Consider the following 45,209-nt stretch of genomic DNA (forward strand, 5'->3'; position numbering starts at 1 on the left):
AGCAAATTGACGACGCCGCCCTGAGTGCCGCGAACCTCCTTTGTGCGAACGGGCGCGATCTGTCCACTGCGGAGGGGTGGTCGGATGCGGTGCTGACGTATAACCACTCGCGCGAGTACCTCCACAACGTCCGCGATGCCGCTGCGAACTACGCGCTCACCCAGCGCGCCGCCCGGTAGGCGTGCCGCAGCCATGCCGAGAAAGCCACAAAAGTGGGCGAAACCGGGCATGGACAAAAGGTTTGACGAAGATCACATTCCGAATGGTGTGACCTTAAATCGCGTGGTTGTGGGCCTATCTCTGCACGGAAACGCAGGGAAAGCTCGAGTGTGACGAACGCCAACAAGCATTTTTTGCTGCGATCTGGAACAATCGGTAACGGAAATTTGGTTTGGCCAATCTCAAGGAGATGAACTGTAGTGGCTGATATTATGCACGTCTTTGCTCGTGAAATTTTGGACTCTCGCGGTAACCCAACCGTTGAGGCTGAGGTTTTCCTCGACGATGGTGCGCACGGCATTGCGGGTGTTCCTTCCGGTGCGTCCACTGGCGCACACGAGGCGCACGAGCTGCGTGACGGTGGCGATCGCTACGGCGGCAAGGGTGTCCAGAAGGCTGTCAAGAACGTCAACGAGGAGATCGCTGACGCACTGGCTGGCATCGAGGCTGACGATCAGCGTCTGCTCGACCAGGCGATGATTGAGCTCGACGGCACGGACAACAAGTCCCGCCTCGGCGCGAACGCGATCCTGGGCGTGTCCATCGCTGCGGCGAAGGCTGCTGCTGAGTCCGCTGGTCTGCCGCTGTACCGCTACATTGGCGGCCCGAACGCTCACATCCTGCCTGTTCCGATGATGAACATCGTCAACGGTGGCGAGCACGCTGACTCCGGCGTTGACGTCCAGGAGTTCATGATTGCTCCGCTGAGCGCTGAGTCCTTCGCTGAGGCTCTGCGCATGGGTGCAGAGGTCTACCACTCTCTGAAGTCCGTTATTAACGCAAAGGGCCTCTCCACCGGCCTTGGCGACGAGGGCGGCTTCGCTCCTTCCGTCGACTCCACCCGCGCAGCGCTTGACCTGATCGTTGAGGCAATCGAGAAGGCCGGCTTCAAGCCGGGCGAGGACGTCGCACTTGCTCTGGACGTTGCTTCCTCCGAGTTCTTCGAGGACGGCGTGTACAAGTTCGAGGGCGGCGAGCACTCCGCTGAGGAGATGGCCAAGGTCTACGAGGAGCTCATTGCTGAGTACCCAATCGTCTCCATCGAGGACCCACTGCAGGAAGACGACTGGGAGGGCTACGCAAACCTGACCAAGACCATCGGCGACAAGGTTCAGATTGTTGGCGACGACTTCTTCGTCACCAACCCTGAGCGCCTCGCACGCGGCATCAAGGAGCACGCTGCGAACGCCCTGCTGGTGAAGGTCAACCAGATCGGTACCCTGACCGAGACCTTCGACGCTGTGGACATGGCTCACCGCGCTGGCTACCGCACCATGATGTCCCACCGCTCCGGCGAGACCGAGGACACCACCATTGCGGACCTCGCAGTGGCTCTGGGCTGCGGCCAGATCAAGACTGGTGCACCGGCTCGTTCCGAGCGCGTTGCTAAGTACAACCAGCTGCTGCGCATCGAGCAGGAGCTCGGCGACGCCGCTGTCTACGCTGGTCGTTCCGCATTCCCACGCTTCAAGTAATCGCTTGATTCGTACACACCCCCTGCCTATCGCGTGCTCGCGCGTGGCAGGGGGTGTCGCGTTTTTCCCTGCTGTACACTAATGAGCACTATGAGCACTGGCACGCCCCACGACAAGCACACAGCGAAGCGCCGCAGGAAGCGGCTGGCTCGCACTGTGCCCGTGGCGTCCCGCGAGCAGCGCAAGCAGCAGCTCGCCGAGCAGAAGGCCAACAGGGAGTCGCGCTTCGCCGCCCCCAACTTAGCGACGCTCGCCCTGCTCATCATCGTGCTCATCGCCGTACTTGTGGCAGTGGCAGCCCCACTTCGTAACTTCTACGAGGGCCGCAACGAGATCGCGCGCGCCCAGGCAAACATCGAGCACTTGGAGCGCCGCCAGGCGGACCTTGAACGCGAAATCGCGAAGTATGAGGACCCCGAGTATCTCAACCAGGTCGCCCGCCGCCGCCTCGGCGTGATGGAGCCCGGCGAGTCCGCCTGGCGAGTCATCGACCCCCGCATGACCCACGGCACCACCATCACCTCCGACGAAACCCCCGACGACCGCGGCTGGGCCGTCTTCCTCTGGGATTCCCTACGCGAGGTCCCCGAGGACGTCCCCGCCGAGGAGGTCTCAGAAGCGCCTGCTCCCGCTCCGGCCGAGGTCCCCGCTCCCGCCGAGGCCCCCGAGGCTCCCGTGGAAGCGCCTGAGGCGCCTGAGTCGCCCGAAGCGCAGTAGCCCAAAGCTAAAAGGTAGCAACAGGATTACTGCAATCCACTTTTTTCGTTCTCCCACCTGGATTATTCCAATCCTTTTACTCCCATTTGGAAAACCACCGGGCTGCCAGACCTACGTCGGCCCTCGCAGCGCTCCCGTCGACCGATTAATAGCGTGGGATTAAAGGAGTGCGACGCTGGTCGCCGAAAGCCGCCAAACCTTGCCCAAATAGCGCGACCTGCAGCGCACGACATCTATCGCACGCTTTTAACGCTCACACCGGATCAACTCCCGCCTAAGAACACCCGCCCCAAACAGCAACCCATTGACCAGCAGTGGCTGGTTGATTACCTCACGCTTCCGAAGAGAAAGAAGCGCTCGAAGCTCACTGAGTTCTTCGGCTGGGTCCTTGGGTTTTAACGTTTAACCAGGCAAGTTAAAGTATTCTCAATTCTGTTGCGCCGTTTTCATTACCAAGATTGAAAGGAGGGAAGCGATGGGGGTTCTGCGTGTTGATATCGAGCCGTCTGTGCTGGACTGGGCGCTGCGACGTACAGGACTCAGTGACGAAAAGCTCCGTGCCACGTTTCCCAAGGTAAACGATTGGCGCTCAGGGGAGGAGCGTCCGACGCTCAACCAAGCGGAAGAGCTAGCGAAGAAAGCTCGTATCCCATTTGGACGGCTCCTTCTACAGGCGCCTTCTGGCGAAGAGACTGATTTACCTGATTTTCGTACTGTCAGAAATGAGCGTCTCGATGGGTTGAGTCCTGACCTGCAGGAAGTTATTCACTCCGCCGAGGCGCGCTTGGGGTGGTACGCGGATTACGCAGAGGAAGTTGGAGTTCCCGGTCCTGAAATTCTGCGCTCTGCCCAAGATTCCACCAGTCCCGTCCTGGCTGCTCGCCAGGCTCGCATCGCTCTGGATCTTGATGAGACTTCTCCTATTGCTGGGCTAGAAAAAGTTACGACACTAACGCACCACATGGAAGATACAGGGATTCTAGTATCCCGAAATTCCATTGTTGGAAACTCTACTCAACGTCATTTCAGTATTGATGAGTTCCGTGGATTCACCCTGATTGATGGGGAATACTGCCTGGTGTTTGTGAATACAAGCGACGCTAAAACTGCGCAGCTCTTCAGTCTCGCCCACGAGTTGGGTCATGTTGCTTTGGGGGAGGCTGGTATTTCTGACCACAGCGACCACCTGAAGGTAGAGCGCTGGTGTAACGAGTTTGCAGCAGCATTCCTCGCTCCAGAGACTGCAGTGAGGGAACGGTACAACAAGAAGCGTTCTTTGCTCGACAACGTCACGTCTCTGGCAAACGCGTTTGGCATCAGTAGGGAAGCGACGCTGTTGCGCCTGAAAGGTATCTTCTCGATCGAGCAACAAGAGTTCGACGAAGTTATGCGATTGGTCCGTGTCAGGAAAGAAAAGAAAGCCACACAAGAGGGCGGCGGCGGTCCTTCGTTCCATGTTCTCGTTCGGTCTCGAGTCGGCGGACGATTCTTTGAGACGATCACCTTTGCCGCAAAGTCCGGACAAATTCCTGAGAGAGATGCTGCGCGGCTTCTTGGTGCTGCCTCGTATAAGTCCTTTGAGAACTTGGTGAACAAAAGCCATTGGGCTAGCCGGGAGGTGGGGTAGCCGGTGTATCTAGTTGATACGAATGTTTTACGGGCCCGGCACATCACGGTGTAGCTAACCGCCGCACCGTTCCGCCACCGCCCACCTCGTGTGGAACAATGTTGCTCATGCAACCGACTCAAGAGGATCTCAATATCATTCAGGAGCAGCTCGGCCGCCCGCCCCGCGGTGTGCTGGAAATTTCCTACCGCACGCCCGACGGTCAGCCTGCGGTAGTCAAGACTGCACCCAAGCTTGACGACGGCACTCCGTTCCCCACGCTCTACTACCTGACGGACCGCCGCCTCACTGCCGAGGCTTCGCGTTTGGAGGGCGCTCAGGTGATGAAGTGGATGGAGGCCCGCCTGGCCGAGGACGAGGACTTGCAGAAGGATTACCGCCGTGCCCACGAGTATTTTTTGGCGAAGCGCAACGAGATTGAGGATCTGGGTACGGACTTTTCCGGCGGCGGCATGCCGGATCGCGTGAAGTGCCTGCACGTGCTGATTGCGTACGCGTTGGCGGAGGGGCCGGAGCACTTCCGTTTCGGTACGGAGGCTGTGGCGCTCGCTGCTGAGCACGGCAACCTGCGCGGCACCGCGATCCCCGCCGACTGGCCGACGCTCGAGGACCTCGGCATCACGCTCGCTGAGGCGGGGGAGCACCTCGCATGAGCCAGCCGGTAACGCTCGCCGCGGTCGACTGTGGCACGAACTCCATCCGCCTCCTGATCACCCGTTTCGACTCCGAGACGAACACGTTCGAGGAGGTCTGCCGCGAGAACATCATCGTGCGCTTGGGGCAGGGCGTGGACGAGACGGGCGCGTTCAACACGGAGGCGATTGAGCGCACCCGCAAGGCGCTCGCCGCCTACACCGAGCGCATGCTCGCCGAGGGTGTGCAGCGCGTGCGCATGGTCGCCACCTCCGCGACGCGCGACGCCTCCAACCGCGACGTCTTCTTCGACATGACCCGCGAGCTGCTTAGCCAGATCCAGCCTGGCGCACAGGCCGAGGTGATCACGGGGGAGGAGGAAGCCCAGCTTTCCTTCATCGGCGCCACGATGGACCTTCCCGCAGGCGACGGCCCCTTCTGCGTCATCGACTTAGGCGGCGGCTCCACCGAGTTCGTTGTAGGCAACGGCGACGCCATCGAGGGCCGCATCTCCACTCAGATGGGGTGCGTGCGCCTCACGGAGCGTTTCTTACGCTCGGATCCGCCAGCCCCCGAGGAGCTGCGCGCAGCCCGCGACTACGCGCGCGAGCAGGTCCAGCACGCGGCAGCGGTGGTCAACATGGCGAAGGCCCGCACGATGGTCGGCTGCGCCGGCACCTTTACGACGCTCTCCGCGCTCACCCAACACCTTCCCGAGTACAACCCAACCCGCATCCACCTCTCACGCCTCTCCTTCGAGGATCTGCGTGCCACCATCGCGGAGATCCAGGCGTTGAGCGTGCAGGAACGCAAGGACCACCCGGTGATCCACCCCGGGCGTGCCGACGTCATCCCCGCCGGCGCTGCCGTCGTCGAGGAAATATTGAAAGCCGCCGAGGATTTCACTGGTCTTGACTCGATTGTGATCAGTGAGAAAGACATCCTCGACGGCATCGTGGCCTCGTTGGCAAGCCACGAATAGTAACTTTAACTCAAGTAAACGCTAGTCCTCGTCCGGCTCCAGGATTTGGTCCTGGTGCCCCCGCTTGCCGCGTAAGTCTTTGATCTCACGCATGCGGGGTTCCGGATCGATCTTGTTCGCAATGGCCTTACGGGTGGAGGTCACCACCTGTTTGGCCACCGGCGAGTTCACTGCCTTCTGTGTGGCGTTGACAATCTGGTGATAGCGCTTGCGACCGGCTTTCGTGCCGAACACGTACCCGGCGGCTGCTCCGACAACGAATTGAATCATGGGTGCCATAGTACAGAGGATTACGATCTTGCTTCAGTACTGCCACAATTAAGGTTTTAAGAAAGCTAACCGTTATCCTGGAAGCCAAGGCACACGCCGATATTGCGATGACTGTTGGTGCACTCTGTGAGAAGGGAATGAAGTTGGCTCGTATTTTGGTGCTATCGCATTATTGGGCGCCAGAAAATGGGGTCCCACAGCGGAGGTGGACGTGGCTCACTGAGATGCTGCACGAGCAGGGGCATTCCGTCAGTGTCATCGCGCCACCGCCGCATTACAATCGGGTGAATGATTGGGCGGAACGCGCCAAGGACGCAAGAGTGCGTACTCGGCGCCGCATTCGGGGGGTGAACAAAGTCGAGTGGGGTCCATCGGGGGAGCGGATCTTTCGGACACAGTATCTAACTGGTGGCTCCGGGCTGACAGCGAAGGCTTTGAACCAAGGATTTGTTGCGCTCTCGACGCTGCTGAAAGTCGCCAAACAGCGCGATAAGGCGGAGGATGCGACGCCTGATCTCATCATTGGTACGGTTCCTGCGCTGCCTACGGCATTCATTACTCCGCTTGCTGCGAAGCTGCTTGGAGTGCCGTATGTGATTGATTTGCGGGATGCCTGGCCGGATTTGTTGAAGTACTCGAATGACTGGAACTCTGGACTGGGTGAATCTTCGTGGCGGGAACGAATCTTTGGTAAGGGACCAAAACAGGTTGTGATCGCCATTGTTTCGCACTTGTTGAAGAAGTCGTTGCGCAACGCTGCCGGTGTGATTGTTACCGCCGATGATTTGGGGGAACAGCTTCAGACAAAGCTAGCTCGCAGAGACGCAGGCGTTCCGGTGAACGTTTGTACCGTGCGAAATGTGTTTCCAGTCAAAAGCGCATTTTCAAGGGAACATGCAACCTCTGTGCACCATGAGGAGAGTGAACGCCCGTACCTCAATGTGTTGTACGCCGGCACGTTAGGTCGAGCCCAAAAACTTGGCAATGCGATCGAGGCAGCAGAGATAGCCCACCGACAAGGTGTTGATGTGCACTTGAAGCTCATCGGCGCTGGAGTGACCAAAGAAGCTCTGCAAAACCAAGCACGGGAACTCGACGCGGATATCGAAATTCTGCCTAGGACCTCAGCAGATGCGCTCGAGCAGTACTACGCCTGGGCTGATACGGCACTAGTACATCTTGCTGATTGGGCACCGCTACAGCGCGCAGTGCCTTCGAAAACGTATGAGCTCATGGAAGCCGGGATCCATATCAGTGGGGCAGTGGAGGGCGAGCCTGCTCGCCTAATCGAACAGCTGCACGCGGGACATACTGTGCCGGCCGAGGATCCACAGGCGCTGGCACAGCTCTGGGTACGGCTGGCACATAACCGGGAGGAATTGGAAGTCCCGAGTAATGCGGCTCAGTGGGTCGTTCACGAACGAGACGTTGCGAGTCCAGCCGCGTTACAGAAGTTTCTCGACGCCCTCTCGAACTAAGGCAGTACCGTGAAATCGTTGCTCAAAGTTGCGTATCTGCGCCAAGCCGTTTTTACTGCCGGATTTATCGCGCAGCAGTGCAGAACTGACGCTGATGCGTTTGCACGCAACGTAGCGCAGCGGCTCAAGTACGTTCAGATCGTGGGTCCGGTACTGCAGCGTCGTGTGCTTTCGGATAAAGACGCCGATCAACAGGACATCGCGAAGGCTGCTCGTCATGCTTTCGAATCTGGTAATTTTTCGGAAGCCATTGACTTGCTCGCAGGCAGTCGGCGTCACCGGCTGACACACCAACGTTATGAGTTTGAGCGGGCGAAACTGCATCAAGGCATTGAGTCGTCCTTGCCGCTGCGCGGTGCGGAACGCGTGTTTCACTACCTGACCAACTCGTTGCCACACACAAGCGCGGGATACTCGCTGCGAAGCCATGCAGTACTTCAATGCATGCAGTCCGTTGGACTTCAGGTAGCAGCTGCGACGCGGTATGGCTATCCAAATGTTGTCGGCAAGCTTGCTACAGATGAACGTGAGTGCGTTGATGGCATTGATTATTTTCGAATCCTGCCTTTGTGGCCATCGGGCTCCTTTTCAGAGCAGCAGGACCAAGCTGTAAAACAGCTGGTGCGTTACGCTGCGAAGTTCGGTGCTGAAGCACTACATACGACTACAGGGTTCGAAAATGCCTTGATCGTTAGCCGAGCAGCAAAACGGCTCGGCATCCCGTGGGTGTACGAGATGCGGGGCGCACCGGAACAAACATGGCTTTCAAAGCAACCAACGGACAAACGCGAGACTGCAAAGCAATCTGAGTACTATCAAGCGGCACACCGCCAGGAACTCGAGGCGGCTCGTCAGGCAGCTGCAGTGGTGGTGCTGAGCGAGATTACAAAACGGTCTCTGATTGAGCGCGGAATTAGTGCTGAAAAGATTGTGGTTGCGCCGAACGGCGTGCCCGATGACGTGTTCCAGCGCCGCGATTCGAAGCTTGAACTACGCCGGGAGCTACGCCTTCCCGAGGGCAAGACGCTTGTGGGAGCCATCACCGCAGTTGTCGACTACGAAGGTCTGGAGTACTTCCTCGAGGCACTCACAAAGCTCGATGAGTCTTTCTTGGGTGTCGTAGTGGGAGATGGGGTAGCGCTGGAGGGGCTGAAGGAACAGGCTCAATCGCTAGGCATTGAACAGCGAGTACGTTTCGTCGGCCGACAGCCTGCGAGCAGCATCCACAAATGGTACGGGGCGCTCGACGTCTTCGTAGTGCCGCGCAAGGACACTGTCGTGTGTAGGAACGTGACTCCTATTAAGTCGGTGATGGCACAGGCACTCGACATCCCTGTTGTTGCTTCTGATCTGCCGGCGCTTCGCGAAGTGACCGGTGGTATAGAAACGTACGTGGAACCGGAAAATGCTTTGTCGTTGGCGGAGGGAATCTGCGTCGCGGCAAGCCTCGAGCATGACGAAAGGCGTACATTATGGGCGCGAACGAGGGCGTGGTCCGCTGTAGCGCAGGAATACGCCGCGCTATACAGGCAGTGAGCAAAATAGCGTTGCTACTGCGTGCTTACTAAGCTGTAACAGTTAGGCTTTGAATGACGGAGAGTTGTCGCACCGCCAGTGGAAGGATTGTTGATGAGTCGAGATGCAGACAGCCAGGAGCTGGAGTGCCAGGATTCGAGTACAATCGTAGTTGACACGTCGTCGCTAAAGAGAGTATCTGCACGGCCGCCTATCAGCCAGTACATCACCGAGATCTGGCAGCGCCGCTACTTCCTGCACGCAGATGCAACCGCGAAGGCGTTTCGCACGCCGCGTGACGTCTGGATGGGCAAAGTCTGGCTTGTCATTTCACCGTTGATTGACGCGATGATGTACGCCGTAATTTTCGGCTTCATTATCCGTACGAGTAACGGTATTCAGAACTTCCCCGGATACGTGGTGCTTGGGGTAACGGTATTTCAGATCTTTCAGAAGTACATCACCGACGGTAATGACTTGGTGAAGAAGCAGCAGAACTTGATCAAGTCGTTCATGTTCCCGCGTGCAGCGCTGGTGCTTTCGCAGAGCTTGCGTCTGTTCTATTCGACGATGCTACCTGTCGGGGTCGCGACGGTTTTCACGTTGTTAACACAACTCAATGAGCCGCTGCATTGGACGATTATCTTTCTCGTTCCGCTTTTCTTCCTGGCGCATATTTTCGGCACAGGCATCATGTTCATCGTTGCGCGCGTCACAGCATTTTACCCAGACGCAGAGATCATTTTCCGCTTGGGGCAGCGTTTTTGGTTCTACTGCTCGGGCGTGTTCTTCTCCGTTGAACGCTTTGTCCACCAACCAGTGCTGAAAGAGGTTATGGAAAACAACCCGGGGTACCAGTTCCTTATGGCAGCCCGTAACTGCGTCATGTACGGTCAAGTACCAGCAATGGACCTCTGGGGACCGATCATCATTTGGTCTTTTGCTACCTTTGCGGTCGGATTCCTTTTCTTCTGGAGGGCGGAAGAGCGCTATGCCACAGTCAAATAGCAATGACAGCGAGATGGTTCCTTCGATCGTGCTTCGGAACATCACTATGGACTACCCGGTGAAGTCTGAGGAAAAGCGTTTCGGCTGGGACACAGTTCGTGCGCTCGATGACATCAACCTTGTGCTGTATGAAGGCCAGTCAGTTGGTTTCTTCGGACAAAATGGGTCGGGGAAGTCAACGATGATGCGGATCATTGCCGGTGCCGAGAGGCCGACAACTGGTGATGTGCTAGTAAAATCCCAGCCGACGCTGATGGGAGTGCATGCCGCGTTGCAGCCACGTCTTTCTGGTGCAAAAAACATCCGTATAGGTTGCCTCGCTATGGGAATGACGCCTGAAGAATCTAAGGCTGCGTTCCCCGGGATTGTTGAACTCGCCGATATCGGTGACGCCATTGATCGCCCAATGAACACATATTCTTCAGGGCAGGGAGCACGATTGGGATTCTCGATTGGGCTAGCAACGAATCCGGAAATCCTAATCGTGGATGAGACGCTTTCTACCGGTGACGCAGCATTTGCTCAGCGAGCGGAAGCCAAGATGAAATCGCTTATCAATAGTGCTGGCACTGTGTTGCTTGTCTCGCATTCGCCAAAACAATTGGAGACAATGTGTGACCGGGGACTTTGGATTCATGAAGGTAGGATCATCGCGGATGGGGAAGTGGGTAAAATTGCGACAAATTACCGGCAGTGGGCAAACCTGAAAGGGGCCAATAAGCGAAAGGATGCTGAGAATTTAATAAAGCAAATAGAGACCGACTATCAATCTCCTAGTATCTGCCTTGAAACAAGCCGGTAGTTAGGACGTGGTTGCGGATTCGGCACTCACTTCTACATATAAGAAGATCGCGATGAGCAACTATCCCTTTCGGAGCGCCAGAGAAAACAACTTAGGAACTTAGGAGTGAAGCGGCTGCATTGTAACGAAGAACCTTCTGGCGTGATATCATGCGAGATGATTTAGTGATCGACTTAATCGTTGAAGGAAGAATGCTCGGATACCCATGCGGCGTGTTATAACCTACGGAACGTTTGATCTATTGCATTACGGCCACGTTGAGCTGCTGCACCGTGCGAAAGCACTTGGTGACTATTTGATAGTTGCGTTATCTACTGATGAGTTCAATAAACTTAAAGGTAAGCACTCGTACTTTTCCTACGAAAGGCGACGCCGAATGCTGGAAGCTATACGGTATGTTGACCTAGTTGTACCAGAACAAACATGGGGGCAAAAAGCTCGTGATGTAGAGAACCTTAAAGTTGACGTTTTCGTTATGGGAGATGACTGGTCAGGCAAATTTGATGCTGAGCTTGAGGGGAAGTGCGAGGTAATTTACCTGCCTCGTACTCCTGATATTTCAACTACTCAGATTAAGAGAGAATTGAACCGCGATGGATAAATTGAGGTAGTAGTTTGAAACCCCTGGCGCCGCGGTGCATGCCACTGCAGTAGCTAATTGCTAGTGGTTAAAAATTTGGTGTGCAGAGGGGCGATGCCCCTTCCGTACAAGCAAGCTATTTGCAACGTAAGAGTGGATGGGGATAATCGAAGGGGTGCTATCGACTAGTAAGTTAACTTAGTCGCTATAGTCCAACGTGCTGGGTTAGGCACTCTATTGAAGAGGACAGTACTGGGAATACTTGTGGAAGTAAAGATAATCGAAGTCTAGGCGTTCATTATGTGTCCGCGGTGCAAACGACCTTCACGAAGACTTAAGGTTTAAAACTGATGGTGGGGACCAGGTTGTAATTTAATAACTAATGAAAAGGTAACTCATGAATCAAGGATCGAGCATAGATGCGACGGCTTTAGGCAACTTGAAGGGTGAAAGTGCGCCTAAAATCACTCTAGCTACTCCAAATTCAGTCAGTCTTCCTGAAGGAGCGATTAGGCGAGCCGCCGCCCGCCCTCAGCACCTCCAAGACCCTACTTATGCGGAAAAATACGACGATAGCACCCTCTTCTATGACATAGTTTTAGTGGGAGAAGACGTTGTGTTGTCAGGGCCACCGCTTTTAAATTTGGAAGAGCATGTACGATCAGCAACTGTTACTATTGACGGAGAGGTTGCAATCTTCGAAAAGACCGAAGCCCTCGAGCGGTCACAGATTACAATCTTTTCGCTTCCTTCGCCGCCCGAAAACTCCACAGTTAGTTTTACGCTTCGTATTGAATCTTTAGGGCTCTTCGTAGAATCAGAAATAGACATCTCGAGCTATGAGATTCTTAAAGATTCGAAAGTTCTCATGACGCTGCAAAAGAATGAAGAGCTGGCGTGGATACGAGATTGGGCCCAGTTCTATGTTAAAAATCACGGCGTTAATGCAGTTATAATTTACGACAACGGGTCCGATAGGTATTCTCCTCAAGATATTGCGAAAGCCGTTGCGAGTATTGATGGAATTGGACATGTCGTTGTTGTTGATTGGGGTTTTAAATACGGTCCGCAAGGTAGTCCTTGGGTAGGGCCGGGCGTGGCTTGGGATTCCGACTTCTGTCAGATAGGCGCTTTTCAAAACTGTCGATACAAATGGACAACGAAAGCGGTAGGTTGGATCAATTGTGATGTGGACGAATTGATAGTGCCGCTGAAGAAACGAACAATTTTTGACGAACTTGAACACTCCTCATCTGGAGTTGTCGGTGTTGGAGGGCGGTGGATATCAAACATTGCTGTGGACCTCCAAGAGGGCCAGTTGCCGAGATACTGGAACTTTCCATACTTTACTGCGCAAGAATGCAACGCTAAGTGGGTAATGGCCAGTGACCGCGTGAAACCGTCAGCCCATCCCACAGCTCATTACGTTCGCGGCGTCGGAGAATGCAAGAGCAGTGATTTCATGCTTGCGCATTTTAAGCCTTTGAATTCGGGGTGGAAGATTCCGACGCGTAGGGAAGTGTCGCGGGAAGTTAGACGCAGTCCGCTGACAAGGGACGAATCACATCTATTAAAAGCTGTCCGCTACGCGTTTGAGGACGTAGGTGTGCAAGAGGCATCGGACCTTGCATTGACACGCTCGCTATCGACGGTTGGAATCAAGTATGACGCTTCGGATGCGCCTATGGTTAGTTGGTTGTTTAACGCTTTAAGAACTTCTTCCGAACTCCACAACGTATGGCACAAATGCTGGTTGTGGCGCTCTAAGGTTTTTGTGCTTGAGTACCCAGGAGAATCAAGTGACATTGCATTTGATATCGTACAGCGGGAATCGACGCTGGTCATGAGCTGCGGTGTCAGGAATAAAGCGGAAGCCGTCAGATTTAAGGAAAGTTTACAGTCTACATTTGGCGCTGAATTAGGCGCTCCAAAACCCTCCCAGTTAGGTTATGAAGTCTTAGAGCTAGGATGTAGCGAGAGATGGGATGACGCACTCGCGTTAGCCGAAAGAATTATCATGCAAGTCATGGAAATGGAGCCTTTGCAGGCTGGCGTTGTTTCATTACAGCGGAAGCTCAACAAGTGGCCACGTACTCGTTACCCCTTGAAGAATTTGCGGTCTGCGCCAGAGTATAAGGAGTTGGCTGACAAAATTAAAACACGATCCAATGGGGATTGGGTGCTCTACGTGCCAAACATGGGGAACTGGGAAGATGCTCTGATTCACAAGGGTACAGAGCAGTTCCTAAAGCACTTTGGTATTGACTTTAAGACGATTCAGTGGAAAGAGTTGCAACCTTACCTGAGAGAGTCGGAACGCCTAGGCTTAAGAGTGGGAGAAAAGGCTGTTTTAAATGGCGGTGGCGGGTCGTGGAGAGCCTCCACGTCAGGGAACAGGTCCAGAGCTCAAGCGATGGCTGGGGTGTTTGGCAACATAATCGAACTCCCTCATAGCTACCTACTTCGATGATCGACCAGTCAGGGTGTGAAATCGATTATTTTGCCCGCGATAGGAGCGGCAGCCTAGAACACGTACCGTCAGCGTCATTTTGTCACGATATGGCGTTCTTTTTGCAACTGCCAAGCCTAACTAGGGTTGACGGAGCTTTGGGCGAGGGCTTCTTTTTCAGGGGAGATAAAGAGCGAAGCTCAGCTTTGGGTGACTTGTACAGAGATACATTGGATCTCTCAAAATTTGGTAATCATATGGATTCCATTACACCATTTTTCGAGATTTTAAGCCGGTATTCATGTATCTATACAGACCGCATGCACATTGCAATTGCTGGTGCGATGATGGGAAAGGATGTACGGTTTTATATCGGGAATCATGGAGAATCTTTAGGAGTTTACGAAGCGACGTTGAAGACACATTACCCCAACGTCAAAATTATCGATTTAATCTGATGTGCAGAGTGACGCATCGCTTTATGTTTTGGTCGACACGACATCTCAGCAAGCAACCCTGAGGCGCATAATGGCCTACCGGATACTGTGCCTGTTAAGCGCGCCACAAGCTTGCTTGCTGCTTACTGCGACTGATGGATTAGTAAAGGCGTTGTGTGGACAATGCGACAACGAAGTGGGCTTCTGGCAACACTCCGCAACCTTCCCAAGCCCTACTGCCGGTATACACACCAGCCGAGCGCTGGCATAGACAGGAAGGAGTGCGCCCAAGGAGGGTTGAGGCTACCACGCTTTAAGGGAAATCCAAGTAGTACGGATGATGTGTCCGTAAAAGAGGATGCTCGTTGTGAGTCAACAACGTAGACAATTCACGCCGGAGTAGCGATGTGAAGCAGCCAACCTCGTCATCGAGTCGGGCCGACCGATCTTACATGGGGCTAAAGAAATCGGCGTCGGCGCAAGCCTGTTAGGTAAGTGGGTCAAAAGTGAGCAGGAGGGTCGCGGCGCTCAGAGGGTGGCTAAGAAAGAAACAGCTGCCTGACCACCAGATAGTTACATTGCGCGTCCACGATTCGCGGGCAACCCCAGTTTGCTCGATCCAGTTCACGGTTCTCTCGCTGCAAACGTTTAAGTTCTTCTTCCATTGTTTCGCCATCCGGCCCTATGCGGCCATCTTGGGTGGAGGCGCTGTCGCGGTACCACGCCCGCAATGTGTGGCGAGATACACCGAGGAGCTCGCCGACCTGCTCGTAGGCCCGCTGCATTGAGTAGGACTCCAAACGGACCACTACGATGATCTGATAGACCGCCTTCACTTTAAACTCGACGGAATACTTCTGGGCATAGTGCCAAATCTTTCCTTACCTAAGGCAGCGACTCAACCCAGGGTGCTTTAGCGCGGCGCGAACAGATAGGAGGATTACATGCCGACGCTTGCGTGTGCTGCGGGGCCAGTTGTAGTACACCCATTCCGTTCGTTGTGGGGGTCGTATCAGCGGGGGATACTGTATGCGGCATCGACGTGAATCTCCTTGTGGCTTCTGGTTGCACTCAGCATGCCAGCAAGGGCAGGTATTCACCTGCTCAAGGAGATCGGACTATCATAAGTTACCAATAACAATAACCGAGTCGCGAGGCTGACCATTCCGGCTCGGTGAACATTACAAACCAAACGGACCAAATTGACTTATGAATTCACTAAAGGCTATCGGACGGAAGGCATATACGGCGCTAACCCAGCTGAAGCGAGGTAATGTCAATTATGTAGTCGCCAGAGCAGTCACACATCTTAATAAGTATTTCCACCACCCGTGGTTAACATTACCTTTTAACCTCCACCCACGCTCGCGCGTACAGCAAAATTTCGACCCCATGGCTGCACCTGCCTACATGTTTAATACTTCAAAACTAAGTTTTCCAAGAATTCGGGCGGCGGTAATCCTGGACGATTTCTCGCTACACTGCTGGCAACAAGAGTTTAATACTATTGTAATAACCGTCGATAATTGGAGACATCAGCTAGAACAAACGAATGTTGATTTTCTGTTCGTAGAGTCAGCCCATTCTGGAAACCACGGAGAATGGCGTGGAAAAATTAAAAGTACCGGATCACCAGACGCCGAGCTTGCGAGTGTCGTAGACTGGTGTAAGAATCGAGGTATCCCCACGGTCTTCTGGAACAAAGAAGATCCCGTCCATTTCGACGAGTTTCTCCAGACAGCCCTACTGTTCGATGTCATCTTCACCACCGACGCGAACATGATTCCGAAATATGAATCTTTCGTCAACAATGCCACCGTTGCGGTTATGCCCTTTGCAGCTCAACCTAAAATCCACAACCCCGCTAACAATTCTCCGACAATGCCAGGGATCCGAGACCCTCGCATTCGTCGGGGTGATATCGCTTTTGCAGGGACCTATTTCACAGAAAAATACGCTGAACGACGTCGGCAACTTGACGTCTTACTAAAAGGTGCCATAAAGGTAGCGCAGGACAATCGAGCTTCATTAACGATATTTTCCAGGCAAAATGAGCTGGATAAACGCTATAGATTTCCGTCTCACTTCAGAAGTTATGTCGTAGGTTCCCTAAGTCCTGACAGAATGCTTAGTGCCAATAAGGAACATAAAGTTTTTTTAAATGTAAATTCCGTGACCGATAGCGCAACAATGTGTGCGAGGAGACTGTTCGAGCTTCCCGCCTGCGGTGCAGCTGTCGTGTCTGCGTATTCCCCTGCAGTTTCAAACTTTTTTGCGGAAGATGAAATTTCTATAGCACGATCGGCTGAGGATGCGGCTGCGAAAATAAAGACTCTAGTTAATTCTCCAGAAGTTCGAGACCGGATGGTTCACAAGGCACAACGCACAATTTGGAATCGGCACTGCTACCACCACCGAGCGCAATTGCTCTTTGACGCTATAAAACTCCAAGACGATTCGGCAACTTTTTCACCTACAATTTCAGTGATCTGCTCCTCAAATCGGCCAAACAACATTGAGCATCTACTTTCGCAGTACTCGCGTCAGATCAACGTTGACCGTGAACTCGTCTTAATCACGCATGGCTACGAACTTGATGATTCAGAACGCGAGCGACTGTTCGAAGCGTATGGGATTTCTGCAAAGGAGGTAATCATAGATTCATCTCCGAAGGATGAGACATTGGGTGCATGCCTCAACAAAGCAGTTAGCTACGCACGCGGCCAATACATTGCTAAATTCGATGATGATGATATCTACTTGCCTCATTATTTAGAAGACATGAGGAACACAGCAGCATTCAGCGGTGCAGATCTTATCGGAAAGCAAGCCTGTTATGCCTACATACAACAGTATGATGCTTTGGTTCTCCGCAACCCAGAATGTGAGCATCTCTGGGGCAACTTTGTAGCCGGTCCTACTCTATTTGGGCCAATAGCTACCTTTAAGCAGACGCCATTCCAACCAAGAAATACAGGTGAAGACACAGCATTCATCAACACGGTAAAGAGGCGAGGTGGCAGTATATACTGCAGTGACCGATTTAATTTTATCCAGGTCAGAAGCTCAGGCCATACGTGGCGAATTTCAGATGAAGATTTCATTGCACAAGGGCAAGTGCGTACATTTGGATTACACGAAAAACATGTAATTGCATAGTTACTGGCTAACAGTTCGACTAGGCGAAACCTGTTGTACGCGATCAACATCCGCGTATCTATTTGCAGTTCTCTTCAGAGCTTGGTGGAGTGGATTCCGCAGTCCTCAGTATACGGGCTCGTGTCCCTTCACTCCGACTAATCGGGACTCTGTTGTCATTATTACGCAGACAACCATGCGTAGGCACTATATATCCAGCCGGATGCTAAGCAGATTGAGCGGTTAACAGGGGTGGTAAGTTTCCCAGGACGCTTCGGCGACCATGATTCTGAGCGGGCGGACATCCATTTGACACTGGTCGTTAGGGATGGAAAGTGACTGGCGTGTCAGTGATGGTCTGTGTTTTGCTGTTGACCGTCTGATAGGTCGTTTTGATGAAAGGACTGGGAATAATCAGGAGCCCGACAGTTCAAATGAGGACGAAAGTGCTAAGGTAATGAAAGACGAAAGCATCCGAATCGGATATTGAGAACGCAAAAGAGGCTTGCCGTCTTGCTTAATGTTGCCTATTAGCGTGTTCGCTTAACGTTTTGGTATGCAGTGGCAAAACTGTTGAATATTTGAGGACCTTGTATGAAACTTAGTACCAAAGTCGCACAAATCGCTCGTTCCGCAGGACTGGATCGCGTGGTAGACAATCCGCGCCTTCGTCAGATATTGGGGGCGGAGCTCTATGCCAAGCATCGTTCCGGCGCACCGTCTGCTGGTGGTACCGGTGAGAAGAAGCCAGCGATTGCCGAAAAGCGTTCAACAAAGAGCCCGCTGAGAACGGGACCATTGGTATCTGTCATTATTCCGGTCTATAACGTTCAGGAATATTTGGAAGAAGCGGTTTTGAGCGTCTTGAACCAGGACTATTCGAACGTTGAAGTGATTCTGGTGAATGACGGATCGGATGATGACTCGCCGATGATCTGTGAGCAGCTCAAAGATATGGATGACCGAATAACGGTTATTCATAAAGAGAATGCGGGTTTGGGAGCCGCCAGAAATACTGGTATCGAGAGGGCAAACGGCAAGTATCTCACATTTGTTGATTCAGATGACATCGTTACTCCAAGCGGCATCTCTATGATGGTTAAGTCATTGGAGAGATCGGGTTCGTTTTTTGTAGCAGGTTCGATTGAACGGTTTAACTCGACTCGCTCATGGACACCAGCATGGGTGGAAGAAGTTCATTTCAAAGACCAGCAGGGCGTTACAGCATCGGAACTTCCTCCAGCTCTGTATGACGTATTCGCCTGTAACAAGTTGTTTAGGGCTGATCAGTGGGACGAACTTGTAGGCAAGTTTCCTGAAGGGGTCCTATACGAGGACCAAGAGGCGACAGCGAAGCTTTACGCTGGTGGTATCAAGTTCGATCTCTTGGCCGAGGTCGTCTATAGGTGGCGACAGCGGGATGACAATAGCTCTATTACCCAAAATAAAGCGAATCTCTACGACCTTGAGCAGAGGGTGCATGTCGCAAAGTCGGTGGAAAAAATAGTTGAGGTGAGCCCGGATGAATCGCTTAAGAACTACTGGTTCACAAAGCTCCTTTCAGAGGACTTGTATTATTACTACCGAGAAGAGCCACGTACCGATTCGCAATTTGGTCGCTCTCTTCAAGCCGCCGTGCAATACTTTTACCCAAAGGCAGACCTCGGTGCGGTCCAGGCAATGCCTTACGACCGTCGTTTGATGGCGCTAGCACTGGCAAAGGGGACCATTGATGACTTTCGTGCAGTGCTACTTCATTTTCAAGAATTTGGACCCTACTGGGAAGATGAAATCGACGAAAATGGCAATGTAGTTGCTTACTCCAAGATTGAGGACGGCTTATCGTTTGAATTAACCAACGAGGAACGGATCATCAGTCCGTCGCTGTTGAAACTAGATTTTCGGGTCTTCGACCAGAAAATGAATGAAGATGGAACGGTATCGCTGGACGTTTGGTGTGCACTGAATTGTCTGCCGACAGTCTGGGGTGCCTCCCTGGTGTTGGAACCGTACCTTGCATCGAGCGACGGGGACGAATTGATTTCACTTGACCCAGAGCAGATTACTCGCGAAGAGTTAATTCCTTTTCTCCCAAATTGGTTTGTGGACCAGTCCGCGTCAGTAATCCGCATCAATCTCGATCCGGACTATTTAAAGTCAAAAATTGGACATCAGGTCGGACAGGAGATGATGCTGAAATGTCGTGTTAATACTGACGCCTTTTATGTGGAAAGTGAGAGAACGAAGTTTTCGCGATGGATGGGGTTGACCGCCCTGCAACCAGGTGAGCTCACTGGGAGTGGAGACCGAGTGGTCTTTGGTTCGAACTCGAACGGAATCAGCGTCAAAGTCGAGGAAGCCCGATTTATGGTCGCTGACGCAAAATTCGTTGATGGGCGGTTGAAGCTGGAGATTGACAATCTGAAGCAAGACGATAAGCATTGGAGACGATCCATTGAGGAATATGGCCTTCGCATTGAAGCGTCTCGGGGTGGGACTGTCTTAACCCAGGCTGAACTGGACATGGAAGGCGAAAAATGGGTTACAAACCTTCCACTTCCGTGGAAAGGGGGAGACAAAGCTAAAAACATCACCGCTTTCGACCTCAAAATAGTCAGCCACGACATGTATGTATCCCACCTGTCGCTGCCTAACCGTCTAAAGAATCAATACGCTAAGCCATTCTTCGGATTGACCGCGTCGCTCTGGGGATATGCTTCACTCGAAAAATACTCGCAGTTCGGCATTGTGGAGGGGTATTCGTTTGATGAAGGAAGAAACTCCCTGACTGTTGAGGGGAGGGCATTTTTCGATTTGGGGTTAGTCCGGCAGTCATCGCCGTCTTTCGCCTTGGTAAATTCTGCTGCAGGTAACATCTACCCGAGCAATTTCACGTTTAACGGCGAGACTGGCGCGTTCACTGTAAGTTTTCGGCTCGACCGCACGGATGCACGTGGGGCCCGCGTAGCCGTCCCGTCTGGATCGTATGTTTTCCAAATCCTCCAACCGACTGGCAAGAAATTGCCTGCGAGTGTTTGGCCCCGAATTGTTAAGGAAGAAATCCTTCGAGAGGTAACCATTTATGGCGAATTAAGTCGCGTCATCGTATCTCCTACGCCTTCTGCGCATGGCATGAACGTGCGTATCGCACCACTGTTACTTCCTGATAGTCAAGGCAGGATCAAGCAATATCGCTTGCAAAGTAAGTACATGACTGAGGGGAGCCGAAACCTTGTTGAGGCTGTCTTATTCGAGAGCTTTGGAGGGTCGGCCGTCACAGACTCGTGCTTAGCTTTAGACCGTGAGATAGGACGAAATCGCCCTGATCTCGTTCGATACTGGACGGTAAAGGATCAATCCATTGCGGTGCCAAAGGGAGCAGTTCCTTTGGTCCAATATAGCAGTAAGTGGTGGGAAATACTTTCGACTGCAAAGTACCTGGTAAATAATAATAATTTCCCTTCTGCATTCCGTAAGGCTTCGAACCAGGTTTATCTGCAAACCTGGCATGGTACGCCGCTGAAACGCATCGGAAATGACGTGCCGTCACAAAACCTTAGTCTTGTGTATAGGCAGTTAATGGTACGAGAGGCGGCGTATTGGGACTATTTCCTGGCTCAATCCCCTTGGGCCGGGCGTACGATGAGTAAGGCGTTCGGTTACGAGGGTGACGTGATTGATATCGGATATCCTCGGAATTCCTCGTTGTTCGGCAAGGTTGCCAAAGAATCTCGACAGATTACTCGTGAGTTTTTTGAGATAGAGGAAAACCAAACTGTCATCTTATATGCTCCGACATGGCGAGATAACAAAAAAACCTCGTCTGGCCATTACGAAAAGGTGTCATATTTGGATTTTGGTGCATTACAAAAAAGGTTTGGCTCCGACGTGGTCGTCTTGGCGAGAGGCCACGTCAACACGAGCAAATCCAATAAGGTGTTGGCTGGCTCTAATGTTATTGACGTGACGAAGTATCCGGATCTCAATGACTTGATTAACGCATCAGACTTGATGGTCGGCGATTACTCGTCTGTTATGTTCGATTATGTCAACACTGGTAAACCTATATTGTTCCTGGTTCCCGACTTGGAACAATACAGCAGCAAAACGCGAGGTTTTTATTTTAATTTTGTAGACTCAGCTCCTGGACCGTTATGTGAATCCACGTCTCAACTCATCGATGCTTTAAGCAATCTCGACGATGTGAAGGCTCGATACGCAACTGCATATCACAGTTATAGAGCAAAGTTTGCGCCAAATGACTCTGAGAGCACAGCTAAAGAGGTGTACGACTTGGTTTTTAATGCAGACCGGAATTAAAACCCAAGTGAAAATAAATATAAGCGGAGCCTCGAGGTGGTGGGCGGCAGGCATACGCCGTCCACCACTCGTATTCCCCCGTAATCGGGGAGGCGCGTAGCGGCTTTTGCGGCGGCCGCGTGAGGCGATGAATCCACGATCTGCTTGTTGAAGGACGTAGCAGATGGTATCGATACTATACCGATCTTTGCACGTCGATATTGGAGACTATTTGGTCTTAAGAGTGGTGGAGTTTTGCTGCGAAAAGCCGAAGTTGTCTTGAGTATCTCGTTTGCTCGTTGCGGTTCGTGGTCTTCGGTGTACAGAAGCTTGAGCTCTTATTTTTATGTTTCGGCATCTAGTCACGCTGTGGCCTCGCTCCCATACTTTGGCGCTGTCGTGACACGAGTAGGAACTCGCCGATCTTCTCGTAGCGCCGTTGCAGTGGGCAAGATTCCAACCGGACCGTCTCTATGACCCGATGGACCAGTTTCTCTTTTTCCTTAAACTTGCAGGGGTTCTTTCTGGGTATATAATCTAAGCTTTGTTAGGCCCATGGACTTAGCAACACTGTGGTGAGTATCGAGTAACACTTAGACGTCAACTATGAGCTGCTACTTCGTATTGGCTTCGAGGCGCATGTTCGAGCCTTCCAGCGTGACGATCCCAGCCCCACGACAAGCCGATTCAGTACCGACTCAGCGACGACAGCATACGGGACGGACTCGTATCACTCATAGGGCGTGAATTGGGAGGTGACAATCGTTGATCTCCGGTGTTCACGCTCAGCAAGAATATTGAGCAGTTGGTGTGCTGTGGCAGTATCAATCGGCGTCGTTGAGAAGTCGTCAAGCACGAGTGCATCTGCTAGGTGCAAGTCTTCAAAGAAACTCCACGCGTGCTGTGCTATCCGACAATCATGGCGTGGAACCATCAGTTGGTTGGCCAGGGTGTCTGTTCGACAAGAAACGGGCAGAGTATGTTTAGAAGACTGAAATGGTAGCGGCGTAGTGAGTATCCGGTAGCGCATGAGTGAGTGCCCGGTGGCGCAGGGATCATCCAGGTGCCACGGAAGCGTTGGAGCGTTACTCGTTGGCTTCGAAGCGCATATTTAGTTGAGCAGGTTTGGCGGACGGACCAGCCTTGTACGACAAGGTCCATCACGGCCCGGTATTCAGTCACGATCGGACTTTTCTGATTGTGTCGCGTGTCCTTTTGCCACACGGACAGAGGGATCTTCTCCCAAAGAGTTACTCGAAGCCCGCCATTGCGTTACCCGATAGTCACCAGGTTGTTACTGGATACCCCGCACAACACTTAATCGCGGTAACTAATAAACTCAGCAAGCTCCAATGGTGAAGGCATGCGTTCTCTCTCCGTCAAGCAATTCTACTGTTCAAGGTGCGCTCTCACCCACGATAAGATTCTTTCTAGGGTGTTCTCTACCTGGCTTTCGACCCGTTGCGCCGCCAATTCAGAGTCTCTCGAGATGGGATTTTCTAGAACCAATTCGATTGTTGACAGCAACTCTTTCGTGTTTTCAGCGTACGGGTGGGTAGAGTCAGAGGGCCAATCACCATAAAACCCTCTCTCTTCATCGCGGTATCGCTTGAGATCTGGAGCATAAATGATTGCCGGCTTCTTAGTGAGCTGAAAATCGAAAAGGACTGAGGAATAGTCGGAAATCAATAAATCCGAAACCGCCATGAGTTCCTCGACGTGGGGATAGTCGCTGACGTTAATTACTCCGGGACCCTGCATAGTTATTGATGACATGTGGTGACTTCGAACTAGTACGACAGCTTTGTTTTTTCGAGCTATGAGCGCCGCAGGAAAGGGAATTCCGTTGGCAGAGTAACGCCAAGTAGGTGCCCAAAGAATCACCGGTTTGTCTAAAGGGATGTCAAGCTTCCTCTTCAACCCTTCTACGTCGTTTAGACCCCGGGCAAGTTTAATATTGCGAGGATATTCTCCGACCATTACCTCACCCTTATACAGGGCGGATCCACCGATTAGTTTACCCGCGCGCGTTGTTTGCGCTAACAACAGGTCCCAATCAGTTGCCTGTCTTCTCATTAATCGCCGGTACGACAGGCCAACGAAATTAGGATGTGCATCAAATAGAAGACGCTTGATGGGAGTACCATGCCAAGTTTGGAGCCAGTATTGCCCCTCGCGCTTTCTAAACCATAAAGGAAAATTATCGTTACCTATAATTATCTTCGAGCGTGTTAACTTGTCGTACCAGTCGTCGCTGCCAGTTATCACTGGTATTGCACCATCAGGCACTTTTGTTTGTTCGTCCCTTACTGATACCCAAAGTGGTATTTGTCCTATCTGATGAATGAGATATTCACATATTGCTCCAGGGTTGTCAGCAGCGTTCTTCCCGCTAAAGGATTCGAAAAAAATACCCCTCAATAGCGGCTGAGACTGTTTAGGGATGCCCCGATAAATCTCCCACGAGGTGTTGTATGCGATGTCTCTAGGAGGAAGGATGAAGAACGCAGTCGTACCATTTATACGGGGCTCTACCAGAACACTACGTACGGTCCCTTCGATGAAGGTGTTTGCTGCCAGTCGTCCGGGCTCGACGGCTGCTTTGGTGAAACGGTTATTCGGTAAATGAGACCACCGGAGAAAATATGATTTAGCGCGGAGTGAGGTCAGCGCAAACTCTGCAGTGAACTGTTGACCACGCCAGGTGGTTGAAGCTTTTAACACGCTGCTGGATGAGCTCAACCAAAGCGTGGGCTTCAGATAAGAAGAGCTCGATCTCCCGGAAATAACTAAGCGGGAGCCGTGAAGCGATGCTTCATCTATGACGACTCGGGTCGCTTTAAAATTGACCATTGCGTTTCCAAATATATCGTGTTCAATGATCAAACGTTCTACAGAATTAGCCTCTTGAACGTGTAGGACGTCAAAAATCAAGGGTCGATGGTTGTGCATCAGTGGAGCCGTCTTAGCCCAACCGAGTAAACGCTGATACCCTAAGGGCTTCATCCGCGTCGTGGATTTCGAAATGATACTTGGAGCGTCAGCTGGATGCGCAAATGTAGTTATGCGTGAAGCAGACACCATGTAGTTGGCCAGCACTAAGGAGTTTTCGTCTGCAGTTTGTCGGTGGAGTTCGAACCGCTTCCCGCCGATTCCACGTTTCGGTGTGACCGTCCAACGCGAATTTTGGCCGATCGGCGATGGTATGTTGGTTGACGGATCGGTGCTCGCGCGTAGATATGAGATAGTGGTAAATCCGTACCAGTCGCATTTTACTGCAAATGAAACTTTATCGAGCTTGTCAAGCGAAACTGTAAATTCGAAAGAGTTGGCTTGTCTATTATGCCAAGGATCACGTACTTCAGCATCATTACGTGTGTCAATAACCTGCTCAATAGGTACCGGAGAAACACCGTCGGTGATGTTAGGATCGGGAGTGTCGCTGTCAACCTCCGATGCTTCCAGGATGAATACATTGAGGTTTACCTCGTCAGGCGCGACGCCTGCCATGAATGCGCGAATTCTGAGGCGACAGGTATTGGCATCCAACCACTGCAGCGACTGGATCTTTGCTCGCGTGGGCAAGTCTACTTTCCTGGCTCTCAATAGTTCGGCTGGTAGCCCCTTTACTCGAGGTAAGCATTCCGGGGCAGGGGCTCCACTTGAGGTAAATGCGTAGCCTGAGTTCGTTTCTAACCGCAAACCAAGCTCCTCATCTAAATCAGAGTCCGAGCCATTAGCGAGTACCCAGATTAGTGATCTACGGGCGAAAGGCAGGTTATTCCAAATTTCAGGAAAGTCATGAGTCCATTCAAAGAGTAAATTCGCGAAGATACGAAGTGACTCTCGAAAGCTATCGCCATGGGGTTTGCGTGGGGCATTAACAGCATAAAGAGGGATGTCACGGGAGATGAAGCGCTCTAGCATGAATGCTGCGAGTTCACGTGGAGCACCGGATTGAAGTGCCTCTTGCCACATTATTTGAGTGATCTCGGTCCGATCCCGTAAGTCTTTTGAAGAGGATTTCGCGCTGGAGCGTGACTGGCCCTCTTCGGACAGCCGCCACGAATATACGTCTTCCTTGAGAACATCGAATGATGTTGCATTGATGATTGCTTTTAGGACCGGTAGCTGATCCTCATAATTAAGTTCAGTAGGCATGTCCCCGATATGGCGATCCCAAAAGGATTTTTTGAAAACTTTATTCCATAAGACCGGCTCTTCGAATGCTTGTGGGAAACTTTGGGCATTGACGCGCTTTATGGTGCGCTGGTGTGTGCGCTCGACAATCTGAGGTCGAGATACTGAAGAATTTCGGTGGCGCACGTAACCCCCGAATACAAAATCGCTTCCGGTTTCAGTTATTGACGCAAGCATCGCCTTATAAGCACCTGGCAACACCAAATCGTCTGCATCGGCAAATGCTAAATAATTTCCCTTTGCCAGGGAAACCCCAAGATTACGAGCAGCCCCAGGGCCGCGCCCTTCGCCGGGGATCACGCGTATCCGTCGGTCCAACAGCGCTAAGTACTTTAGGATGGTGGCTGATTGATCGGTGGAGTTGTCGTCGATTACTAATATCTCTAAGTCGTCAATTCCCTGTGCCTGGATACTGTGAACAAGTGTCAATATCCATCTGGAAGCGTTATAGCAGGGGATGACTATCGAGAGTGTCGGATTGTCCTTCGGAGGAGTCAGATTCAACCAAGACTGAGCATATCGCGTTTGTCGAGCCCATCTTCTGAGGTCATGAACATACTGTACTGCTGGCTTGAATTTAGAAAGCTTCATTAGCACTCCCGGCAAATTTTCACAGCTATAAAGCAATAATTGTTCGTGGTGTTCCGTGGATTCTGGTTATCCGATGCTAGTTTAGTAGAGGGACAAATTAAACTGTTCCTTGAACAGGCCCGATGAATCCCATTCGTGCAGCAGCAACAAATCGTTTAGATAGTTGGCACGAACACGTTTCATAGTGGTAGCAGCCCGTTTTTAGCCAGGTATATGGAACAATTACTTGCGTCTAGAAAGCGGCTATATCCAAAATGTCAAACGGCCCCGCGGAAGCGACAACTTCACGCGAGGCCAACACCGATGACATGGCAGCTCAGCAAGGCATGCCTCCCACAGATACCCCGCACTAACGGCACCGACGCCACAATCAACAAACTATTGGAGTATCTTAGACCAGCTCTGCGTGAGCAACGATGGCGTTGTACGCGTATCCGGCTTCGGTCTCTGCATCGGTCTGAGGTTTAAAAACCACAGGCTCTCTACTGCACAGTCACAGTCGATAACGTTACGGAGTTCTGCACGGCCCATGACGGTGAATTCCTCTTCAGTGTGCCCCTGCAGATCACGTTGAGCCACAGGCCGCCAGGTGGTCAGATCAACATCAATCTCGTCGAAGGAATGTAATATCGCCAACCACCGCGGATGAACTCGGAACTATCCAAACCCCGGCCGAAACGCGGACTGCAACCGTAAGCTGCTAAAAGTGCCCAAGAACACCATGGACCCAGTGTCCAAGAAGCCACCGGACTCCGTGTCCAAAAGCCCTATGGGTATAACACGGATAGTCATGAAACTGCTACCAAATAGCCGGTCGCAGCACCCGCGCTTCCCGTTGTGAGAAGACAGTTAAAAATCCGGCGTTCAAAAAGTGCGTTGGAATGTGCTCGAGAGGATGAGAAGAAAAGCAGTCTGGATTTTCTGATAGGGAGCAACTGTAAAAACCTAATTGTAATTCGCAATTAATCCTCTTGTGTCAATGGTACAGGGGGATTGAGAAATTTCTTTAGCTTTAAGCCGGAATTGGTAGTGGTCGACTAAAATCACGAGAATATCTGAATTTTCCACGGTAGGCGCGAGGTCGCGAAGATTAATATTCGGCAATTCAGCAAGTGATCGCGGCAATTGGGTCAAGTTCGGCTCTACGACGTGCACATGGACTTGAGGGTGTTTCAGGGCAATTTGTCTAGTAATGCTTAGTGCCGGCGATTCTCGGAGGTCGTCAATGTCTGGTTTGAACGTAATCCCAAGTATGCCGATACGAGGGTGTTCTGATTTATGGTCGACCTCAGTCAATGCGTCGTTAATCTTGGATAAAACGTAGGCCGACTTTGAATCGTTCACTAGCCTGCTGGTTTTTATCAGTCGTGCGTGATCTGGTGATGAATCAACGATGAACCATGGGTCAACTGCGATACAGTGACCTCCCACACCTGGTCCTGGTTGCAGAATATTTACACGAGGGTGTCGATTCGCTAAAGAGATAAGTTCCCAAACATCAATATCTAAGTCATCGCAGATTATAGAAAGCTCATTGGCGAATGCGATGTTGACGTCCCGAAAGGCGTTTTCGGTAAGTTTTGCCATCTCCGCAGTTCGGGCATCAGTTACAAGTACATCACTTTTGCAAAATCGCTTATAGAGTGCTTTTGCCCGCGTTGCCGATTCAGGATTAATGCCACCTACGATGCGCGCGTTGGTTGTCATTTCTTCCATGATCTTGCCTGGTAGGACCCGTTCTGGGGCGTGTGCAACGTAAATGCTTTTTGCTTGGCCCGGTGTCAACGTCAGATCGCTGCGTTCAGAGACCAGAACCTCCGCCACTTGTTCTGATAAACCGGGAGGGCTTGTTGATTCGAGAATGACAAGTTCGTCTCCCCGGAGCTGTGGCGCAATTGACTTCGTTGCTTCGAAAACATAGGAAGGGTCGACCGACTTGTTAGGTGAAAGCGGTGTGGGGACCGAAATGATGTACACATCAGCTGACTGAAGCGATGTTCCTACGGTAAGAGATTCAGACTCGACTACGTTTTGAAGCAGCTTGTCGAATCCAGGCTCAACGAACGGAACTTGTCCCTTCGCGATTGTCGCTACTCGGTCCGCGTTGATGTCGTAGCCGAAGACCTGTAGTCCTGTAGACGCGAAGAATGCTGCTGTAGGGAGTCCGATATAGCCGAGACCAATCACAGCAATGTCGAAGTGGTCGCGTCGATCAGCGGTCATGGTGCTCCTCAGCGGAATTGTGGGGTAATGCCGTTGACAGTCTAGCGCGTTCGACTGCCGACCCCTACAACAGGCTAGAACCTTGGATGAAGCGCCGGTGCCTGAGTATCGATTGCAAGATTGAAAAGGTTGCCGAGAGCCTTCACGGTGCGCTCAGCTGCGTGGCCGTCACCGTAAGGGTTTACTGCGTTTCTCATGGCAGCGTGAGCGTCGGGGTTGTCGAGAAGCTCTGTGGCTTCCGAAATGATGGTGTCCGGGTCTGGCCCAATCATCTTCACTACGCCGGCTTCAATGGCCTCTGGACGCTCTGTTGTGTCTCGGATTAGGAGCGCCGGAAGTCCCAGTGCTGGAGCCTCTTCCTGCACTCCGCCAGAATCGGTGATGATGAGGTCAGACTGCTTCATCAGGTGGATGAATTCGTCGTAGGGGAGTGGGCCGGTGGCCACCACATTTGGGAGGTGCTCAACGCCCGGAAGGAGGCGTTCCCGAATGCGAGGATTCAAATGCATGGGTACGAAGAACACCGTGTCGCTGTACCGTTCTGCGAGGTTACCGAGGGCAACTCCGATTTTTGCAAGGGAATCAAGGTTTTCCCGCCTGTGAGAAGTGAAGATGACTCGTCGATCGAAGCTCCGAAGTGTATTTTCAACAGAAGTGCTAGAAAAGTGGCTTTCTTTCGCTGCAGTCTCAAGTAAAGCGTCAATAACGGTGTTCCCGGTGACAACAATTGCATCTTCAGAAATGCCCTCGGCGATGAGATTGTTTTTCGCGCGGTTGGTCGGAGTGAGATGCAGTGATGCGATTGCGGAAATGATCTTGCGATTCGCCTCCTCCGGGAATGGAGAGCCCAAGTCGAATGAGCGGAGACCTGCTTCGATGTGAACGATCTTGGCTTCGCGGTTAAAACCAGCGATTGCGGCTGATGCTGCGGTTGAAGTGTCTCCCTGAACGATAAGTGCGTCAGGTTTAAATTCTTTCAAAACCTTATCGAGGCGCTTGAGTGCTCGCGACATAATCCGGTTCAGCGGTTGTTTTCTGTGCATGAGGCCGAGATCGATGTCCGGCTGAAAACCGAAAAGCTCTGTCACTTGGGCGAGCATTTCGCGGTGCTGCCCAGTGGAGACGACCAGTGACTCAAACTCATCACGAGAGCGCAGTTCCTTGATGACCGGTGCAAGCTTGATGGCCTCCGGGCGTGTACCGTAGACAACCATGATCTTTGCAGGGGTCATCTGGATTCCTTATCTGGCTCTAGAAACTGCTGAATTTGCTGATACCTTAACTGTTTGATGGTAGCAACTGTAGGGGCCGTTTCAAATTGCTTTGGGCATGTTGTAATGTGTTTCCGGAACTGGTGCAATTCAGCCCTGTTCAAAGAAGGGGCTATAGCTCAGTCGGTTAGAGCCGCGGACTCATAATCCGCTGGTCGCGGGTTCGAGCCCCGCTGGCCCCACAAGAGTTTAAGAGCCGGGACGCGTCGAGAAGTTGGCGCGTCGAATTACACAAACCCCTGCTTGCGGATGACTGAGCTGCGTTTGCGGAATGCGGCGGTGAGCGCAGCGACGTGATGGTCGTGGAAGTCAAAGACCGTGGCAGCGCTTTCCGCACCGCGGGTAACGCGGCCGATCTGTTGGATGACGTTTCCTTTGAACGCGACTGGGGCTGCGAGGACGAGGACGTCGAGAGTAGGAAGGTCCACTCCTTCGCCTGCGATCTGAGACATGGCGATAAGGATGAACTGTGGTGTGCTGTCGAGGGCTTTTCGGGTGGCTTTGCGGTCCTCGGAAGACTGTGCGCCGTGGAGCGTAAATACCGGCACGGGGAGGTCGGGGTGATCGCGCGTAAGCAGGGTTTCGAGGGCGCTGATGTGCTCGCGGCGCTTGACCAACACAAGGACGTTGCTTCCATCGGCGGTGGCGCGGGCGATGGTCTCGGCGATGAGCGCGTTGCGGGCGCTATCGGCGGCGAGGGCATTGTCGAGGTCGGGCCAGTAGAGGTGGGGTTCGTCGTAGGTGAACTCCGTGGTCTGTACAACGTAATGCTTGGGGCCGGCGTGCTCGAGCTCCATCGTGTGGCGGATAGGACCACAGATCAAGGGTAGGAGGGCGTCGAGTCCGTCAGAGCGGTACGGGGTGGCGGTAAGACCGTTGATGAAGCGGACGTTGAGGTCTGCGAGGACGCGGGTGAGGCCGGCGGCGCCGACGCGGTGGCATTCGTCGATGATGATGTAGCCGTAGTCCGAGAGGAAGTCGGTGCGTGAGTCGGCTCGGCTGATGGACTGGGCGGTGACGATGTCGATGTCTCCGCTGAGTTTCTTGGAGTTGCCACCGTACTGGCCGATGGTGGGGCCGTCGAGAAACTTTGTGAGTGCTTCGCTCCACTGTGTGGCGAGTTCTACATTGGGAACGATGATTGCGGTCGGTACTTGGCGGTGTGCGATCAGCGCGCAGGCCATCACGGTTTTGCCCGCACCCGGTGGCGCGACGAGTACACCAGTAGGGTGTTTACGCATGGTTGCTACAGTTTTACGCTGCTTAGGGTACAGTTCGCCGGTAAATGTGACCTGCATTGTGCGTGGCTTTGGTGTTTTGCCACGGCGGGTCACGGTGTAACCGGCGGTTTTAAGGATAGCGATGGCTTGATCGAGCACGCCGCGATCTAGGGTGAGGGTGTTGTCGTGCTCGTCGAAGCGGATGATGAGGCGAGGCGTTTGGAAGGTGGAGAGGCGCTGGGCCTGGCGGATGTAGAACTGTGGGTTTGGGATTGCGCCGAGGTGGCGAAGTGCGGTGGCTGTGGTGCCGTCGACGCTTTCGAGCGAGATGTGTACTCGGGAATCGTGGGTGACGAGTACTTTACCGGTTTGTTTGAGCGCTTTGAGCTCTGCCTTGGTTGGCGGTTGGGGAAGTTGGGTCTCCGGGTCTGGTTGCAGGCAAGCGGCAATCTTTTTGAGCTGGGACTTAGACGCTTTGGTAGTGGAGGCGAGCGTGGCGAATTGATCCTCGGTGGGCTCGAAGGAGGCGTCGACAAAGATGGTGCGCTGGTGGGCGCGATGTTGGCCCGCGAGTGGGAGCGCAATGAGGTTGCCGAAGCCGCGGCGTTTGCCGGGCAGCGTGTCTTGGGCGGGAAAGAAGCGGTCGAAGCTGGTGAAGAACTGCTTCGGGCTGGCCTTAGCGAGCAGGCCAGTACCTACGGCGCGTGCGAGGGCAGCCGGGACGGGCTCGCTGAAGAAGAGCCACACGTGAGCACCCGTGCCGGAACGGGAGAGTTCGATAAGCGGGTCGAGGCCGTACTCGCGACAGGTCTCGGCATACAGGCGGGCGGCGGTGCGGAAGTCGGTGTCATCGAAATCGCAGGCGAGGAGGAAGCAGGTGTCGCCCTTGCATAGCGGGTAGAGCCCAACGTGAAAGTTGTTGTCGCGGCGCAGATGCTGCTCGAGGACCTGCGGAGTGAACGGCTTCAGGTTTGGATTGTTGCGGTTGTAGCGGCCATAAGATGCGGGTGACCAGCCCTTCTTCTCGCCGTTATGCCATGCGACCGCGTACACGTCCTTGCGGCCGCGGAAGTAGTCGGCGAACAGTCGCAGCTTTGCGTCGGGGGAAGAAGCGTTGGTGACTTTGGTGAGTTCTTCGGGCGCTGGTGCATGTGATGCTTGCGGTGGCGTGGCGGGTGTGGACGGTGGGGACGGGATCTGCTTGGTCTCGGTTTCGGTCAGGAATGCCTCGAAAACATCGGTGCCAAGGAGCTTCGCGAGCGCACGCTCCAGGAGCTGCACGCGAGCCTCGAGGTCGTCTGCGTTTGGCATGGGCGGACTCCGGTTTTCGGGGGATCGAGGGGGTCAGTGTATCTGGGGTGGGGCGAGTTGGGCGCTATTGACCATGAGCGAGTCGGCCCAAGTACCCGCATCTCGCGGTTGATGTCGGTGATAGCTCGCTTAAACTCCCACTCACCCTCCAAACCAGCCCTCAAACCGAAAGAGGAGTCAGCCATGAGAGGGGTTTCTCCCCTTGACCTTTGTAGCTTGTAGGCTACACTTGGGTGTGTGCAGATTATTTCCAGTAGCTTGTTTGACGCTTGGTTAGGTGAGCTGAAAGACAAACAGGCTCAGCGGCGCATTTTGTACGCGATAGCTCGATGCGAAGCGCACGGAACAATGATTGGAGACATCAAACCCGTTGGCGAGAAAGTGAGCGAGATGAGATTTCATTTCGGGCCCGGCTACCGGGTGTACTACACCCAACTAGGTGCAGTAACGGTTTTCCTGCTGGCCGGAGGAGATAAATCCAGCCAGGCTAAAGATATTCGAACCGCTCAACAGCTCGCACAACAGGTAAGGAAGGAACAGTCGTGAAGGAAGTAACGTTTTCAGCGTTCGATGCAAGCAAATATCTCGATAGCCAAGAAGCGGTGAACGATTACCTGGCTATCGCCCTCGAAGACGGTGATACGAAAACCGTACAGGTGGTGTTGCGTGACATTGCCAGGGCACACGGCATGAGCCAGCTCGCTAAAGAAACTCAACTCAACCGTGAATCCCTTTACAAGTCACTGTCAAAAGACGGTAACCCGTCCTTTGCAGCTATCACGAAAATCATGAAAGCCCTAGGGCTCAAAATAACTCTCGCTACACAAAATGCCTAGATACCTGCTGGAAACGCATCACCATGGATTGGTGGCTATACATGCACACGCAGGACGCTTCAAATCGACATTCGGTGAGGAATGCTTCGAAATCATCGGTGCTAAGGGGCTTCGCGAGCGCACGCTCCAGGAGCTGTACGCGGGCCTTGAGGTTATTTGCGTTTGAAATGGTCGGCTCCGGTTGTTCAGGTGGATCGATGAGGTCAGCGTAACTGGGGCGGGCGAGTTGGGCGACGGTATGCTGATTTGCGGCGCGGAGGGAGGCGTTCAAGATGCAACTGGAGCTACGTCGCACGAATGATGCTGAGCTTGTAGAGCGGAAGCGCACTCTGATGACTCGGCTCGGGGAGGAGTTGGGAGAGCGCCGGCTCACTCCGGGGTGGCTACGATTTCTTGCAGACTCGGGTTCCTTCACGTTGCAGGAGCGCGCTATTTACGATGAGTTTTGCCGCGTGAAAGCGCTGTTGCAGGAGGGGTAAGGTGCGCCGGGGACAAGTGGCCTTCGCTCATATAACTGGAAATGGAAGCCATACTCATGAACGAATTGGTGACTAGGCTTCGCGATTGAAGTTCTCTACATCCCACAGAGTCCCCAGTTAGGCACTGAGTCGACGGTTAAGGCTCTCAGCATGCTCTCCCACGCGGCTGCTACTGATGAGCGTCACGTTGAGGTCATGGCAAAAGTCCCTGAACAGTGCATAGTTCTTTCGCTGGGCAGACGTGGTCGGCTCTAGAGCAACCGCAGTAATCGAGAGGCGGTCTTTGTTGATGTCAATCAGGGAATCTTGGTGCGTTAGTTTGCAGCTTTCTTGCCACAGCTTGTCGATCTTCAACGTCCATGCATCGACGTGGGACCGTGTTTTAGCAGGATTATCTACTTGGAAATTGAAAGCCTGATTCAATTCCAAGACAGTCTCGTCCCATACAACGGCGAGGTTGAGATCGAGCTCGCGTCTGGCAACGGAGACATCTGCATCCGGACTGTCGCTTTTTCGAGTTCCGGGAACGAACGGTACGCAGTGCGGATATCGCGCTTCAGCTGGCAGATTCTCGGATTGGTATCGCTTTGCGCTTGACCACTGATCAAAGTGCTAAAAGCAACTCGGTTGCCTCTGCGATGTTCGCTGCGTCCATGCTTTAACCTGATCGACCCGGATAATGTTCATCCAATGGCTGTTGACAAAGGTTAAGTAGCCCCGAAGCGAATAACGATCCCCCAGATAGAGCGGTTCGGTTGGAGCGGAAAGCTGCTCTAGCTCGTCCTTAAAATTTTGCAGCGCATGTTTGATCGCGTCTCGATTATCAGAATCGGTGAGCGCTCGGTGGGCATCCTTGAACCGGAACTGCGATTGTCCCGTGCGTGGATCGAGCACGATTACACCCACGCCGATGGTGGTGATCCCCATCGGCTGGGGTACTGCCCGAACGGTCCAGTAGTCGAATCGCACGTCAGATTCCTTTGTGGCATCTGGGTCTGATTTCCAGGTAATAGTAGGTGGTCAGCGGGTCGGCCAACTATTCGCAAGCGATGCCGTCGCCGTCGCGATCGAGCTTCCTGCTGTAGCCTGGTTGTCCCTCATAGATCGGTGCGGCCCCAGCTGCGCGTGCTTCGGAGCAGTTGGCGTAGTAAACACGGGCTGGTGCTGGGGCAGGCGCAGCTGGTACTGGTTGTTCAATTACGGGCTCAGGTGCAGGAGCTTGTGCAGGTTCTTCGGCTGGGATGTCGGCGAATTTGGCGATGCCTGCCGTGGTCTCCTCGGTTGTAACACTGCTCAGGGTAGAGCTGCTGTGAGTGGAGCTGGTCGTCGACGTGCGTGTTGTGGTGGTTACTGCTGAGGTGGATTCACTCGCGGCAGAAGTAGTTGTCGGTGCAGCGCTAGTTGGTGTGGGCTCTGTATCTGGAGTGGATTCAAGTTCAGGGGAGAGGTTGCCGCCAGCGATGAACAAAACGAGCGCAGCAAGCCAAACAAAAGGCCACCTGCGGTTCACCGGGGTGAATTGCGGAGCATCGCCCATGCTGCTGAGCACCAACGCGTCACGTTCAGGATCGAGGAGCTTGCGAAGTTGTGCATGATTCGTAGCGGCTTCTTGTGACTCTTTGTAGTGCTTTTTGTCCTGGGCCTCGCACCACATCCACCATGAGCCGGGCACAATGAATGCCGCGGCAAACAGGACACCGCCGATGCCGCCTGAGAACAACATGATTGCGCCAACGGCTAAAGCGATCCAAGCGAGGGTTGTTTTCTTCTTTGAAGAGGACTGGGTTTGCATGGCTGACCTCTCGATACAAGACACGGGGGATACCATCAGGATAAGCGAAAGGCCCGAGGATGCGGAAACCTCGGGCCATTCGCTTTGCTCCTCCAACTGGGCTCGAACCAGTGACCCTTCGATTAACAGTCGAATGCTCTGCCAACTGAGCTATGGAGGAATACGCACTAGGTGCGAAAGACACTCTAGCGTATGTTACAGAACAATGGAAATCTGCGGTTGGCCCAGTCTGGGAACTGGCGTAAAGGTGGGTGAATGGGCGTCGAAAAGCGGGAAGAGGCTGTAGCGTGGGGCCATGGCTACGACATATCGAGTACAAAATCCGGCGACGAATGAGATCGTCGCAACGTTTGAGCAGACCACCGACCAGGAGCTGCAGGACACCCTCCAGCGCGCCGACGCTGCGTACAAGACATGGAGTGCCCTCAGCTACGAGGAACGCGCCGCATACCTGCGCAAAGTTGCTCAGCTTTTCGAAGAGCGCCGCGACACCCTCGTGAAAATCATCGCTGAAGAGATGGGTAAAGCCATTGACCAAGGCGACGGGGAAGTCAGCGAATGCGTGGAAATTTGCAACTACTACGCAGACCACGGCGCCGAATTCGGCGCGGACGAACCGCTGCCGCACGACGGTGGGGACATCGTGATCCGCAAAGTGCCACTTGGCGTGATCGTCGGCGTGATGCCGTGGAACTTCCCGTACTACCAAGTCGCACGCTTTGCGGCGCCGACGCTGATGGCGGGCAACACCATCATCCTCAAGCACGCGTCCATCTGCCCGCATTCCGCCGAAGCGATCCAGCAGATCTTCGACGACGCCGGCGTGCCCGAAGGCGTGTTCAGCTACCGGCGCATCAGTCACAGCCAGATCGAAGACCTGCTCGCGGATCCACGCGTGCAAGGCGTATCACTCACCGGTTCCGAGGGGGCAGGCAAGGCCGTTGCGAAGGCAGCTGGCGCCAACCTGAAGAAGGCCCTGCTGGAGCTCGGCGGTACCGACGCATACATCGTCCTGGATACCGACGATATTGATCGCGAAGTGCGCACCGCCATGAAGAAGCGCATGAGCAACGTCGGCCAGGCGTGCACCTCCAACAAGCGCATCATCGTGATGGACGACATTTACGACGAGTTCGTTTCCAAGATGGTGGACGCCGTGTCCGAGCTTCGCCAGGGTGACCCGTTCTCCCCAGAGCGCGGCTGCTACTACCCGCTGTCCTCCCGTGAAGCAGCCGAGACGCTGCGCGACCAAGTCGCCGCAGCCGTCGAAGCCGGCGCCACCCTCCACTGCGGTGGCCAACTGACAGGGGAGGGCGCTTACTTCACCCCGGCCGTCATCACCGACATCCCAGTCGGCTCCGATTCCTACTACGAAGAGTTCTTCGGCCCGGTCGTGGAGATCTACAAGGTGTCCTCCGACGAGGAAGCCGTGGAGCTGGCCAACAACTCCCGCTACGGACTCGGTGGCGCGGTGTTCTCCACCGACGAGGAGCGCGCCAAGAAGGTGGCCAACCAGGTTGTCACCGGCATGATCCACGTCAACATCCCGCAGGCCCGCGGTGCCGGACTGCCGTTCGGCGGCGTGAAGAACTCCGGCTTCGGTCGCGAGCTCGGGCCGCTCGGGATGGACGAGTTTGTAAACAAGCAGCGCTACTTCGTGGCGAAGTAGCGCTGGGGGACGGGGGCTTGCGGGAATAGTCGGGATTTTGTGAACAGAATTGCGTCTGCTGCGGGCGGGGTTAATCTCGCTTCAGCGGGCGCACTTCCACGTTGACGCCGACGGGGCCAGCCACGGGCTCGATTTCCACGGTGCGCGGCCCCTCACCGAGGAAGTCGAGGGAGGAGAGCGTCTCCGTGGCGTCCGCGGTGAACAGCTCGATGGAGCCACGGTCTAAGTAGATGTCCAAGGCATCGCCCGGGGTCCAAGGCATGGAACGGTAACCGCTGCCGGCGCCGTTGCCCCGCGCAAGTACTAGGTGGATGCGCTCGGCGAGGGTGTCGAACACGATGTGGGCGCAGCGGGCGTCGTCACGAATGAGGTGGAGGACCACCTGCTCGCAGGTGTTTGTCTGCAGCGGGACGAGCTGCTCCAGGTCGGGGGTGACGCGCAGCCATGCCTCCTCGAGCGGGGCAAGGGTGGTTGTTTCGCCTGCTTGGAGGGTGGCGTCGTGCGTCTCGGGGGCCGAAAAGCTCGGCGATTTCGGGGGCGGGCGCGCAGTGGAGCGTGAGGGCGTCGCTAAGCGAGAGTTCCCGAGGCAGGCTGAGCTGGCCGGACCAGCCGTCCTCGCGCGAGGCGAGCGGGTGAGCGAACTCGCCCATCCAGCCGAACGCCAGGCGCCGGTTGTTGGGGGCGGCGAAGGACTGGGTGGCGTAGAAGTGGTGGCCCCAGTCGAGAAGCCGGAAGTCGGTTTCGGGCACGAACTGCGCGCCGGGCTCCCACGAGCCCACAACGTAGCCGACGTTGTGGCCATTGCGCAGGCTGTACCCGGAGCGGATCGGCGTGCGCACCATCGGGCCGTAGATGAGCACCCACTTGCCGTCGAGGAAGAAGAAATCGGGGCACTCGACCATGAAGACGTTCGGGTCTGGGTCGATGAAGAGGGAGCCTGCCTCGGACCAGTTGTAGAGGTCCTCGGAAGTGTACAGCAGCACGTGGCCACGGCCGTCTACTTCGGCGCCGATGGTCATGTACCAGCGGCCGTCGTGGGAGAACACTTTCGGGTCGCGCGCGTCCGCGTTGACGGGCGGGACGACGGCGCCGTGCTTCTCAAAGTAGATACCGTCGGTAGAGGTGGCCAGCATCTGGGTCTGGAACTTGCCGTCCTTGTCATCGACGCCGTTGACCCAGCGGTTGCCCGTATAGAACGCATACAGCGTGCCATCGTGGACGACAGCGGAACCGGACCAGATGCCGTCGGCGTCATCGGACCCGGGATCACCCGGCGCTAGAGCGATAGGCTCTTCGCGCCACTCGAGCAGGTCCGCGGAGGAAGCGTGGCCCCAGTGCATCGGGCCCCACGCTGGGCTGTACGGGTGATGCTGGTAGAAAGCGTGGAACCGGCCGTCGAAAAAGCAGAGGCCATTCGGGTCATTGATCCAGCCACCAGGGGCTGCGACATGGAACGAGGGGTACCAGCGGTCATTGGTGTGGTGGAGGGGTTGCATGATGAAACCTTTCTAAAAACGTTGCGGGCTAGCGGGTTGGGATTTCTTCGGGGTTGACCACGGCTTCGTCGTCGCGCTTGAGCGCGAAGACCGCGATCACACCTGCGACGAAGACAACGCCCGAGATGACGAAGAACGTTGACTGGTAACCAATCTGGTCACGGAGCGAGCCCAGCGGGGTCGACAGGATCACGTTGCCGAGCTGCGAAGAAAGCTGGAATGCCACCAGGTAGAGCGTTGCGGAGAGTGCCTTGTTGAAGTGGATAGCGAAGTACTTGAAGATAGCCAGGATGCACAGCGGAACCTCAAACGCGTGCAGCATCTTCGCAATACTGATCAACACCGGGCCTCCGAACGCCGCGCACAGGAAGATACGGACAAACATCACACCGATCCCCAGCAGCAACGTATTACGGGCGCCCACCTTGCGCATCAACAGCGGGATGAGGCCCATCATGATCGCTTCGAGGAAGACCTGCACCGAGTTCAACGTGCCGTACGCACGCTGGCCGACCTCCGGAGAACTAAACAAAGACGTGTAGAAATCTGGGAACATCTGCTGGTCAAACACGGTGTAGAACGTCCAGGACAGCAACACAATCACGATGACCTTCCACACATGGCTGTCCTTGAGCAGGCCAAGCATCTCGGAGACCGGCGGGGGCTTCGCCGTGACCTCCTCAATCGAAGCCTCCTGCGCCGTGCCCTTCGGGTGCCAGAACAGCTGCGTGCACAGCAGCAGCGCGCCGAGCGCGGAACCGATCCAGAAGTTCAGCATCGGGTTAATGGTGAAGAAGATACCCGCAAGCAACGCGACGATCGCGTAGGCAAACGAACCCCACATGCGGGCCTGGCCGTACTCAAAGCCGGTGCGGTTTGCCATCCTCTCCACGAACGCCTCCATCAGCCCGGCGCCAGCCACGAACCCCGCCGAGAGCACCACGCTACCCAGGATTGCGCCGACGATGAAGTGGTCGCGCAGCAACGGGTGGTAAATGAACTGCGTGAACGGCCCGATGAGGGTTGCGCTCGCGCCGATGAAAATAGTCAGCGGGCGCTTCAGGTCCAGCTTGTCCTGAAGCACGCCGTACACCAGCATCAGCGCCATCGTGATCGCGCCCTGGATGGCGTACACGGTACCTACCTGCGCGCCGTTGAGCTGCAGACCGCCAGCCTCAGACGTGAGCCAGATCTGGTAGAAGGACCACCAGATTCCCCACGCTGCGAAGAACAGGAAAATCGTGGCGGAACCGAAGCGGTACGCGGGGTTTGAAAACTGCGATCGAAGCATCTCCATCGCCGAATGTCCTTTCTGTGAGGCCCGGGGGTAGCCGGGCACGACAATGGCTTCGCAGGGATATGTGCAGTTGCGCGTGCTGCGCTTCTCGTTCTTGGTCCTTGCAGCGACCCTGCTTAAACCTTTAAGCGCATAGTATGTCGGGGGTGTGCGAAAGGTGGGGAAGGTGCTAAAACGATTTAGCGAGCTTGGGAAACGCTCCCACGCTCAACCACTTTCAGGGGGAGCAAGGTGGGATTCTCGGTACCGGGCTGTTCGCCGGACAGAAGGCCAACCAGCATGCGCGCCGCCCGCGCACCCATCTCCTGATACGGCAGCCGGAACGTCGTCAGACCCGGCCGCACCAACGCCGCCAAATCCTCATCATCAAAGGACAACACCGAAATTGTCGACGCCACATCCAACCCCGCGTCCTGCATCGCCTGATACACGCCCAACGCCAAACGATCGTTCGCCGCCAGGACCGCGGTGGGGTAGTTTGTGGGGTCGTCATCAAGAATCTCCGACATCCGCGCATACCCCGACGCCGGCTCCCACACCGACGCGTGGCCCTCCGCGTGCAGACGGATCCCGTGGTGGGCCAGGGCGGCGTCGATACCGCGCATGCGCTCGCTAATGCTGAACGAAGGCGTCGCGGCCTCTGGGAACCTGCCGATCAACGCAATCGAACGGTGCCCCCGCGCCACCAAATAGTCAATCGCGTCCCTGCCCGCAGCAAAGTCATCCGGCAAGATCGCAGGAAGATCGCCCGCCTGACCGTTGCAGATCACGAGCGGCAAGTTCGTCTTTGGCAGTCCAAGTTCACGCGACGCCATCAACCCGACCACAACGCCATCCACGTTCCGCGACTCCAACGTATGCAACGCCGGAGCAAACCGATCCGAACGGTGGCCGGTCTCCGCCATCATCACCGCGTGGCGCAGCTGCTCAGCCTCGTCCACGATGCCCGTGATCATCGGGGAAGCGAAACGGGTAGTTGTGACCTCGTCGGAGAGGAAACCAATCGTGTGCGTGCGTCCAGTCTTCAGTGCCCGCGCCAGCGTATTCGGGCGGTAGCCCAGTTCGCGCGCGGCCTCCCGGACCTTCCACGCCGTCTCCTCTGGGATGCGTGAGCCGGGCTTGCCATTGAGCGCGAGGCTCACCGTGGCCGTGGAGACGCCGAGATGCTTCGCGATATCCGCGAGCGTGACACGATGCGAACTTCTGGACATTTGAAGCAGTATAGCCGGGGTGGGTCGGGCTTGATGGGGGTGGTAGGTGCCTTCGTGGGAATAGTCGGGATTTTGTGAACAGAATTGCGTCTGCTGCAGGCGGGGCTACTCGCAGGCGACGCCGTCGCCGTCACGGTCGAGCTTCGAGCGGTAGCCAGGCTCGTGGCTGTAAATCGGAGTGACTCCGGCGCGGCGTGCTGCGGCGCAGTTGGCGTAATAACCATTCGCCGGCGCTTTTCCGTTGTGCGAAGGCGCGGGTGCCTGCTTCGGGGCCGGAGCTGGAGCCGGAGCCGGGGCAGGCTTTGAGGCGGGCTTCGGTGCCGGCGCGGGTTTTGGTGCTGGCTTTGGAGCGGGAGTTGGCTTCGGAGCAGGCTTCCTAGCTGGTGGTCCAGGGATGATGCCTGGCAGCGGATTCGGGATGATGCGCTGCTGGACCGCCCAGAACGTAGCACCAGCGCCGATGCCCAGCACCGCGAGGATGCTTGTGACTGCGATGGCGGCGATGGCGCCGTCGGAAAGCCCTTCTGAAGGGGTCTCCGGCTTGGAGGCCGTGGTGGTTGTCGGGGCGGGGCTTTCAGGAGCGGCGTGTGCTGGTGCCGCGACACCGAGCGTGAGCGAGCAGGCGAGGGCTGCTGCGATAGTTGTTTTTCTCATGTGTAAAGCATGTCATAAGCATTGGAAAAGCCTGAAATGACATGTTGTAAGAGAGTGGTTGGCAATCCCTAATCCCTCACTCGTCGCCGTGGAGGCATGAAGCCTGTGGGCTTTTGTAAAAACTCTTTACATGTCTTTTCGCTCATTCGCTGTCTTGCAAGCTTTCCCCTGAGCCAGTCGATGGCGGCTTCACCTCGTTTTAGTCGTTCTTCGTTTTCACCAAGCTCTGGTCCACCGCACGAGATCGAGCCATCCCTGTCAGTGATGGGGTGTGCGAACAACCTGGAGCTCGGGGAGTGATTTCAGGCAGATGGAGAAAGTGAAGCGGTTTGTGTATGAAACATCTCATAAAACTCTTGAATCGGTGGACATTATTGGTTATAATCAAGGCAACGCTGGCGATAAGTCCTCCAGGGGAGGACTTCTTACCCCGATAGGTGAGATAGCCAGCTTCTCTATGTTCTATGGTCGCCCCCATGGAAGGAACAAACTCGCAAGCGTCGGTTTAATGCACGGCTCAAACCATGTGCATTTCTTACCTTCTAAATGCCGCTGTACAGCCCAAAGGCCGTAATCAGCTACTTGTAATCCCCACGCTGAGGGCGCGGTCCACACACATAGCGTGATATTTCGCTGTATCTGACTGCACACTTCTTCTACTGCTTGTCGCGCAGCTTCTCTGATTCCTTTGGTACCGAACTCTGCCACAATGACGAACAGCTCGTCTTGAGGCTCGGAAACTTGGAGGGCGATTTCTTTGAGGTGTAAGTACCAGGCTGTCTTGTAGAGACCCATTGGTCCAGCGTCTTTGATGTGCGGGTATGCGTTTGACTTGTACAGGAAGGTTGTATCGAAGCGGGGCGCTTGCTTTTGGATGAGGCTGAACATTTCGTTTCGCGTTCTAGCAGAGTCGTCGACGGCGTGGAATCCGCGGGTGAGCTTTATTCCTTCTTTGGAGCGACTAGCGCGTAGGTGGAGCCCTTGTAGGAGGTCGTCTCCGTGTGTGTCGTGCTGGAATGCGGCGGTTCCGAAGCCGAAGTAGGTTGATGCTCCGCCACCTTGTGGGTTCGGTGTCCCGTCGTAGTCAAGGTTTCCGGTTTCGTCGGCGTAGAGGTAGATGCGTTTATTCATGGTTTCCATTCAGAGAGGCTTTAGGGACATTTTGTGTGTATAAATCTATCCGGCTTACCGGGATGACCTCGCCCAACATCACGATATGGTTTTCAAGACAGTCCCATTCGACCGTTTTGAGAAAACATTCATCGTCGCGTTTCAGCGCGAACACCGCGATCACACCAGCGAGGAAAACCACGCCGGAGATGACGAAGAACGTTGGCTGGTAACCAATCTGGTCACGGAGCGAGCCCAGCGGGGTGGACAGGATCACGTTGCCGAGTTGCGAAGAAAGCTGGAATGCCACCAAATACAGGGTTGCGGAGAGCGCCTTGTTGAAGTGGATAGCGAAGTACTTGAAGATAGCCAGGATGCACAGCGGAACCTCAAACGCGTGCAGCATCTTCGCGATACTAATCAACACCGGGCCGGTAAACGCCGCGCAGAGGAAAATGCGGACGAACATCACGCCGATACCCAAAAGCAGCGTAGTGCGGGCGCCCAGTCTTCAAACCCGCGCCAAGGTGTTTGGGCGTTAGCCCAGCTCGCGGGCCGCCTCCCGGACCCTCCGCACTGTCTCTTCCGGAATGCGCGAACCGGGTTTGCCGTTTAGTGCGAGGCTTACCGTGGCAGTGGAGACGCCGAGATGCTTCGCGATATCCGCGAGCGTGACACGATGCGAACTTCTGGACATTTGAAGCAGTATAGCCGGGGTGGGGTGGTCTTGGTTGGGATGGGCGTGGTGGGATGCGGTGAGGTCGGAGTACTCGTCGAAAACTGACTCGGGATTTTGTGAACAGAATTGCGTCTGCTGTGAGATGGGGTGCTCGCTCCAGCCAGCGAACTTCGGCGGTGGCACCGACGGGTCCAGGCACAGTGGTGTAACTGGCGGGGCGTGCGTTCATACACTATCTTTAGACGCGTGGGGGTTATGGAAGGCGCGATCCTCCAAATTAGTTTAAGGATCGCATATTTCATCTTTTTAGGTATATTTGCTGCTGCCGTGATGATCGATGGTTGGGACTTCACCGCAACAAATGCAACCATTGCCGCGACACCTATCTTTGCGTCGATAGTTGCGTTGCGTGGAGTAATTCGAACGCTTGAAGTTGCCAACGTTCAAGAATAGTGGCACAGAACCGAGTGGATCGTCGATAGGCTGATTGGCGCTCGGAATCATCATGAGATTCGAACCATGTCCGAGATTCTAGTGGCGCATTTGAAGTCAAACATCCCTAACGACGAAGAGCGCAAACTAATCAACAACATAATGAAATCGGCATTGAAGTCTTTGCGAGTAGACTGAAAATCAATACTTCGACTCGAGTTCAAAGGAAATTAGCATGCACACTATGGGACTTTTTCGCCGCAAGCGCGTGCTTCCGTACGCGAATGATGAGCGCACTGTTTTCCAGGACACGGATGACGCGAAAACAAGGTTGGCACGCCTTGCGCTGCTGACGAGTGCCAAGGGGGAGGTCGATCCTCTAGTGATAGAGATTCTTGGACCGGCAAAAAGCGGGAATTCATAACTTGGGGGCTTAAGGGACATTTTGTGTGTGTAAATCTATCTGGTTTCCCGGGATGACCTCGGCCAGCAACCAGATATGGTTTTCAAAACAGTTCCATTCGCCCGTTTTGAGAAATCAACACCGAATGACGCCTGGTGTGTGATCTGGAGTCTGCGGGTAGCGCAGGGACCCGCGGCATCGAGGGCTCTAGGGGACTAGAACCAGCCGCCTGTGCGTTGGGCGGTCGCATATAGCCAGGGGGACGCGCAAAGCCCTTGACGTGCACAATTCTGGTCGCATAGAGGCGCTCGGGTGTTCCGGTCGACCTCATTGCGTCGACCAACCCAGGTCAGCGCGATTTGGATGGTTTTGGGGCTATTTTGCCGATTTTGCGCTGACCTGCGTTGGTAAACCGGAGTAGGTCGACGGGAAGAGGTCGACGGGCCGAAAGAATTCGATACCGGCATTGATCATCGGTGGAACCTCAGCTTAGGAGTGAGAAAAGGGTGGGCCGGACGGAGCTAAACACACAAAATGTCCCTTAAGCCAACTTGGGAGCGTGCCCGTTCGCTCCGGTCGGGGGCCGAAAGAGATCGACGGGATCAGCGTGGTCAAGACCGCAGCAACCAGGGTTAAGCGACAAAATGTGTGCTTTTTGCATATGGATTCCCGGCCCTGCCTGGGCCTACGGCGGGAAAGTGCTCGT

The 45,209-nt window shown here is 54.3% G+C and carries 37 protein-coding genes, 2 tRNA genes and 1 pseudogene (1 of these 40 cut by a window edge); 22 read left to right on the plus strand and 18 right to left on the minus strand.

Annotation, left to right across the window (positions count from 1 at the left end; translation table 11 throughout):
* The 6 genes from QP802_RS07975 to QP802_RS08000 form a co-directional block, all read left to right on the plus strand.
* Window positions 1-179 carry the end of a lytic transglycosylase domain-containing protein gene (locus tag QP802_RS07975; protein ID WP_256005327.1) on the plus strand. It extends 634 nt beyond the left edge of the window, so 179 of the gene's 813 nt are visible here — the last part of the coding sequence; its start codon lies beyond the left edge, outside the window; it ends in the stop codon at window positions 177-179.
* A gap of 240 nt (window positions 180-419) precedes the next feature.
* Complete coding sequence (gene eno / locus QP802_RS07980) at window positions 420-1,694, plus strand: phosphopyruvate hydratase (RefSeq protein ID WP_284818248.1); 1,275 nt, start codon at window positions 420-422, stop codon at window positions 1,692-1,694.
* Window positions 1,695-1,784: 90 nt separating this feature from the next.
* Window positions 1,785-2,411, plus strand: a complete 627-nt coding sequence (locus QP802_RS07985; protein WP_284818249.1) for an FtsB family cell division protein — start codon at window positions 1,785-1,787, stop codon at window positions 2,409-2,411.
* 475 nt (window positions 2,412-2,886) lie between these two features.
* Window positions 2,887-4,038: an ImmA/IrrE family metallo-endopeptidase gene (locus QP802_RS07990; protein ID WP_284818250.1), complete on the plus strand. Its 1,152-nt coding sequence runs from the start codon at window positions 2,887-2,889 to the stop codon at window positions 4,036-4,038.
* 107 nt (window positions 4,039-4,145) lie between these two features.
* Window positions 4,146-4,691: a DUF501 domain-containing protein gene (locus QP802_RS07995; RefSeq protein ID WP_284818251.1), complete on the plus strand. Its 546-nt coding sequence runs from the start codon at window positions 4,146-4,148 to the stop codon at window positions 4,689-4,691.
* Complete coding sequence (locus tag QP802_RS08000) at window positions 4,688-5,653, plus strand: Ppx/GppA phosphatase family protein (RefSeq protein ID WP_284818252.1); 966 nt, start codon at window positions 4,688-4,690, stop codon at window positions 5,651-5,653. The genes QP802_RS07995 and QP802_RS08000 overlap by 4 nt, the downstream gene beginning before the upstream one ends.
* A gap of 21 nt (window positions 5,654-5,674) precedes the next feature.
* Here QP802_RS08000 and QP802_RS08005 read toward each other — a convergent pair whose 3' ends face one another.
* The gene (locus QP802_RS08005) at window positions 5,675-5,923 is read right to left on the minus strand and encodes a hypothetical protein (protein ID WP_070363455.1); all 249 of its coding nucleotides are present in this window, start codon (window positions 5,921-5,923) and stop codon (window positions 5,675-5,677) included.
* A 137-nt stretch (window positions 5,924-6,060) separates the two neighbouring features.
* On the opposite strand from QP802_RS08005, the gene QP802_RS08010 reads away from it, so the two are divergent.
* From QP802_RS08010 to QP802_RS08040, 7 genes are all read left to right on the plus strand, one after another.
* Window positions 6,061-7,401 carry a glycosyltransferase family 4 protein gene (locus QP802_RS08010; protein WP_256001325.1) on the plus strand — a complete coding sequence of 447 codons (1,341 nt, stop codon included), beginning with the start codon at window positions 6,061-6,063 and terminating at the stop codon, window positions 7,399-7,401.
* A 9-nt stretch (window positions 7,402-7,410) separates the two neighbouring features.
* Entirely contained in the window at window positions 7,411-8,937 is a 1,527-nt protein-coding gene (locus QP802_RS08015; protein ID WP_070975304.1) for a glycosyltransferase, read from the plus strand.
* Between the two features lie 93 nt (window positions 8,938-9,030).
* On the plus strand, window positions 9,031-9,924 hold the full coding sequence (locus QP802_RS08020; protein ID WP_070975303.1) for an ABC transporter permease: 894 nt from the start codon (window positions 9,031-9,033) through the stop codon (window positions 9,922-9,924).
* Entirely contained in the window at window positions 9,908-10,726 is an 819-nt protein-coding gene (locus QP802_RS08025) for an ABC transporter ATP-binding protein (RefSeq protein WP_070975302.1), read from the plus strand. The genes QP802_RS08020 and QP802_RS08025 overlap by 17 nt, the downstream gene beginning before the upstream one ends.
* A gap of 205 nt (window positions 10,727-10,931) precedes the next feature.
* Window positions 10,932-11,327, plus strand: coding sequence for a glycerol-3-phosphate cytidylyltransferase (gene tagD, locus QP802_RS08030; RefSeq protein ID WP_256001322.1), 396 nt, complete (start codon window positions 10,932-10,934; stop codon window positions 11,325-11,327).
* 376 nt (window positions 11,328-11,703) lie between these two features.
* Window positions 11,704-13,776 (plus strand): glycosyltransferase family protein, encoded by a 2,073-nt coding sequence (locus QP802_RS08035; RefSeq protein ID WP_284818257.1) that lies wholly within the window; start codon window positions 11,704-11,706, stop codon window positions 13,774-13,776.
* Window positions 13,773-14,213 (plus strand): hypothetical protein, encoded by a 441-nt coding sequence (locus QP802_RS08040; protein ID WP_284818259.1) that lies wholly within the window; start codon window positions 13,773-13,775, stop codon window positions 14,211-14,213. The genes QP802_RS08035 and QP802_RS08040 overlap by 4 nt, the downstream gene beginning before the upstream one ends.
* 587 nt (window positions 14,214-14,800) lie before the next feature.
* On the opposite strand, the pseudogene QP802_RS08045 reads toward QP802_RS08040, so the two are convergent.
* Window positions 14,801-15,067 (minus strand): annotated as a pseudogene (locus tag QP802_RS08045) (transposase); the annotation flags it as partial.
* A gap of 517 nt (window positions 15,068-15,584) precedes the next feature.
* On the opposite strand from QP802_RS08045, the gene QP802_RS08050 reads away from it, so the two are divergent.
* Complete coding sequence (locus tag QP802_RS08050; RefSeq protein ID WP_176754787.1) at window positions 15,585-17,351, plus strand: glycosyltransferase family protein; 1,767 nt, start codon at window positions 15,585-15,587, stop codon at window positions 17,349-17,351.
* A 573-nt stretch (window positions 17,352-17,924) separates the two neighbouring features.
* The gene (locus tag QP802_RS08055) at window positions 17,925-21,650 is read left to right on the plus strand and encodes a bifunctional glycosyltransferase/CDP-glycerol:glycerophosphate glycerophosphotransferase (RefSeq protein ID WP_083329383.1); all 3,726 of its coding nucleotides are present in this window, start codon (window positions 17,925-17,927) and stop codon (window positions 21,648-21,650) included.
* Window positions 21,651-22,359: 709 nt separating this feature from the next.
* Here QP802_RS08055 and QP802_RS08060 read toward each other — a convergent pair.
* The 4 genes from QP802_RS08060 to wecB form a co-directional block, all read right to left on the minus strand.
* Window positions 22,360-22,659 carry an ATP-binding protein gene (locus tag QP802_RS08060; protein WP_350338469.1) on the minus strand — a complete coding sequence of 100 codons (300 nt, stop codon included), beginning with the start codon at window positions 22,657-22,659 and terminating at the stop codon, window positions 22,360-22,362.
* A 359-nt stretch (window positions 22,660-23,018) separates the two neighbouring features.
* Window positions 23,019-26,420, minus strand: coding sequence for a bifunctional glycosyltransferase/CDP-glycerol:glycerophosphate glycerophosphotransferase (locus QP802_RS08065; RefSeq protein ID WP_256001315.1), 3,402 nt, complete (start codon window positions 26,418-26,420; stop codon window positions 23,019-23,021).
* A gap of 945 nt (window positions 26,421-27,365) precedes the next feature.
* Complete coding sequence (wecC, locus tag QP802_RS08070) at window positions 27,366-28,643, minus strand: UDP-N-acetyl-D-mannosamine dehydrogenase (RefSeq protein WP_284804342.1); 1,278 nt, start codon at window positions 28,641-28,643, stop codon at window positions 27,366-27,368.
* A 74-nt stretch (window positions 28,644-28,717) separates the two neighbouring features.
* Window positions 28,718-29,875 (minus strand): non-hydrolyzing UDP-N-acetylglucosamine 2-epimerase, encoded by a 1,158-nt coding sequence (wecB, locus tag QP802_RS08075; protein ID WP_256001313.1) that lies wholly within the window; start codon window positions 29,873-29,875, stop codon window positions 28,718-28,720.
* A 147-nt stretch (window positions 29,876-30,022) separates the two neighbouring features.
* Between wecB and QP802_RS08080 the strand changes: the two genes are divergently transcribed.
* Window positions 30,023-30,096 (plus strand) — tRNA-Ile (locus QP802_RS08080).
* Window positions 30,097-30,141: 45 nt separating this feature from the next.
* Here the strand turns inward: QP802_RS08080 and QP802_RS08085 are convergent.
* Window positions 30,142-32,445 carry a DEAD/DEAH box helicase gene (locus QP802_RS08085; protein WP_284818261.1) on the minus strand — a complete coding sequence of 768 codons (2,304 nt, stop codon included), beginning with the start codon at window positions 32,443-32,445 and terminating at the stop codon, window positions 30,142-30,144.
* Between the two features lie 237 nt (window positions 32,446-32,682).
* Here QP802_RS08085 and QP802_RS08090 point away from each other — a divergent pair, with 237 nt between their 5' ends.
* From QP802_RS08090 to QP802_RS08105, 4 genes are all read left to right on the plus strand, one after another.
* Complete coding sequence (locus QP802_RS08090) at window positions 32,683-32,991, plus strand: type II toxin-antitoxin system RelE/ParE family toxin (protein WP_284804346.1); 309 nt, start codon at window positions 32,683-32,685, stop codon at window positions 32,989-32,991.
* Window positions 32,988-33,281 (plus strand): addiction module antidote protein, encoded by a 294-nt coding sequence (locus QP802_RS08095; protein ID WP_070362126.1) that lies wholly within the window; start codon window positions 32,988-32,990, stop codon window positions 33,279-33,281. Before QP802_RS08090 ends, QP802_RS08095 begins: the two co-directional genes overlap by 4 nt.
* A 31-nt stretch (window positions 33,282-33,312) precedes the next feature.
* Window positions 33,313-33,447 carry a hypothetical protein gene (locus QP802_RS08100; protein ID WP_284804348.1) on the plus strand — a complete coding sequence of 45 codons (135 nt, stop codon included), beginning with the start codon at window positions 33,313-33,315 and terminating at the stop codon, window positions 33,445-33,447.
* Window positions 33,448-33,553: 106 nt separating this feature from the next.
* Window positions 33,554-33,760: a hypothetical protein gene (locus tag QP802_RS08105; RefSeq protein WP_284804350.1), complete on the plus strand. Its 207-nt coding sequence runs from the start codon at window positions 33,554-33,556 to the stop codon at window positions 33,758-33,760.
* Between the two features lie 612 nt (window positions 33,761-34,372).
* On the opposite strand, the gene QP802_RS08110 is transcribed toward QP802_RS08105, so the two are convergent.
* From QP802_RS08110 to QP802_RS08120, 3 genes are all read right to left on the minus strand, one after another.
* Window positions 34,373-34,729 carry a DUF3037 domain-containing protein gene (locus tag QP802_RS08110; protein WP_284804352.1) on the minus strand — a complete coding sequence of 119 codons (357 nt, stop codon included), beginning with the start codon at window positions 34,727-34,729 and terminating at the stop codon, window positions 34,373-34,375.
* A 67-nt stretch (window positions 34,730-34,796) separates the two neighbouring features.
* Complete coding sequence (locus tag QP802_RS08115; RefSeq protein WP_284804354.1) at window positions 34,797-35,552, minus strand: excalibur calcium-binding domain-containing protein; 756 nt, start codon at window positions 35,550-35,552, stop codon at window positions 34,797-34,799.
* Window positions 35,553-35,639: 87 nt separating this feature from the next.
* Window positions 35,640-35,712, minus strand: a tRNA-Asn gene (locus QP802_RS08120).
* 135 nt (window positions 35,713-35,847) lie between these two features.
* Between QP802_RS08120 and QP802_RS08125 the strand changes: the two genes are divergently transcribed.
* Window positions 35,848-37,221 (plus strand): NAD-dependent succinate-semialdehyde dehydrogenase, encoded by a 1,374-nt coding sequence (locus QP802_RS08125; RefSeq protein ID WP_284818262.1) that lies wholly within the window; start codon window positions 35,848-35,850, stop codon window positions 37,219-37,221.
* A 70-nt stretch (window positions 37,222-37,291) separates the two neighbouring features.
* Here the strand turns inward: QP802_RS08125 and QP802_RS08130 are convergent, their stop codons facing one another.
* The 8 genes from QP802_RS08130 to QP802_RS08165 all read right to left on the minus strand — a co-directional run bounded on the left by QP802_RS08130 (window position 37,292) and on the right by QP802_RS08165 (window position 43,686).
* Window positions 37,292-37,603: a glycoside hydrolase family 32 protein gene (locus tag QP802_RS08130; protein ID WP_284818263.1), complete on the minus strand. Its 312-nt coding sequence runs from the start codon at window positions 37,601-37,603 to the stop codon at window positions 37,292-37,294.
* Window positions 37,581-38,717, minus strand: a complete 1,137-nt coding sequence (locus QP802_RS08135) for a glycoside hydrolase family 32 protein (RefSeq protein ID WP_284818264.1) — start codon at window positions 38,715-38,717, stop codon at window positions 37,581-37,583. Before QP802_RS08135 ends, QP802_RS08130 begins: the two co-directional genes overlap by 23 nt.
* Before the next feature lie 28 nt (window positions 38,718-38,745).
* Window positions 38,746-40,014, minus strand: a complete 1,269-nt coding sequence (locus QP802_RS08140; RefSeq protein WP_284818266.1) for an oligosaccharide MFS transporter — start codon at window positions 40,012-40,014, stop codon at window positions 38,746-38,748.
* Window positions 40,015-40,193: 179 nt separating this feature from the next.
* Entirely contained in the window at window positions 40,194-41,225 is a 1,032-nt protein-coding gene (locus tag QP802_RS08145; protein ID WP_256005279.1) for a LacI family DNA-binding transcriptional regulator, read from the minus strand.
* A 105-nt stretch (window positions 41,226-41,330) separates the two neighbouring features.
* Window positions 41,331-41,879: an excalibur calcium-binding domain-containing protein gene (locus QP802_RS08150; RefSeq protein WP_284818269.1), complete on the minus strand. Its 549-nt coding sequence runs from the start codon at window positions 41,877-41,879 to the stop codon at window positions 41,331-41,333.
* A gap of 462 nt (window positions 41,880-42,341) precedes the next feature.
* Entirely contained in the window at window positions 42,342-43,010 is a 669-nt protein-coding gene (locus tag QP802_RS08155; RefSeq protein ID WP_070975340.1) for a DUF3800 domain-containing protein, read from the minus strand.
* Window positions 43,003-43,497 (minus strand): MFS transporter, encoded by a 495-nt coding sequence (locus QP802_RS08160; protein ID WP_255366085.1) that lies wholly within the window; start codon window positions 43,495-43,497, stop codon window positions 43,003-43,005. The genes QP802_RS08155 and QP802_RS08160 overlap by 8 nt, the downstream gene beginning before the upstream one ends.
* A 30-nt stretch (window positions 43,498-43,527) precedes the next feature.
* On the minus strand, window positions 43,528-43,686 hold the full coding sequence (locus QP802_RS08165) for a LacI family DNA-binding transcriptional regulator (RefSeq protein WP_083329380.1): 159 nt from the start codon (window positions 43,684-43,686) through the stop codon (window positions 43,528-43,530).
* A 228-nt stretch (window positions 43,687-43,914) separates the two neighbouring features.
* Between QP802_RS08165 and QP802_RS08170 the strand changes: the two genes are divergently transcribed.
* Window positions 43,915-44,121 (plus strand): hypothetical protein, encoded by a 207-nt coding sequence (locus QP802_RS08170; protein ID WP_284818271.1) that lies wholly within the window; start codon window positions 43,915-43,917, stop codon window positions 44,119-44,121.
* Window positions 44,122-45,209 lie beyond the last annotated feature (1,088 nt).

This window comes from Corynebacterium sp. UMB10119B, assembly GCF_030228125.1.
GTDB lineage: Bacteria > Actinomycetota > Actinomycetes > Mycobacteriales > Mycobacteriaceae > Corynebacterium > Corynebacterium pseudogenitalium.

Coding starts and splice junctions, on each gene's coding strand:
- QP802_RS08035 (WP_284818257.1), top strand. CDS start 11,704: ATGAATCAAGGATCGAGCATAGATGCGACGGCTTTAGGCAACTTGAAG.
- QP802_RS08145 (WP_256005279.1), bottom strand. CDS start 41,225: ATGTCCAGAAGTTCGCATCGTGTCACGCTCGCGGATATCGCGAAGCAT.
- QP802_RS08065 (WP_256001315.1), bottom strand. CDS start 26,420: ATGAAGCTTTCTAAATTCAAGCCAGCAGTACAGTATGTTCATGACCTC.
- QP802_RS08055 (WP_083329383.1), top strand. CDS start 17,925: ATGAAACTTAGTACCAAAGTCGCACAAATCGCTCGTTCCGCAGGACTG.
- QP802_RS07995 (WP_284818251.1), top strand. CDS start 4,146: ATGCAACCGACTCAAGAGGATCTCAATATCATTCAGGAGCAGCTCGGC.
- QP802_RS08140 (WP_284818266.1), bottom strand. CDS start 40,014: ATGGAGATGCTTCGATCGCAGTTTTCAAACCCCGCGTACCGCTTCGGT.
- QP802_RS08165 (WP_083329380.1), bottom strand. CDS start 43,686: ATGTCCAGAAGTTCGCATCGTGTCACGCTCGCGGATATCGCGAAGCAT.
- QP802_RS08005 (WP_070363455.1), bottom strand. CDS start 5,923: ATGATTCAATTCGTTGTCGGAGCAGCCGCCGGGTACGTGTTCGGCACG.
- QP802_RS08135 (WP_284818264.1), bottom strand. CDS start 38,717: ATGCAACCCCTCCACCACACCAATGACCGCTGGTACCCCTCGTTCCAT.
- QP802_RS07990 (WP_284818250.1), top strand. CDS start 2,887: ATGGGGGTTCTGCGTGTTGATATCGAGCCGTCTGTGCTGGACTGGGCG.
- QP802_RS08050 (WP_176754787.1), top strand. CDS start 15,585: ATGGCTGCACCTGCCTACATGTTTAATACTTCAAAACTAAGTTTTCCA.
- QP802_RS08000 (WP_284818252.1), top strand. CDS start 4,688: ATGAGCCAGCCGGTAACGCTCGCCGCGGTCGACTGTGGCACGAACTCC.
- QP802_RS08125 (WP_284818262.1), top strand. CDS start 35,848: ATGGCTACGACATATCGAGTACAAAATCCGGCGACGAATGAGATCGTC.
- QP802_RS08020 (WP_070975303.1), top strand. CDS start 9,031: ATGAGTCGAGATGCAGACAGCCAGGAGCTGGAGTGCCAGGATTCGAGT.
- QP802_RS08085 (WP_284818261.1), bottom strand. CDS start 32,445: ATGCCAAACGCAGACGACCTCGAGGCTCGCGTGCAGCTCCTGGAGCGT.
- QP802_RS08025 (WP_070975302.1), top strand. CDS start 9,908: ATGCCACAGTCAAATAGCAATGACAGCGAGATGGTTCCTTCGATCGTG.
- QP802_RS08040 (WP_284818259.1), top strand. CDS start 13,773: ATGATCGACCAGTCAGGGTGTGAAATCGATTATTTTGCCCGCGATAGG.
- QP802_RS08115 (WP_284804354.1), bottom strand. CDS start 35,552: ATGCAAACCCAGTCCTCTTCAAAGAAGAAAACAACCCTCGCTTGGATC.
- wecB (WP_256001313.1), bottom strand. CDS start 29,875: ATGACCCCTGCAAAGATCATGGTTGTCTACGGTACACGCCCGGAGGCC.
- tagD (WP_256001322.1), top strand. CDS start 10,932: ATGCGGCGTGTTATAACCTACGGAACGTTTGATCTATTGCATTACGGC.
- wecC (WP_284804342.1), bottom strand. CDS start 28,643: ATGACCGCTGATCGACGCGACCACTTCGACATTGCTGTGATTGGTCTC.
- QP802_RS08150 (WP_284818269.1), bottom strand. CDS start 41,879: ATGAGAAAAACAACTATCGCAGCAGCCCTCGCCTGCTCGCTCACGCTC.
- QP802_RS07985 (WP_284818249.1), top strand. CDS start 1,785: ATGAGCACTGGCACGCCCCACGACAAGCACACAGCGAAGCGCCGCAGG.
- QP802_RS08010 (WP_256001325.1), top strand. CDS start 6,061: ATGAAGTTGGCTCGTATTTTGGTGCTATCGCATTATTGGGCGCCAGAA.
- QP802_RS08155 (WP_070975340.1), bottom strand. CDS start 43,010: ATGAATAAACGCATCTACCTCTACGCCGACGAAACCGGAAACCTTGAC.
- QP802_RS08060 (WP_350338469.1), bottom strand. CDS start 22,659: ATGCGCTACCGGATACTCACTACGCCGCTACCATTTCAGTCTTCTAAA.
- QP802_RS08105 (WP_284804350.1), top strand. CDS start 33,554: ATGCAACTGGAGCTACGTCGCACGAATGATGCTGAGCTTGTAGAGCGG.